Source organism: Limosilactobacillus coleohominis (assembly GCF_016901675.1).
GTDB classification, from domain to species: Bacteria; Bacillota; Bacilli; order Lactobacillales; family Lactobacillaceae; genus Limosilactobacillus; species Limosilactobacillus intestinavium.
The window spans coordinates 1-41,582 of the sequence record NZ_JACJKU010000004.1 but is presented as its reverse complement, the minus strand read 5'-3'; the positions used below and the strand labels follow the sequence as shown (position 1 = coordinate 41,582).

Sequence of the window (41,582 nt, the reverse complement as noted above, 5' to 3'; positions counted from 1 at the left end):
GGACTTAAACTCACGGCCACTTAAATGTCTCAACTGGCGATCACCCATTGAAGTCTTTATGCGAAAAATGTTTCGATGAAGTGTTCAATTTATTTATTGCAATCTGCCTAATACTGATAATGGAGGTGTCTCGTGGGACCAATACCCCGCCCTCATTAAACGCCTGCAATACACCCACGGTAATCGTATCTGATGCACAAATAAATGCATCAGGCAGTCCGATTTTACCAAAACGTTCAATAATTTGTTGACCAATCCGTCGTCCATTTTCGACTGTAAACGCTCCGCTTGAAAATATTGGTGCATATTTCATTCCATACTCTTCTGCTACAATTTTGAAAGTGGCAGTTCGTGAATCTGCCATTATTGGTCGATCGGCAATTTGTAATCCTTGTCCACCAATGAAACCGATTCTCTCAAATCCGTTTTCAATCAATTGGACGAAGGCATTGCGAACTGTCAGTGACAAGTTTGGCTGAACAGAGTCGAAATATTGCGGAGCTGGATTGGTATCAATAATCACTCCCGCTGGTAGGACCTTATGTAACCGTGATAATTCTGACATTGTAAGGTGATTAGCTCCAACACAGATGAAACCTTCATGATGGTCTGCGTTATCAATTAGTTCTTCAGTATCAGAATAAGTTTTCACGTGCAATTGGCGTTGCTTTAATACTTTACGAATTGCCTTATTTAAAGTTGCAAAGTAGACATCATTTTGTTGCTCCTGCTCTGTTACGCGAAAAAGTAGTGCAATCTCCTTACCACCTAATGGACGTTCATGATCTTCCCAGTAACCTAATACATCCGCTACTGCCAGTATTTTATCTCTTGTCTGGTCAGTGATAGATAACGTGGGATCACCATTTAGTAACCGTGAAACAGTAGCAGAAGAATAACCAGCCCGTTGAGCAATTTCCTTGACTGTTACCAAATCTATCTCCTCATTTCATTAGTGAACATACTTTTGTAAAAACTTTTGAACATGGCGTTGATATTGTCGCGGTGACGTTTGATATGATTTCGCATGTGCAGCTTTTGGTACTATCCACAATTGACGTGGTCCCCTGGTGGCATGGTAGTTTGTATATACCATTTGAGTTGGCACAAAATCATCCTCTGCTCCATGAATGAAGAGCATTGGTCGGTGATTACGATGCAGTGAAGCCACCGAGCTTGCCTGCGTCGTAAAGAAACCATTTGCAATCCGGTTAACAATGCTTAATGATGCTTCCGCAGGCTTGGCAATAATAGGTGGCATATGATACATATAACGAGCTTCATGATCAAGTTCATCCGCTAAACTAGTATAGCCACAATCCTCTACAAACGCCTTCACTTGGTGCGGTAATTGAATCCCACTAGTCATCATCGTCGTCGCACCGCCCATGCTGACCCCGAACATTACAATTTGACTATCCTGACCGTTTTTCTTAATCAGCTGTTCAATCCATTTTCGGGCATCATAACGTTCTGGCCAGCCATAACCGATATATCGTCCCTGGCTTTGACCATGCGCCCGTGCGTCTGGTAACAATACGTTATATCCCATTTGGTGAAACATTCCTGCATAAGCTCCCATGGTCTCCTTATTGTTCATGAAGCCATGGCAAATTAAGACACTTTTATTTGATGGATGACTAGCAGGAATATAATCGGCTACTAAACGATAATTCTTGCTAGCTGACGTTATTTTCCAAGTCTGCTTAGGCGTATTCTTAAACCATTTCTTTTGATGGTATAAAGGATCAGACTTCTTTAACGTTTGAGTATTACTGCGGATAAACGATTTATGACCGGGAACCATCCCCACCTTAAAAAAGTATAACCCGGCAGCTACCCATAATATTAATAGAATTGCACATATCCAAGCAAACCATTTCCAAATGTTACGTCGATGGCTGTTTCCTTGTCTCATAATTTTCTCCCTTGTCCCAATAATAGCGTTCATTTTAGCGCATTTTGCAAAAAATTGCACCAGCCCTTTTCCACGTTCCGTGGTTCAATGGTAAAATAGAAGTTAGTTATCTAAAGGGGGAGTATGTATGTTTCCTGAACGTCTCCGGGCATTACGTCGTGGTCAAAAAATCACTTTAAAACAATTAGCAACTGAATTAAATCGCCATCTTGGTCCTAATGAACGGCCCAATACTGCTTCACAAATTGGTAATTGGGAACGCGGAATTCGCACCCCATCATACATTGAAGCCAAAAAATTAGCAGAGTTTTTTGATGTGAGTTTGGATTATCTGACAGGTAAAGAAGATCACGATGACTATGATCTTGCTAAACTTTTCTTCTCCAGTAAAAGTTTAACGTTCAATCATACCAGGTTATCCAGTGAAGACCGTTACGAAATCTTTCAATTAATTGATGGTTATTTAACTGGTCGGAACCACCGCAAGGATACTGACAAATTCTATGGAAAACAAGAAGAATTGAATTTACATTTTAACTAAAGGGTACTTTTATGAATCCAAGAAAACTTAAAAAAATCAAAAAGCAATTTCATAAAGAACACACCGTTGTTCATAAATCATCTTACATTCAACAGTTAGAACAGTATGGAGAACTGTTTAGTGATTTTTCCAAGATTAAATTTCTTATCAATAATGCTCTTTTAAATGATCGATTATTACGTTCGGGATTGCTTCCGCAACCTTTACCTAAAATGTTATTACCAGATGATACTCAAGATATCATTTTTAAACAAATTAATAGTAAATATCCGCAAGGTGACCCTACAGGTGATCAACTATGGAATAAATATACAGCTGCACTGCCAAAATTAGACGAATTGTTACGTAATTTCCGCGATTATCTCGAAGATACTTATGGAATGTGGTCATACACAAACTCCTCATTCACGAATGCATTAAGTAAGTACCTCAATGGTGCACCCGTTTTAGAAATTATGGCCGGCAATGGTTATATTTCCAAAGGGTTACGTAACTATAACCCCCATCAAACTATCTATACAACGGACAGTCAGGAATGGGTAACTGAAAACGAAACTGGGAAACACCCGGTAACGTCAATCGAAAAGCTAGACGCTATCGCAGCAATTGATAAATATGGAAATGAAGTGCATTATGTAATTATGTCATGGGCTCCTGATAAAGGTGACCAAGATTGGCAAGTTTTACAGTATTTACGTAAAAACTATCCAGATATTAAATTTTTGGTAGTTGGTGAGCAGAATGGAGCTACTGATTCAAAGGATTTCTGGAATAATGCTCAACTGTCTCAGCCTGAAGATCTCCAAAAGGTTAACCAATACCTTAAAACATTTGATTTAATTGATGAACAAATTTATCTAGTAAAATAAAAAAATCCGTTACCACTAAGGTAACGGATTTTGTGTATTGATACTATCTCAGGTTTAACTAGCTGTCCACTGCTATTTAAACCGGACACCCTGCAATCCGGCAGGTTAACGTGTCCCACTCGAAATGTCATATGGTAGCCATTTGGGTTGCTACCAGACCTCTCGACTCATCGCAATGTTTATCTTAACATTATTAATTATAAAACTCAAACTTATTCTGCTTCTTTCCGGTTTTCAACTGTCATGGCAAGTTGATCAGCTACCCATTCTTTAAAATGGTTAACCGCTTCTGCAGTATCGACTGCTTCAGTATCAGCAACTAACTCATCAATCCGTAGTGACGATTTATTCAGGTCATCACCTTCTGCAACCATGTAAATTTTTACCTGATATTTTGAATCACGAGTTAATAACTTTGGATCTAACCGTGGTGCTTCCGCCATCGGCACATTAATAAGATTTGTTTCTAAGCGGACACTTAACGCTTCGCCTACTGGCATCGTAACTTGCCACTCATACCGACATAAATAACCACTAGCTAGCTGATCAGCCATAAAATTCAAGGCTTGAGTGATGGTTGCATCTTCTTGGATTTTTGCTGTTGTAGTATTAGTTGTTGTAACTTGAACATGATCACTCTCTAACTGAGCTAAATATTCTTCGTAAGTTAACTGCATTATTTAATCCCCCGCCGTTTTTCACGATATTTTTTTTGCATAAATAATTCTCGTTGTTTAACTCCTAGCACAATTCCATACACACATAGTACGATGCCGATGATCGCTAGTAGTTGAATCAATAATCCGCTTACTGATGATTTTGCTTTAACCTGCAGTAAGCCACCTAAGCTTATAATGCCATAATACATCATTGCAGCAATAGTCGCATAGTTTGAAAAGTGCCAATCAGCTACTGCTAATAATGTAACAATGATTGCCACTATAATCATCAATACCAAAGTGGTTATTGATTCTTGACTAATAACGGCAATCCCGTGTTGTGAAAACATTGTTAGTTCAATCACTAATGCGATCAATAACGTAACTACTGTCACAGCAATAATTTTAATAATATGGTTTTGTTTTTTCATAATTGATTCCCTTCACTTAATCCTTTCCATTTTACTATCTGGGAGCAAAAAGCTCAATTTTTACGGCGTTACATGGTATTATAGATGAAAAGACAGAAAGGGAATTTTATATCATGGCAAATGGAACATACCAAAATATTTTAGTGCCTATTGATGGTTCAAAACAAACACCTATCGTGATGGAACGCGCCATTCAAACCGCCATTCATAATCATGCTCACTTAGACATTTTAAACGTTGTGCAAATCAATCAAGTAACTGAAGGATTTGCCACCTTGACTGATATGAGTGATGGTAAAACTCATGAGCTTGTTCAAATTATCGAAAAACGTCTCCGAGATTTGGAAAAGCAAGCAAAAGATGCTGGTGTCGAATCAGTTGACATTCACATTCGATTTGGTAACCCGAAACTAGTTATTTCTCGTGATTTTATCAAGGATCATCACAATGATCTCATTATCATTGGCAGTACCGGATCTTCACGTATTGAACGAATGTTGTTAGGCTCTACCACTGGGTATGTTGTCCGGATGGCCAAATGTGATGTGATCGTTGCACGAGTTAAACACTAAATCAAATTTCCTAAATGTAGTCAATAATAAATAATAGCCGCTAGCTTTCACTAATTAGAATGCTAGCGGCTATTAATATTTATCAAGAGTTGTGATAGATCAATGACTCAATTAATCTAAATTCAATTCTTTCTTTACCAAATCTGCAACTTCTTCATTGGTATCAAGTTCCATTGCCTTTTCAGATAATTTAGCACAATCCTTAGTGTCTAGATCCTTCATCATTGAACGAGAACGCAAAATTGAAGAAGCAGACATTGAGTATTCATCCAATCCCATTCCCATCAATAATGGTAATGCTAATTCATCACCAGCCATTTCACCACACATTGCAGCTTTAGTACCGTGACGGTGAGCAGCAGCAATAACGTGGTTAATTAGGCCCAAGAACGCTGGGTTCAGTGGTTGGTAAAGGTATGACACAGCATCATTACCACGGTCAGCAGCAAAGTTGTATTGGATCAAGTCGTTCGTACCAATACTAAAGAAGTCAACTTCAGCTGCCATCTTATCAGCATTAATTGCGGCCAAAGGAACTTCGATCATCATTCCAAGCTTAATGTCATCACCTAAGCCAGGGTGATCCTTTTGCAATTCATCCTTGCATTCAGCAAAGATTTTCTTAGCTTGACGTAATTCTGCCAATGTTCCGATCATTGGGAACATAATTGACAGTGGGCCAAATTCAGAAGCACGAATCAAAGCTCGTAATTGAGTCTTGAAAATTTCTGGGCGATCTAAGCAAATCCGAATTGCCCGGTAACCTAAGAATGGGTTCATTTCATCTGGTAATGGCATGTAATCTAATGGCTTGTCACCACCAATATCAAGGGTCCGCACAACCACTGGCTTACCTTTCATGCCAACGATAGCCTTCTTGTAGGCTTCAAATTGTTCGTCTTCAGTTGGCATGTGGTCAGAACCCATGTATAAGAATTCTGAACGGAATAATCCAACACCATCGGCACCTTGCTTCATGGCATCATCAACGTCATCTGGAGTACCAATGTTAGCAGCAATTTCAAAGTGCTTACCATCCTTGGATACTGAAGGTGCATCAACCAATTTAGCCCATTCAGCACGTTCTTTTTCAAAAGCATCGGCCTTAGCTTGGTAGTCCTTAATTTGGTCATCAGATGGATCCACAATAATATCACCGTGCAAACCGTCAACAATCACGTTTTGACCATTTTGAGCATTTTCAGTAATGTTTTCTGAACCAACAACTGCTGGAATCCGTAAAGTCCGGGACATAATGGCAGCATGGCTAGTCCGACCACCTAAGTCAGTGACAATTCCCTTAACAAACTTGGCATCCATCTGTGAAGTATCAGAAGGTGTGATTTCCTTTGCAACAATTACCACTGGCTTATCAATACCAGCAATGTTTGGCAATTGCTTTCCTAATAAGTGACTCATTGCACGCTTAGCAACATCCTTAACGTCCGCTGCACGTTCTTGCATGTATTTGTTGTCTGTCATTGCAGCTAACATGTCGGCGAAGTTAGTAGTTACTTTGTCAACGGCAGCTTCAGCGCTAGTCTTGTTATTGTTGATGTCATCCTTGATTTGACCAAGCATTTCTGGGTCAGAAAGGATTGCAATGTGAGCATCAAAGACTTCAAGTTCTTCATCGCCTAAACGTCCCTTAGCATTTTCCTTGATCTTTTGTAATTCATCAATTGAGTCATTAAATGCTTTTTCAACACGTGCGTATTCAGCATCTGTATCTTCAACTTTTTTATCCTTGTCATAAGAAAGATCAGGATCGATTAATAGGTACGCTGGTGCAATTCCAATTCCATCACTAGCAGCAATTCCTTTTACGTCTTTTGACATGATGTTTCCCCTTTTCATTTATAAAGTTAACATATAAAGATTATAGATCGTTCGTAAGACTAATACTAGAGCAAATGATAAACGCTTTCAAAATTTGATAAAAAGAAAAGAAGTTTCACACTTCTTTTCATATTCTATTAGTCTTCGGCGTGTTTTGCATGGTCCTTAGAATGGGCATTATTTTGACCATAGTAAGCATTAGCACCATGTTTTCTGTAGTAGTGCTTATCCAATAAGTATTGTGGTAATTCAAGGTTAGCACGAGTTAATTGCATTGAGTGGTAGTCTTCTTCAGCAACAACTTCCAATACCTTGGCATTGTAAACAGCTTTATCAGGTGTTGGGCCCCATGCAAATGGTCCGTGTTGCATTACAAGGGCGGCAGGAGTTGCTTCATAATCTAAGCCCCGCTCTTTGAATGTCCGAACAATCACCTTACCAGTGTTGCCTTCATAATCTTCTTCAATTTCTTGTTTAGTTAAGGCGTCAGCTGCTGGAATATCATTGTAGAAAGTATCAGCATGGGTAGTGTTTAATGCTGGAATGTCCATGTGTGCGGCAGCAAATGAAACGGCCCAAGGTGAGTGAGTATGAACAATCCCACCAATCTTAGGGAAGTGGTTGTAAAGGTAAGTGTGAGTAGGAGTGTCAGAAGAAGGATTGTAGTTTCCTTCAACAACTTCACCCTTTAAGTTCACAACAACCATGTCTTCTGGCTTCATATCTTCATATGGAACACCAGATGGCTTAATAACGTACAAACCCTTTTCACGGTCAATTCCTGAAACATTTCCCCAGGTGCATGATCTTTTAATTTCAGTTAAAGTCGATTCTCAACCAATTAATCACGTTAAAGCATTGAGAAGCGGCCAAGAGCTAACATTTAATCAACATGACAACTACATTGACATTGAGCTTCCAGTTTTAAAAGGGTATGAGGTAATTTCAATCTCATAATTCTCTGTGATAAGTAAATCTGTCAACTCCTGAAGATTAATTAATCAAAAAGGGATCTTTACATGACTGTAAAGGTCCCTTTTGACGTAATAATTAGTTTAAGCCTAACTTGTTTAAGATTTCGTCATAAACTTTATCAGCACCAACACCAGTTAGAACTGGCAAACCACTAATCACTTTATCTTTAACATCGTCAGGAACAACCGTGGTACTTACAAATGCATCATATTCATCGATGTGGTTAATTTGTTCAGCAATATTGCCTTTATACATCTTAACCTTGTCGAGTACTCCCTTTGAATCTAAGAAATCACGAATTTTACCCTCAACAACAGTAGAAGTAGCAATTCCACTACCACAAACAACCATTAAAGTCTTCATAATTTAGTAGTCTCCTTTTCTATTTTTCTGCAGTTGCATCCTTAGCCTTGTGAAATTTATTGAACCAAATCATCAAAGCTAATGTTACAACACCAATCAAACCGATACCACCCCAGGTCATTAACTTCCCAAGGCCAATGATCAACCAGGTAGTCCAAACACCACCATCACTTAAAACGGTAATGGAACTAGAACCTTGAAGACCAAAGTGTGCTGCTTTAGCAGAAGCAGTAACAAATGGAGCAACCCATGAAGCAATGTACAAGGTGATAATAATATCAACAATTCCACCAACTAATGTTCTGAAAATGTCACCACGGAATACGGCAGCCATAATCGCAATCATATATGGAATTGTGGCAAGGTCACCGAATGGTAACGTGCTGTTACCTGGAAGGATAACGGCAATCAGCAAAGTAATTGGTACTAAGATCAATGCTGACGAAAGCACAGTTTCGTTACCAGCGGCTAATGCACTGTCCATACCAATATAGAGGTTCCGACCAGGGAAGTGCTTCTTAACAAAGTCATTAGCACCTTCAGAAATTGGTGTCAATCCTTCCATCAAAAGTGAAACCATTCGTGGCATTAATACTAAAACGGCCGCTGTAGTTACACCTAAACGTAAAGTCTTGGCAAATGAGTACTTAGCAAGCAAACCAATTACAATCCCGATAATTAATCCCATTACAGAAGCATCACCGAAAACACCCAAACGTTTTTGAACAGTCTTTGGGGTGATCTTAATCTTATTGATACCAGGGATCCGGTCCATTAACCAGTTTAGTGGTAGAGCAAGTAAATAGCCCGGTGCAGATGCCCCTTGTGGGAATGAAATGCCTGGCAATCCATATTGTTTTTGAATGTATGGTGCTGACATATCTGCCAATAGGTAAATAATCATGATGTGAACAACCATCGTGAAAATCCCTAGTGCAAAGTTATGAGTAATTGCATAAACAATTGACCCAGTAAATGCAATGTGCCAGTAATTCCAAACGTCAACGTCTAATGTCTTAGTTAAACCAACTAGCAACAAAATAACGTTGGTAATAACACCAACTGGAATAGCCAAACTTCCTAACACAGTTCCATAAGCAACGGCAGATCCAGCAGGCCATCCAATATCCAAAGTAGATAGGTGTAACCCGAAGTTCTTAACCATGGCATGGGAAGCTGGTCCAAGGTTTTTAGTTAATAACGTAATAATCAAGTTCAAACCAATAAAACCGATCCCAACAGTTAAACCTGCTTTAAAGGCCTTTCCTGGTTTAATTCGTAAAATTAAAGCAAAGATGAATAAAAGGATTGGGAGCATAACACTAGCCCCAAGGTTAACAAACCATTGCAATCCTGCACTTATCGCGCTCATTATAATTCCTCCTATATATTACTTAACAATCTCGTTTTGTTTCATTAAATCAATAAATTCATCAACTGACGTTACTTTTTGAACTGCATCCATTGCTTCCTGGTTTTGGAACAGTGCCATTAATTTTTGTAACATCGTCAGTTGGTCATCTGACTTCTTTAACGCCAGCATGAACAATACTTTCACTTGAATTTCTGCGTTATCACCCATTTGATGGAATGTCACAGGTTCTTTCAAACGCATAAATCCAATTTGTGGTTCAACCACTTTATCGGGATCACAATGGGGAATTGCAACACCGATGGTTTGTGTCATTAAACCGGTTGAAAAGCTTGCCTCTCGCTTCAAAATAGCATCTTTGTATTCAGAAGTAACCACTCCTGCATCATGCAGATGATTGGCCAATTGAGTCAATGCATCCGTATTGCTTGAAGCATCCTGATCAAAAAGAATCACTTTTTTATCAAAAAGCATCTCGTTCTCTCCTATTCTAAGAAAATAATTTCAGTAATTGTTGATTCGACAATTCTGAATTCTGAAGGGCTTGGATAACTGATTCATCGGTTAAGCAATCAACTGCCTTAGAAATTGATGAATCATCAGGGCGAGAAAAAATATAAATACCTGTTGTAATATCTTTAGTGGCTCGGTAATGAATAGGTTCACTTAACTGACTAACAATAAGCCGACTATTGGGAAGACGATCATAAACAACATGCGGCATGATTACATGTTCATCAATTTGAACACTTCCCAACTGATCTCTTTGTTGAAGTAGCAATAATACATTTGCACTTAGTTCCCGAGATAGACTTAAACTATCAATTGTTACTTTTAACCATTCATCATAGTTAGCAATATTATTTAACTTCATTAATGTTATTTTCATTAAGATACCTGCTCAGTCTGTTCTTATCTTGAGTGTTGAACATTGCACTGGATAAAATGACCTGCTCGTTATTCTTTGGAACCACCGGAATCGTTGATACTATTAAATCAACATTGGCATACATACCATAATGACGTTCATAATCATTTTTAGAGGTCATACCAACTAAGTCTAAATCAGGAAAATTTCGGTGGATTTTTGCGTATAACAATTTCGAAGTTCCAACACCGCTAGCACACATTACCAACACTTTTTTCCTTAAGCTAGTTTCTTCAAAGTACTTAGCAAAATACAATGTTAAAAAGCCAATTTCATCATCACTAATGTTCCATGGAAGTAATTTATTATTGTAGGCTTCCGCGCTGAGCTTTTTTAAATGGCTAAATAATTCATAGTATTCAGATTTAATATCATCTAATAACTTATTAGCAATCACAATTTGGTTGTTCAGACGGTTATACATGGGGCGAATATGACTAATTAAGTCACTTTTTAAGGCCTTTACCTTTGGATCATTACTATTAAGACCAAAACCATTAATATAGTAATCTGCTAATCGACTTGCTTCTGAAGAAATACTGTCATCCATTTCGAAATCATGGTTATAACGCATTGAAATTAAATATTCTAATAAATAATAGCTTTCGATTTCAGGAATATTCCGATGAATATAATCGGCAGTATTTTGAATGACATCATTGCTAATTTTCCAAAATTTAGCGTTATCTTCTCGCAATTGACGATATTTTTCGTCTCGAACTATTTGATTATTGTCACTAACCACCTTGCCGTTTCTAAACCGTTTAATTAATACATACAAATGTGAAAAAATATTAACATTATACGGATAAGGAATAGTGGTGTTCAACGATTTTTGAATCCAAGCAATTTGGGTTGTCAGAAATTGATTATCGTAATTGCTCAAATCTTCAAATTCACTTGCAAAGTCATTGATACTTTCGGTATTCATGGCTTTGCTTTGCACTAAAGCATTATTAATAGCTCTCCGAATTAATTGCTCTTTACCTTTTACTGCAACATAATTACCGTTTCTTTTCAGCGTTAGCTTATTTTTATTAAGAATTTTGCTAATCGCCACTAGGTCCTGTCGGATTAATTCAGCACTAACATAGTACTTCTCATAAATATCGTTAATATTTACTGCTAGAGGAGCATTAAATAGCAATGTTGTTAAAACTTCATTGCGCCGTTCTAACGGAGATTTAACCATCAAATTTGCTTCTTCGTGTGTCTGACCACTCAACTTTAAGTATTTACCATAATCTAAAACATAACCCTTTCCCCGCTCTGACTTGATAATCGGGGATCCATACTCTTGGTTAATTTCATTCACAGAACGATAGATGGTTTTAGTGGAGACGCCAATAATCTGTGCCAACTCTTGCGACGTGACAAAACGATCATATTTCGCTAAGGTATTTATAATTTTGTCACTACTTTTTGTCATCATCCTCCCTCCTTATTTTAATTTTATCAATTAAGTGACAAACTGATGATAAATAAGTGTCCATTGCTACGGACATTATTGTTCAAATATACACAATAATTCCATTATCATCTACTTAGATTCAAGTTATTAGTCAATCCCTGTTAACGATAATTAACCCCATACCGGAAACTCGTCATAACAGTTACTAAATATACAAAAAAAGCAAGGCACCTTTTCTATATCAGTGTCTTGCTTCTTATAATTAGTTGCGTTAAATATTTAAATTTTCAATTACATTGTTACTTGTTTAGTTTCAGAATTAAGCGCATCAACGATTTGGTCAGCTGTAAAACCAAAGTGTTTAATCACTTCATCACCATTTCCACTAGCTCCAAATGTATCAATACCAAAAACATGCCCATCTAATCCCGTAAATTCGTACCAGCTTTGACTAGCACCCATTTCAATGGCAACCCGGTTTGTTACTTCTGGTGGTAGTACGCTATCACGGTAACCTTTTGGTTGCTCCTTGAACAAGTCCATACATGGCATTGAAACCACTCGTACGTTTAACCCCTTTTGAGCTAATTGATCTTGTACTTCTAGTGCCAAATGAACCTCAGAACCAGAAGCCATAATAATCATATCTAAGTCACCATCAGCAGCATCTTTCAAAATATAGCCACCACGGTTGACTAATGCGCCAACGGTTTCGTCTAATACTGGAAGTTTTTGTCGACTAGTAACTAATACTGTTGGACGATCTGTAGTATGGGCAATGACCTGCCAACTGGCCAACATTTCATTAGCATCCGCAGGGCGAATAACATTAACATTTGGCATTGCACGGTAACTAGCAACATGTTCAATTGGTTCATGCGTTGGACCATCTTCACCAACTGCAATTGAGTCGTGTGAACCAACAAAAATTGAAGGTAAGTGCATTAACGCTGCAGAACGAATTGCTGAGCGCATATAGTCAGTGAACGTCAGGAAAGTGCTACACAAAGCTCGATTGCCCTTATGTAAATTCATACCGTTAGTTGCGGCAGCCATTCCGAATTCACGAACTCCAAAGTAGACATTTCGTCCAGCAGGATTAGTAGCTGAGAAACGATCAGTATCTTTTAAATTGGTTTTAGTTGAGGCAAATAAATCTGCTGCTCCTGTCCATAATTGTGGATTCTTTTTAGCTAATTCTGCTAATACTTCAGCACAGACATTTCTTGTCGCAACTTCATCACCTGGTTGGTAATGAGTAGAAACCCCTTCTGTATCTAAATGATCACTGTAAAGTTGACGATACTCAACTGGATAATTGGTCTGATAATTTTTCATCATAGATTGCCATTGATCATAATTGCTAATCTTCTGGTCAACGGCTTTATCAAATGTTTCATATACAGATTCAGGAAATACAAATGGTGCGTAATTCCATTGATAATAGTCACGCAATTGAGCAACTTGATCGTCTGTCAACGCTGCACCATGGATTTTGTTAGTCCCGGCTTCCTTAGTTCCTATTCCAATTGTCGTTTTAACTTCAATGATAGATGGCTTATCAGAAGCCTTAGCATTTTCAAGTGCTGCTTGAATTCCAGCCAAGTCGTTATTTCCATCTTTAACAATTTGATAATCCCATCCGGCAGCTTCCAAACGTTGCTTAACATCCTCACTAGTACTAAAGCTTAGTGGTCCATCTAAAGAAACGTCGTTGGAATCATATAGGGCAATTAACTTGCCTAAGTGATGTTGTCCTGCGATGTTGATTGCTTCTTCGCTTAACCCTTCCATTAAATCACCGTCACCAAGCAAAGTGTAGGTATAGTGATCAATAACAGGATATCCAGGCTTATTGTAAACAGCAGCTAAATGTTTTTCTGCCATTGCAATTCCAACTGCCATTGCAATCCCTTGAGAAAGTGGCCCAGTTGTTGCATCCACGCCTGCAGTCACTCCATATTCTGGGTGACCAGGTGTTTTGGAGCCTAGTTGACGAAATTCTTTCAAATCATCAATGCTCAAATCAAAATGGTTAAAGTATAAAAGACTGTATAGCAATGCTGACGCATGCCCTGAAGATAGTACAAAGCGATCACGATTCATCCATTGTGGATCTTCCGGATTAAAATTCATGACCTTTTCATACAATGTATAAGCCATTGGCGCAGCATCTAAAGCGATCCCTGGGTGGCCGCTTTGCGCACGATTGATCATATCTGAACTTAACATTTTTAAAGCAGTAACTGCTTCCATATTTTGATTACTCATAAACTATTTCACCTCATTACGACAGTGTCGTGTTATTTGTGTGTGGATTGATAATTTAAAGGTATAGTTATTTTTATCAAAATATACATAAATTGGTATTTATATAGTTAATGCCTATATTAGGCACTGTGTTTTTGTAATTGATTAAATGGTATACTTCAATCAATGTTTAAAATACTATACCAATTCATTAGCAATTGCAATTGATTTTAGAAATTTTATTTGATCTAACCAAATTTTTAACAAAAAAATGGGTAATGGAAATCTCCATTACCCTTCAATAAATAATTGCACTTGTTACCTTTCATAACGGTGAATTAACGGGTGCCGATAATAAACCGCCATGCCTAAGAATAATACGATAAATACGAATAAATATAAGAACGAAACTACAACATTTGCCATCATGTGTAACCCCTTTCATTAAATTCCAACTGTATTATATCGTGCGCTTCAGCTTTTTAAAACCGTTTTTTACAATTATCCCAAATTGTTCAAATTATTAAAAAAGAATCGTTTCCCTTAGTGGTTACGATTCCTTTAATACTAATTTTTTTAACGTCACTTTTACTTGACAATTTCGCAAAATTCAATTGTTTCTGCATTTGGTCCTTCAATGTTGAAGAATTTGATTCCCTTATCCCAAAAGTCTAAGTGTTGCACTTCAGAATCCTTTAGCTTGAACCCTTCAGCCTTGGCAGCCTTAAATGCAGCATCCGCATCTTTAGTGTTTAAAGAGATGTGGTTGATTGCACCAGTCTTACGTACTGCGCCATCGCCTGTCCAAATTTCTAAAGTGAGATGATTATAGTGCATGAAAACTACTTCATTACCATTGTCATCTGTATCGAATTCGCCGAGTTTTTTAAATCCTAGTTTTTCCCAGAAAGCAACGGTCTTCTCCATATCATCAGTAGGAATACCAATATGTTGAAGGTCATCGAAGTATCCAGCTAAACTCTTGTTAAATGCCATAATTATCTCTCCTTTTTAATTACCAATATCTAGTGCCTGATGCTTTAGCTTAGGGAAAATATGACGGTCTGCCCATCCGGTAATTGCTCCTTGGAACAATAAAGCAAATAAGGTTCCTAAACCAAAGTTGTATATTCCTCCCTGCATTACAGCAGCAATGATCGCCATAATTGTTGGTGGAATATATGACATCCACATCGAGATTGATGCATTTCCGTGACAATAACGAAAACGAATGATTTGGTATAAGTCATCAGCAGGATGCAAAACCAAATTTACTCGTTGATAGATTGAGATTGCAATACCAATAAAGGCAACCCCTAAGAAGTTAATGCCAACGTACAAAATCACCATTGGTAACGTTGTTGCGTCAGGCATAATTCGGTTAAAAATATCTGAGAACCATTGAATAAAGATTGAAAATGGTAGCATGAAAACAAAATTACCTGCAATTCGTTTCCAGTCCCATTTATGCATCAAAATGGCGTTTAAAACTGACGTTAACATACCCAAAATCATAAACGCCCAGAACAACGTTAAAGAATTGTTGCCTAATACAGCAATCCCTAAGTTATTTTCTGCCGCGGTCCAGTATGCAGAACCTAAAAATTGGGGATGAACATGGGAACTAGTAACTAGCGTTAAAACGTTTCCCATCGAGTTAATTACAATAGAAAACGCAAAGAATTCCCAACTCGCCATTAGAGAAATTGTCCGCGCTTCAATCTTACCTTGGACTGGCGCTTGCTCGTCCATAAATCATTCCTTCTCTCTTGTGAATGTGATTACAAGATAATAATTTACTCTGCTGAATGTTCATTGTCAAACGTTTTGCATTTATTATTGTAATTTTTTTGCTAACTTCATATGCTGCAAATTATTTATTTTTAATAAAAAATTTGTTGAAATTATTTATTATTTTTTTATATTTTTACTAAAACCTAACTTTGCTTGCGAAAAATGTTACAATTATGTTACAAAACTATGCAACTTATTTCAGAAAAGGAGGATTAATTATGTCTTCACATTTTAAACTTAATGGTAAAAATGCGCACTGGTTAATTGCCTGTGCTACCACTGCGTTTGCACTCGGCTATTATGGAGATATCACTGGCCATGCCGACACGGTAACTAGTTCAGAAACTACTACCAGTCAATTAGCGCCGTCTAATACCTTAAAGACTGATCAATCTTCCCCATTTAATATGGAAAGTCAGTCGTCTGTAACGGACATCAATAGCCAATCAAATGATTCCGATGAAAAGACGCAGCCGGCAACCACGATTAATCAACAACCTATGGTTCCAGAATCGGGGACTATGTCAGATCAAGATACAACAGAAATTAGTCAAGATTCATCATCTTTTGTTGATGTCAAATCCCCATCAAAGGTTACCAATGCAAATAGCGATATTAACTTGAACAATATCCACTACCATGTGTCAATTCAAATCCAATTAGCTACCGGCACTTACGATGTGGTCTACCTGCCAACATCGCCAGATGACCTTTACTTCGGTGACGATAATGGAACCCCAATTTCAACCCCTGTCGACGCCGGAACATATAAGGTTTGGCTTAGTAAGCAAGGGTACGACAACATCGTGGCTGGTAAAAACTTCTGGGTTTCTAAAGATGGTGGTCCTTTCCAATTCTTTGCAGTATGGGATATTATGCAAAACATTGACATTGGTGAATATGACCCACTTCAGTTTGGATATGGAACTTACACCATTAACCCGTATAACATGGAAGCAACCATCACCGGCAACCAAACTCTTACAGCAGATAACCCAATATTAGATCCAAGTAAATACCAAATTTCATTTAGCGGGATGGATCCTAATGCTCGCCCCTTTGATGAAATTAGTCCTGACTTCTCATACACCTTCCAACAAGGTGATCTGATGCTAGATCCTGACAGTTTAAACAACAATCAATATCGGGTGATTTTATCTCAACAAGGATTATCCAATGTTCAAGCTGCACTTGCCAAGGCCTTTAACAATAATGCTAATAACTTCTCGTTATTAACAGAAAACATTGCAAATCAAGGTGTCGCGTCTGTAATGAATGAACCAATGACCATCATCAGAGACATTATTGTCCACTATCCTGATGGACGTGATGTTACGCACCGACAAGCAGTCACGATTAATAGAACTTACAAACTAAATGACCAATGTACTGGTATCACGTTTAGTTCTTGGAGTACCGCACAGTGGCCTGATTCCCAAGTACCAAATGTGGACGGCTACGTTGCCACTCCTAATGTAATTCCTGCAGTTGATGTTACTAGTGAAACTTCTAACGCCACGATTGATATCTACTATCAAACCAACCCTGGCACTAATCAACCAGGTGAAAATCATCCAACTAATGGTTCATCTTCCAACTCAGGTAATGTTAACCAAACCAACACTACAACTAACAATGCCAACAATAGATTAAGTAACACTAGTCTGAGTCACTTAGACATTAACTCACAAAAGCAACCACAATCACAACAATTGCCACAAACGGGTAATGATTCGTCAGTAATTACTTCTCTTGTGGGATTGATGTTCGCTAGTCTTACAAGTTTATTAGGAATTAGTCGACTTAGTAGAAAAAGATCATAAGTAGTTTTGAACAAAGAAGTTCAACTAGATGAAGATAAAAAAAGAGCTGAGATAAAATCTCAGCTCTTTTTCGATTTAAAACGCGAAACCTTTAGTAGTTATTACTTTAAGGTCTTCCATACCCAGTTTTCAACTTCTGGAAGATCCTTACCTTCGTCACGAATGTATTGGTTGTGCTTTGCAACCATGTCATCCATCTTTTGAGCGAAGGCAGCACCCTTTTGTTCGTAACCCTTAACGTTAAGGATAGCGTCCTTAGCTAAGTGGTAACGATCAAGTTCGTTCAATACACGCATGTCAAATGGTGTAGTGATGTCACCATTTTCACGGTAGCAGTGAACATGAAGGTTGTGGTTGTGACGTGGGAAGAAGAGTGATTGAATCATGTCTTCAAAACCGTGCCATGCAAAGATTACAGGAGCATCAGTAGTGAAGTAACGATCGAATTCTTCGTCAGTCAAACCTTCAGGGTTCTTTTCGATTGGCATTAACTTCATAATGTCAACAACGTTGATGTAACGAATCTTCAATTCTGGGAAGTTGTCATGAAGAATGCTGATAGCAGCAAGTGATTCTTCAGTAGGTTCAGTTCCGGCAGAAGCAAAGACAACATCTGGGTTTTCACCTTGGTCAGTAGAAGCCCAATCAACGTAGCCAAGACCGTTCTTAGCAATTTCAGTAGCTTCGTCAATGGAGAACCATTGAGCACGTGGGTGCTTAGAAGTTACGAAAATGTTGATGCATTCACGGTTACGGAAAGCAACATCAGAGATAGCCATCAATTCGTTGGTATCTGCTGGTAAGTATTCCTTAACTAAGTCAGGACGTTCCTTTTCGTACATGTGAGTCAACAGACCTGGATCTTGGTGAGTGTAACCGTTGTGGTCTTGTTGGAAGACAGTAGAAGTATCAACAAAGTTCAGTGCTGGGTAATCATGACGCCAGTACATTTCCTTAGCCTTCCGTAACCACTTCATGTGTTGAGTCAACATTGAATCAACAACACGACCAAATGATTCGTAAGTTGCGAAGAAACCATGACGACCAGTCAAAGTGTAACCTTCAAGCCAACCTTCAGCTTGGTGTTCGGAAAGTTGAGAATCAATCATCCGACCAGAGTGGCTCATGTTTTCATCGTTTGGTTCGTGAATGTCTTCCATCCATTGACGCTTTTGACCATCTAAGATGGAGTAAAGACGGTTAGACTTGGATTCATCAGGGCCAAATCCACGGAATGAAGTTGGGTTCAATTCAGCAACCTTGTTGAGGTACTTACCCCATTCAATCATGTCTTGCTTTACAACGGAACCTGGTTCCTTAACGTCAACAGCAAAGTCACGGTAGTCTGGGAGTACCAATGGCTTAGGATCAATACCACCGTTAGTGATAGGGTTCATAGCCATCCGCTTGTCGCCCTTTGGAGTAGTCATAGTAACTGCTTCAACTGGGTGACCATCTTCATCAAATAATTCTTCAGGCTTGTATGACTTCATCCAGTCAACAAGCATGTCCTTGTGTTCCATATCATCTTGTGATACAGGAATAGGAATTTGGTGAGCACGGAATGAGTTTTCAATTGGGTTACCATCAAGATCCTTCTTAGGACCAGTCCAACCCTTAGGAACACGGAAGATGATCATTGGCCATTGTGGTAGAGAATCATCGTTGTTTTCACGAGCGTTCTTTTGGATAGCCTTGATGTCTTCAATGGCCTTGTCCATAGTCTTAGCCATTTCTTCATGTACTTCCATGTGTGGCTTTAAGCCATCAAATTCACCATCAGTGTAAGCTGATACGAAGTATGGCTTCCAGCCCATACCTTCGAAGTACTTAGTAAGTTCTTCGTTAGTCATCCGGGAAACGATAGTTGGGTTAGAAATCTTGAAACCGTTGATTTGTAAGATTGGTAATACCGCACCATCTTTGATTGGGTTGATGAACTTGTCTGAGAACCATGAAGCAGCCAATGGGCCAGTTTCAGCTTCCCCGTCACCAATTTCAACAGCGGCGATAACGTCTGGGTTATCTAAAATAGCACCAACACCGTGTGAAAGTGAGTAACCTAATTCCCCACCTTCGTGGATAGAACCTGGTGTTTCAGGGGCAGCGTGAGATGCAGTACCACCTGGGAATGAGAAGTGCTTGAATAGCTTAGCCATACCCTTAACATCTTGAGTGAAGTCAGGGTAAATTTCAGTGTATGAACCATCCAAGTATGAGTTGTTAACCATAACTTGGCCACCGTGACCGGAACCTTCGATGTAGAACATGTCCAGGTCGTACTTCTTAATAACACGGTTTAAGTGTGCATAAATGAAGTTTTGAGGAACGATAGTACCCCAGTGACCAATTGGCTTAGGCTTAACATCCTTAGCCTCTAATTCACGACGTAACAGTGGGTTGTGCATTAAGAACAGTGTACCAACTGAAAGGTAGTTAGCAGCACGCCAGTAAGCATCAACATTTTCCAAGTATTGCTTGGAATCGTAATCTACTGTCATTGTAATATACACTCCTTCTATAAAGAAATAACTACGTAATTGACTAATGTAACGCATCGTAAATCTTATCAATTTACGACTACCATGATAAAGCATTTTGGCAAAAAGTCAACCTTTTATAAAATTGATACGGTCCAATTTTAAACATTCTAAATCATTGATATATAAGTATTTTAAGAGGTCGTACTTTAGAAAAGTAACTTTATAACATAAAAAGGATACGGAATTTTAATATATTTCCGTATCCAAAAATTTATTTCTGCCCTAATCCTGGTAATTCTAACGGCGCATCAATCAAATATGTCGGCTGTTCCCGTTTCAAGCTATCAATGTCATAAGCATCCCAAGTGACACCGCACGTGTGAACACCAGCTGCTTTACCCATTTGTAAATCATAACGGGCATCGCCAATCATCATACTGTCGTCCTTTTGTAATTGATATTTATCCAATAACAGTAAGATGCCATCAGGTGCTGGCTTATAATGATCAACTTGATCACATCCCACTACATCTTTAAAGTAATGCCGAATATCTAAATTATTGAGATTCCGGTCAACCGCATCTGTCTTTTTACTAGAAACAATAAATGGATTCTTATGACGCTGGGTTAATGTGTCCAACATCTCACGAATACCAGGGTATAACTTTGTAGAAGCCAATTCGTAGTTGCTGTACACTTCCCGAAAACGGTCTACTACTTTTTTTGCTTATTCTGCTGAAAGGTCTTCCTTTGCCATCTGTGGAAATGAAACTTCAGCAGGAATTCCCATTGCATCTAAAATGGCATCCGTGTCAGGTACTGTTAATCCATTATCCTTAAAAGCTTGCTGAGTAGCTTTAACAGATGCATCTCCAGAACTAGCAAGTGTCTTGTCAAAATCAAAGAAGTAATTAAGTAACATGGTATTTCCTTTCCTCTAAAACATTGTAGCCTTCAATTTATCTAATATTTTAGCACGATTAAAGCATTTAAATCGATAGCTTATTAACCATTGCGACAGGCAAAATAGTGGTATCACTAATGACAGTATGATACTTAATTTGATTAAGCAGTTTTCGAGCCGCAACATTACCCATTAATTCCATATCTTGTCGCATTAGGTAAATGCCATCCTGAACGTACCGTGACCAGTTCCAATCATCAAAACTAACCAGCCCAACGTCTTTTGGAAAGCTAATCTGTAACTCTTTAAAAATATCAAGAATTTGAAATAAAATCGGCCCCATCAGAGAAATAACTACCGTTTTTCCTGGCAACCGGTTAATTTTTTGTAGCAATTCTTTCTTCAACCATTCATAATCGCGACCACGAGTTTCAATATTGTGGAAACTCAATCCATAATCTTCAGCAGTGGCTTTTAATCCCGCAATACGGGGGATTTGACCTGATGCTTCTGCAAAGTGGGCACTAACAGTCAAAATGTGGTCATAGTTTTTTTGATGCAATACTTGACCTAATCGATAACAAGCATCTTGATTAGCACTAGTTACTCGACCGACCGTTGCTGGTTGATCCATTACCTCTCGGTCAACTAATACAAGGGGGATTTCTCGATTAATACAGTCTGCAAATTGCTCGAAATGAATTGCATCAGGTTGAACAATAATTCCGTCAGCTTGTAATTCATATAAGCGTTGTAGTGCACGTTTCTCAATTATGGTGCTGTTGTTAGTATTCATTAAAACGATATCGTACCCTGCAGGGTGTAGAACATCATCAATTCCTTTTGCAAGCAGTGTCGAGAATGTGTTCCCAATATCACCTACTAAAACCCCAATCACGTGTGATTGACCTTGACGTAATCGACGTGCCGAAGCCGTTGGAATGTAGTTGAGCCGTTTAATGGTATCAGCAATTTTCTGCTTGGTTTCTGACCCCATCTTAGAGTATTTGCCATTTAAATAGCGGGATACCGTTGTAACGGAAACACCAGCTTCTTTGGCGACCTGTGAAATCGTTGCTCGTTTCACTACGCTACCACCTCTCTTGAAGAATACTGGCTATTATTTTAACAGTTATCGCAACAAATACCCACCATCAACTGGTAACGTTACCCCAGTGACATAGTTTGAAGCAGAGCTGGCAAGGAATACAACAACCCCCATTAATTCTGAAGGATCCCCCCAATGGCCTGCTGGAATGTGAGCTAGTATTTCTTTACTCCGTACCGGGTCTTCTTGGAGTGCTTTTGTCATTGGTGTGTTGATATAACCTGGAGCGATGGCATTCACTTGAATATTATAAGGAGCCAATGCGTCAGCGTAGGCTTTAGTCAGGCCAACCACGCTATGCTTACTAGCGGTGTAAGGAAAAATAAACTTTCCTGCACGGTATGACTGCATGGAACCAATGTTTATAATCTTACCTGACTTTTGCTTAGCCATCTCCTTAGCAACAGCATGTGATAAGAAGTAAACGGCATTCAGATTAAGGTTGACCACTTTTTCCCAATCCTGATCTTTAAAATCTTGCCATTTATTGCGTAATTGCATTCCAGCATTATTAACCAAAATATCAATTTTCCCTAATTGCTTGATAGTTTCTTCAACAATTTTTTGAGGAGCATCTTTAGCGGTAATATCCTGCTTTAAGAAATAAATATTTGCGTTTAACTCATCAGCAAATTGTTGCATCACGTCCCAATTCTTATCAGTGCGGCTCACAACCATTACTTGAGCACCTGCTTTTAGCATTGCTTTTGTATAATATTCGCCCAGTCCAGAGGCACCTCCAGTGATGATTGCTGACTTACCCTTTAAAGAAAAACTGCTTAAATCAAACATAACTGTTTCCTCCCTAAATTAACGATCTATGGATTCAAAAAGGCGGCGATTGCATCAGTAATGCAACCCCGCCTTAGATGAATTAAACAAATAATGAAATTAAGTAAACACTGCCTAATCCGGCGATTGCTAAGACTGACGTCAAGGTCGACCATGATAATAATGTTTCTTTCAGTGACAAACCAAAGTATGACTTAATCATCCAGAAACCAGCATCATTAACGTGATCACAGAACACGGATCCTGCACCGATAGCAAGAACCATCAATGCAGCCATAGCAGATTGAGAACCATATTGTTGAGCCATTGGTGCAATTAATCCAGCAGCAGTCAATGCAGAAACTGTAGATGAACCAAGAGCCACCCGTAAAATGGCGGTGATTAGCCATGCAGCAAGGATTGGTGACATGTGGGTGTTGGTGAATAGTTGAGAAACATACTTGGAAATACCACCTTCAACTAACACTTGTTTAAAGGCACCTCCACCACCAATGATCAACAGCATTGGTGCAATTTGTTTTACGGAAGTTACTAAGGTGTTTTCAATTTCTTTCATTTGCTTGTTACGCCGTAATCCCATTGTGAAAATCGCAAAAATAAGAGAAATTAACATTGCGGCATCAGGAGCACATACAAATTGAACAAATTCACCAATTGCACTGTGTTTTGGTAGTACAAAGCCCAGAATTGTTCCCAAAGCAATCAAAATAACTGGCATCATCGCTGTTAAAACAGAAATTCCAAATCCTGGCGTTTCATCTAAATCGAATTCCTTATATTCACCAAGAACTGAGATGTCAATATTCTTTCGATAAACTTGTGGGTAAACCTTATGAAGGAACCAATTAAAGATTGGCCCCGCAACGATAATCGTTGGAATTGCTGCAATAATTCCTAACAGCAAAACGTGTCCTAGGTTGGCATTTAACATGTCAGCAATTGCAGTTGGTGCTGGGTGTGGTGGTAAGAATGCGTGAGTGACATTCAGAGTTGCTGCCATTGGAATCCCAAGGTACATCAATGGCATATCCAATTCACGAGCAATAATGAAGACAATTGGTAAGACAACAACTAGTCCAACTTCAAAGAACAGGGCTAATCCAATAATGAATGAGGCTAGAATAATAGCAAGTTGAATCCAGCGCCGTCCAAACTTATCAATCAGCGTTGTAGCGATTCTAAAACCACCACCAGCATCAGAAACCAGGGCACCTAGCATAGATCCAAAACCAAAAATAATTGCTAAGTGACCAAGTTGACCGCCGATACCAGTTTCAATCGCAGTTGGAATTTTAGCAACTGGAACCCGAAGTAGTAAGGCAATTAAGAATGAAGTAATAATTAATGAAACAAAGGTGTTTAATTTTAACTTAACAATTAAGAAGATTAAGAAAATAACACCAATTAATACGATTAGTAGTGGCATCTGTTTAACTCCTTTTTATAATTAATGATTCGTCGTTTTCTGTTGTAGATCCGCCATTCTTGCATAAGCTGGTGACAAAAGCTCCTGAACCTGTTCGAAGACAGGTTGATATTTTTGATATACAGCAACCGCTTCTGAATCTGGCTTACATACTTCTTTTTCTCCAATAAATTGTTGAACAGCTTCTAGACTATCAACAATCCCCAGACTATTCATTGCCATTACAATAGCTCCTAAACAGCCTGATTCAAAAGAATTAGGAATTTCAACCGGACAATTCAAGACGTCTGCTAACATCTGTTTCCAAACTGCGGATTGTGCAAACCCACCAGTTGCGGTGACACTCTTTGGATCTCCAACTAAATTTCTTACTGCTTGGAATACGCTGTTGATATTCATATTAATTCCTTCCATCACAGCCCTGAGCATATCTGCTCGAGTATGTAGTTGAGAGAGTCCAAAGAAACTACCGCGAGCATTAGCATTCCAAATTGGTGCTCGTTCTCCACCCAAATAAGGGTTGAAGATAAGGCCATTCGATCCAGCTGGTACTCCGGCAATCACTTCGTTTGCTAATGCATAAGCATCCATGTTTTCGTTTTGAACAGCGCTTGCATCAACTAAGTGTTCTACTGCCCATTGGAAAACATCACCACCATTATTAAGCGGACCGCCGATCACCCATAATCCGTTATCAACTGCGTAACAGAATAATCTTTGTTGTGGATCAATCACTGGATGATCAGTCACCACCCTAACTGCAGCCGAAGTTCCAATCGTGATTGCCACAGTATCTTTTGATAAGGCTCCCACACCCAAGTTAGATAGGGCCCCGTCAAAAGCACCATAGATAAATGGCGTATCTCCTGGAATTGCCATCGCTGTTTGTGCCTCTTTGGTTAGCCCTACTTGCTGAGTCGTACCACTAACAATTTCCGGCAATTGTTCTGGTGTTACATGAGCAAGGGAAAGTGCTTGCGAATCCCAATCGGCTGTTTCAATGTTTAACATTCCAGTACATGATGCTATGGAAATATCCACGCGAAATACATTGAACAATCGATAGAATAGATATGATTTAATATCGGCCACATATTTTGCACTAGTCATTTTTTCAGGCATCTCTGCATTTAACCACATTAATTTAGTCAATGGAGACATCGGGTGAATGGGCGTCCCCGTCTTAATATATATTTGTTTTCCTTCTGGAGAACTTTTGAGATCAGATGCAACCTTTCGTGCCCGAGTGTCGGCCCAGGTCATTGCCCTTGTAATGGGTTGATGATTTTCATCCAGCAAAATAACACTTTGGTTAGCGCTGGAGAAAGAAACTGCTAATAACTTACCAGTAGTCAAATCCGCAGATTGTGCCGCATCGTGAATAACTTTTTCTACTGCGTTAACTAGTTCATCTGGATTTTGTTCCGCCATGCCAGAGGCATCACGATAAAGCGGATATCCTTGTTTCGTTTGGGTCAATACTTGAGCGTGTTCATTGTAAAGCACTGCTTTGGTACTGGTTGTCCCAACATCTACTCCGATAAAATAGTTCATCTTCGATCACCTTTGTCCTTTTTGTGAGCGCTTTAGTTTATCGATACACCAGTATAATATTACTAGCTGAAACCGTTGTCAATAGTTTCTAGGAAATCGTTTTCATATGACAATAAAAAAATAGGCCGAAGTTAATTCTTCGTCCTATTTTTCAGTAACGTTAGATTGAAATTATAAGTTTGGATCCATGTCAAATGTCAACTTGGACATTTCAACACCCTTAGTCATTAATTCAGCCATTAGGTCCTTGGTCCGCTTAGAAACTTCATCAAGCATACCCTTAGTACGATCATTCAAGTAATCTGTTGCATCCTTGTCTGACATACCATCAAGTTTGGCAGTATTTTCAGCAACCCAGCTGTAGAAGTATTGGCGAACACTCTTTAAGTAATCCAAATCTGGTTTAGTAAATTCAGATAAGTGTGATTCGACAATCATAGATAATTGACGGAACATCCAGTAAATGCTGTCAGAATCGAGATCCATCTTCATGGCAGTGTTACGGAGACGTTCATCATTATCGTCAACTTGAGCAAAGAATGGCATGTATGGTGAGAATGAAGGAATTCCACCAAAGGTCATCCACATAATTGCAGAAGCAGATTCAGGCACATTTGGACGTACTTGCATAATGTGTGAGTTTTGTGTTCGGTTCAAAGAAATTGGCCGATACAATAGCTTTTGTTGCTTAGTTCCCATGTGGCCCAGTGGATCAAATGGTGTATTTTCGTAGTGCGAACTCAGGTACTTTTCAACATCTTCCAAAGTGAACTTGTGACGCGCCTTCATAATGAATGGTAAGTCAAAGTCTTCTGGGTCCATTTCAACATCAGGACTGAATAAGAAGTGTCCATACCATTGACGTGGTGTGTTGTAGTGAAGATCAAATACATCCGCAGTTCCAAAAATGTGACGGAAATTCCATTCGTCAATATCTGGATTCAAGTGGTTCTTTTCAACAAAATCTTGAATACCATCTGACCACATAAAGTTATCCGGATCATTGAAGTCAACGTCTTGGATGGCAGCACGGTTACCAGTAACGGCATAGCAATCATCTGGAATCCGTTCAGCAACCCAGTGATGACCAGTAGCGATTTCCATGTACCAAATGTCATCCTTATCAGAGAAGATAACACCGTTACCTTCAGCAGAACCATATTTGGCAACTAATTTACCGAGGTATTCAACCCCTTCTTTAGCACTATTAATGAATGGCAAAACCATTGCCATCATGGCATCTTCGTTAATACCTGATTCAGTATTCATTGGGTCCGCAGCTAATACCCGTTCATTAGCATAGAAACTTTCTGTAGCGGACATCGCAATATTCTTTTCGTTAAAACCGTTTTCGTCAAAGGTTCCTTCCTTTGTTAAATTAACATTAGGAACACCTTGGTAACGATAACCATCAGCTGGACGGTCACCAACAAATTTATTTAAATAAGCATGAACTTGGTTTGGATTATTGTGGTATGCAGGGTAGACAACAAACCGTTGCGGTGTAATTGCAGCAGGTGTGTCATCATTACGAGCAGCCATCGTTGAACCATCAACAGTTGCGTTTTTACCAACTAAAATGGTTGTACATGCAGTCAGTTTTTTTCTCATGGATATACCCCTTCTTCTTTAAAAAAACTAAAAAACTTCTACAATTTTATTCTAATCCTGAACAAGAAAACGGTCAATTATTCATTAACGAGATCGTAAACGGACACCTATCCGCATTATCAACCACAAGCCAGCATTAATTGCAATTGCGAAGATTAACATCCACATTAATGGACCGATTATTTGAGACAATTTAGCATAAATGGTTTGGTAATTCACTATTAAGCTGCTTAAAAAAGCTGTTAATGTAATCACAATTATTAGCGCCACAATTCCCTGACGAGAGTTTTGTAAATCTGCTGCGCTCAAATCAAAACCACCAATACTGATGTTAATCATTAAAACTATCCACAATCCCCATTGCCACCAAGCAATGGGGTGTTCTGTAATTTGACGTCCGCCAATTGCAACCAACCACTGATTATAAAATGATGGAACCAATAAGCGAGTGCTCCAAATCATCGCTAATGAGCATCCGATAACGGGCGCAATTCCAATAAAAACGTTGCCAATTTTCTGGTATAGATTGTTGTCATTCCAAGTATGACCAACATATCCCAATCCACGATCACGGGGATCGTGAGAATCGGGAATATGCAATAGGCTCACACTTTGAATATGATGGCCAAAAATAACAGCTAAAATCAAGTGACTCATTTCGTGGATTATTACGCCAATTCCGCCAAAAATAATTTGACCATAAAAACCACTTAGCAACACTGAAGCACTCTTGTTAGCTCTACTAATTGCCACTAGAATACTTCCTAGTATGACAGGCAAAATTATTATTAACCCTGCAAATACAGCTAAAGTATGGAGAAAATTATTAACCATTATTTCTGTTGTAAATCTGCAAATTCAGCATGAACCAATGTAGCTAAATCTTTTGCGTTCACTTCTACCGATCTACCAATCTGACCTGACGAAACAAAAATTGTATCCTCTTTTTCAGCATCTTGGTCTATAAAGATTGGAAAGTGATTCTTTTCATATATACCAACTGGCGTGTTAGCCCCGTGAACGTAGCCAGTTGTCTTAACTAGCTTTTTTAATGGAACCATTTCAACCTTTTTATTTCCAGAAACCCGAGCTAACGCTTTTTCATTTAAATGACTATCAACGGGAACAACCCCAACTAGTGGGCCAGTAGTAGGTCCCTCTAGTACTAAGGTTTTATAAATTCTGTGCTCATCAATCCCAAGATGATCGACTGACATCGTTCTTACATCACCATCTTGATGGGTAGGAAATTCCATTTGTTTGTAAGTAATGTTATTTTTATCAAGAATTTGTTCAACTTGGGTCTTTTTTAAACCTTTTTTCTTCTTTTTACTCATAATGCATTGAACTCCTTTTATGAAAAAATACCGTTTATGGAACGGTCCAATTTTGCAAAAGTGATTACCACTTACAGAAATTTTGGTATACTAATTATAGATCATAACAAACACAATTAACTTTCCCAAGGATTGGGAGATTTGGAGCAAATTAATTATGTCAGATTTAGTATACCGCTCAGTCATGAGAGATATAAAACATAAAATACTAGATAATCAATATCCGGGAATGAAGTTACCTGATGAACGGAGCCTTAGTAGTATGTACGACGTTAGTCGAAGCTCCATTAAACGGGCTTTGGATGTTCTTGTCCAACAAGGGATCATTTTCAAAAAACGTGGATCGGGTACTTTCATTAACCCTCTTTATCTCAAAAACCGGGCCATGTTTCGTTATGAAGGCAGTAACTTAGGAATTACAGACAGTTTTAAATTAGATGGCAAAAAGCAGGGAATTAAGTTGCTTAATTACCGTGTAATACCTGCCCCGGATGAAATTCGTCAAGACCTATTTTTAGATGAGAACGAATATGTTTACAAAATTGAACGATTGCGACTCATTGATGACCAACCATTCATGATTGAGACTGGCTATATTCCAATCAAAATTTTGCCAACATTGTCCCCAGATATTTTGGAAAGCTCCATCTTCAATTATTTGGAGAACAAAAAAGGACGGACTGTCACCCGTTCCTACCTGACCTTAACGGTTGATCCATCCAGTCAGGCCGATCAAAAACTATTGGGCCTGAAGCCAACTGAACCAGTTGGAATTATGGAAGGGGTTTTCTTCCTAGATGATGGAACCCCATTCGAAGTTTCAAATATGCGCATCCATTATCAATATATGCGTTTTAACACCTTTGTTAGTTTAGGAAGGGATTAAAAATGATTAAGGCAATTGCTGTAGATATGGACGGAACATTCTTGAATTCCGCGGGTACTTATGACCATGAATACTTTTCACATATCATGCAACGTCTTCAGAAAAAGCAAATTCAATTTATCGTTGCTAGTGGTAATCCCATTTATCAGTTACATATGGCTTTTCCAGACTATGTCGATGACCTATGCTTTGTTGCTGAAAACGGTGTTGAATGCTTTGATCATGGGAAAATGATCTATTGCGGACAAATTAAGCCTGCTACTGTCCAAGGAATTTTCAAACTGCACCAAGCAACCCCAGGCAGTACGTTTTTAGCTTCAGGGTTAGACCACGCTTTTGTCATTAAGGGTGAAAATCCTGAATTTGCCAAACGCATTAAAAAGCACTATCCACGGATGAAAACTATCAATTCATTAGATGAAATTGATGATCCAATCGTCAAGCTTCAAATGGATGTTCCAGGAGAAATCACCCAACAAATGCAAGCTAAGATCAATCATGACTTTGCTGGAAAACTTACTGCAGTTTCCAGTGGATATGGCAATATGGACCTCATCGTTGCCGGAATGCATAAGGCCACCGGAATCAAAAAACTAATGGAGATCCACCATTGGTCAGCAGATGAATTAATGGCATTTGGTGATGGTCAAAATGATATGACAATGCTTCAATTAGTCGGTGAAAGTTATGCAATGAAAAACGGTGATCCTCGAGTAATTAACATAGCCAAACACACTGCACCAGCAAACGATGAAAACGGTGTTCTTAAAACAATCGATAAATATTTAAAAACAATTGAATAATTTTAGAACCAAAGACTAACCAACCGACTAAACAAGGGAGGAATAACTGATGCTACCTCAATTAGGGTTAAAAGGGAGTCGTGATATTGAGCAAATTAATGACCGTCTGCAATATCATCCCACTACCTATGAATTTTATACTGATACTTCAGATTTCACTCAAGACGGTTATAAAAAGCTCTTTGATGCTGTTCAGTACGTGCAAAGTCAGGGAGTGGAAAACATCGTTATCCACCATCCAATGGCATATGGTCAGTTTCATACTGAATTAATTGCCCCTGAGAATAAATTCCCGCAATTGTATCGCTTTATTGAAACATCAACAGAGCAATTAGTACGTTTATCCTCTGATTTAAATATCCAATGTTTAGTTCATGGCTCATACGCGAATGAAACGCAATTCTTTATTCATCAATATTCTTCCGTAGAGGACGCTCAAAAAGCATGTTTTAACCGTCTTGACCGCTTTAAAAAAATGGGTGGCAATCACATCATGTTTGAAAATTCAATATCACCAATTTTTAGCTACGGTGAACCGTCTTTAGAAGATGAAATCATTGACCACCACTATCGCTTAGCCTTTGATACTTCCCACTGTTTCATTTATGTTCATGGTAACAATGAAAAATTAATAGCCTCACTTAACCACCTCAAACCGTCCATTGTTCATTATCATTTAGTCGATTCTTATGGGCAGCAACACGACAGTCTCCCTTTGGGAACGGGTAAAATCGACTGGTCAGCTGTTTTACCAGTTTTAAATCAAACTGCAACTAGTATTTACGAAATTAACCTAAAAAATAATGATGACTGCAGAGAACAACTCCAAAGTCATCATTATCTTATGAATTTAGCTCAATAACTATTTTTTTGCAGGTTTAACTGGTGTCTCCTTTTTCTGCATCTCTTTTAATAGCTGAACAGTTAAAATTCTCTGGAATGCAGTATCTACTACCAAATGCATCATATATTCATTTGTGTCAGTAAGGGGACTTGGGGTAGGCGCATCTTCATTTCGCAAACGTGCATTAAATAGTTCTACAAATCGGTTATAAACCACCTTTGGATAATTATTAATCGTCAATTGATCGATTCCCTTTTTAATTTCATCTAACGAATAAATATTTTTTAAGAGGACAATTCCAAAGAGTGCTGCAATTTGTGGTGCAGAATATTTCTTTTTAATCGGTGCCATAATGGCACCTTTTTTTACATAATTATTAACCATTGATTTAGTTAATGGGTCAACATTTAATCCTGCTAAATGATCATTAATAAATGATACAACCTGGTCAACATATAAATCCATTTCTGGTAATTCATCCCAGGCATCAAGTTGAATTTTACTTAATTTCGTTCGCCAATTGTGGAATTCCTGTTTAATCACCGTTTATCCCTCCTTATCACGCTCATCTAGTTAATAATATACCATGATTTAGTATTTAATACTAAATACCAATAGATTGATTTTTAAACTTTTCTGGATCTGTTGCTTGAGCAATGATAGTTGCCACTTGCTGAATATTGCTATAATTACCCCGGTATGGTTGCCCTTCAGTCATCAGGCAGCGTTGAACATCGTCATTTGTTAACGGTAGCGACCGTACTATTGTGTAAGGAAATTCCAATTCGTCGATCATCTTAATAGCATATAAGTGGTCCATTACCATATTTTGGCCAGTTTCTCCATACCAGCGTGTTAACTGATCATCAGTAGCGTCATCCGCTGTTCCGGCAATTGACTTCATAATAATTTTAGCGGGCTGAACAGCACTTTGATCTAGCTTTGCTGCTAAATCGCTAACCGCTAGGTCAACCCGTATCTCATCATTCGGTATCCAGCAAATAATATCTTGCGACTGTGGCTGCCAGTTAAAATCTGGATATTCAATTGCTTTAGGCAGTTGTTCTTTAACTGCATGACAAAGATCATCCGATTTTTGATTAACAATTACAATTCTTTTCATTCATCATTCTCCTGAAAGCGTCTCCCTTTTGTTAAATTCAGCATTTATATCATTTCGTATTTAGTTTACCATGGTATAATAATATCGCTATGCGATATTATCTTGATTATTGCCAGTTACGTAGTAGTAATTATACAGAAATGGGAGTCTTGAACTTTGGATAAGAGTCAGATAATGGTCAACATTTTGATCATCATCGTCACGTTTATCTTTGCAGCGTTTTTTGTGGCTGCTGAATTTGCTTTAGTACAGGTTCGTATAACTGCCTTACAAGAAAAACAAGCTCAGCTGGACAAGCCATCGATTAAAATTAAACGTGCTATTAAAATGGTATCCAACTTAACAGAATACCTTTCTACGACACAGGTTGGTACCTCTGTGTGTGGAATTATTCTTGGTTGGATTGGTGAGGAAACACTGGAAGAACTACTGGTAGATGCTCTCCACTTGCCTGGATGGTCGTTAAACCAGAGCATGGTTCATGTGATTAGTGCTGTCTTAGGCGTTTTGCTGTTAACTTATTTAGAGGTGGTATTAACTGAAATCGTCCCTAAAAACATTGCCATTGACATCCCTGTCAAAATGATGATGTTAACTGTGACACCACTTCATTATTTTCACATTATCTTTTACCCATTTGTTTGGCTGCTAAATTCATCCGCAAATGGAATTGTGAGAATGCTTGGTATGAAACCAGCAGATGAAAATGATGAAGTCCTTTCGCAAGGAGAGATCATTAGTTTAACCCGAAATTCTGTTAAGGGTGGGGCCTTGGAACGTGGAGACCTTCTTTATATGGAGCGTGCCTTTAAATTTAATGATAAAGTTGCAAAGGATATTATGATTGACCGGACGCAATTAACAGTGATTGATATTACTAAAACTGTTAACGATGCACTGAACGAATACATCAAAACCAAGTACAGTCGTTTACCAGTCGTTGCCGATAATGATAAGGATAAAATCGTGGGTTATGTGTTTAATTATGACCTAATTAAACAGGCCCGGATTAATGGTAATTTATCTGTTTCTAAGGTTCTTCGTCATTTACCAACAACACCTGAGAATACAGCCATCACCGAAGTATTGGAATAAATGATTCACACTCGTGTTCCAATGGTGGTTGTGGTTGATGAATATGGTGGTACTTCAGGAATCATTACTGATAAAGACATCTATGAAGAATTGTTTGGCACCGTTCGGGATGAGATTGATAACGTTGCTGACAACATGATCAGTAAAATGCCTGATGGCCATTATAAGGTCGATGGAAAAACCACTACATATGATTTTGAGCGATTTTTCCACGAGGATATCAAATCATTTGAAGCTGATGATGCCGTTACTTTGTCTGGTTATGTGATTGATAACTTCCCTCATATCAAAAATAATGACACCATCAAGATTGGCGATCTCAAATTAACAATTCGAGATTATGAAAATTCATACATTGACTGGTTCGAAGTAAGTCCAGTCGAAAATCAAGGTTCATCAAATACTGCAAAGTAAAAATTAAATGTTGGAGAAATGCATTATGGATAAAATTAACATCTTATACATCTCAATTGAGGGTAATACCCGTTCTTTCTTAAAACGTCTACAAGCTTTTGCTAAACAGCAACATAGTATTAATAGTCGTGACTTGGAAATCAACTTAAAGGAAATTACAGATCAAACACTCCCAGAAGCGGAAGAAAAGAACTTTTTTGCGTTCGTTCCTACTTATCTGGATGGTGGTAATGGATTTGATTCAGGCTTTACTGAATTAATGACCAATGCTTTAGGCGAGTATATTGATTCGCATGATAACTATAAAAAGTGTCTTGGTATTGTTGGTAGTGGTAATAAAAATTTCAATGAACAATATTGTTTAACAGCACGGATGTATTCTAAAAAATTTAACACCCCATTTTTAGCTGACTATGAATTACGTGGTACTGATGAAGACATCGATACTATTTATAGTATTCTTCAAAAACGTTGGAAGGATTCCCAAAATAATTAAATGATAAAGAGGATGACACTGGAAATTACCAATGTCATCCTCTTTTAATTTATAGATTATTAAAAATGTTTATCTCCCAGCACTGATGTACCAAGTTACACCATACTTATCAACAATCTGTCCCAACTGCTTACCTACCATGTGATCCGCAAATGGTAACGTCACCCGTTGTTGGTCAGATGATGCTAAATGATCAAACAGTTCTTTTGCTGCAGCAGCGTCTCCATCAAAATCTAAAAATATTGATACTAATGATGATGCTTGTGGCATGGTCATTGTTGCATCACCACACAGTATCCGCTGACCTGCTACGACAAACTCGCCGACTGCCGTTGTTCCAGAAAGGTCTTCAACATTCAATCCTAATCCCTGCACCTGTTCTTCGGTGAAAGGAGTTCTTGTGATAATTTCAGCCCCGAACTCTTGAACATAGTAGTCCATTGCCTGTTTCGAATTTTCGAAAGTTAAAAAGGGGTATATATCTGCCGCCATTGTATTCCTCCGTAAAAAGATCTTCTTATAGTATATTTGTTTAGACAAACATAGTCAAATTAACGCCTTGAATATGCTAAGATAAGGGTGATTATACGGAACGGGAGAAGAATTATGCAGCAAAATAAATCTTTAAAAAAAGCCTTCTTAATTGCAGGCATTATTTTATTAGGCGCATGTATGCGATCACCATTTACAGCATTACCTTCAGTTATTACCGAAATTGCTGGTTCTTTTCACGTTCCCGTCACCAGTTTAGGAATGTTAACGACTATTCCCCTGCTTTGCTTTGGGATTTTATCATCATTTGTTCCATTGATTTGTCGCCGTGTTGGTAATAATGTGGCAATTCTCGGTGCACTAATCGTGCTCATCATTGGAGCCTATACCAGAGTAATCTCATATTCCGCCTTGTTAATTGGTACCCTCTTGATTGGCATTGCGATTACATTTATTAATGTTCTCTTGCCTGCGATTATTACCGAACAGCTTCCCAACCAAGTCGGATTGATGACTAGTCTATATGGTGTTGCCTTAGATATGTTCAGTGCTATTTTTGCGTACGTTATTACACCATTAACCTTATTATTCAACTGGCAAATCGCCGTTATGATCCTCTCAACACTGGTAATTATCACGCTTTTGGTATGGTTACCCAATGTTCATCATCCCGTTCACCCAGTTAATAAACAAATCAAATTAGCAAAACATCAGTCAGTTTGGCATAACTGGCGTGCATGGTGTCTGCTGCTTTACATGGCTGGTTCATCCATGTCTTTTTACATTACTGTCACCTGGTTACCAACCATCGCCAGAAACCATGGAATGTCAAGTAACGCAGCTAGTATCATTGCAGGTTTCTTGCAACTATTTTCGATGCCAGCGGCATTCGTAATCCCACTATGGGCTAGCAAAATGGCCAAACGTAATGCGTTAATTTGGGGGTCATCTATTCTAACCGCAATTGGGTTTTTAGGCTTGATGCTACCTACCAACAATTTTGCCTACTATACTATCATGACGCTCTGTCTTGGATTAGGCACGGCCGCCAGTTACTCACTTATCATGACCCTCTTTGGCCTGAAAACTAAGAATCCTAATACTACCCGAGATCTTTCTGGAATGGTGCAATCAGTAGGATACATTATTGCGGCACTAGGGCCAGTCTCTACAGGATGGTTAAAGTCGGTCACTAATACTTGGGATTGGAGTCTTTTAGTTTCATTTTTAGTAGTTGTAATTTGCACAATTTTTGGATTGCTAGCAGAAAAGCAACCATATATCGAAAATTAATTTAAAAAAATTTGAACTAGACCAATTTTTGCTAAACATTTATCAAAAGCCAAAGCCACAAGCCGTCGGTAGTTTGAGCCATTTTGTTAATAATTTAACAAGAAAAGAAAACGCTCCCTTTTTAATGCAATCGGTTGTTTTAAAGTATATAATCATACCCGATGAGTGAATATTTAATCACATTCAAGAGGAGTGAACATTTTGGCTAAGGAAAACAAAGCTGTTATTACGTTGTTTGGAGCTGCTGGTGATCTAGCACAACGCAAGCTCTATCCATCACTTTTTAAGTTATATCAAAAGGGTTACATTGCTGACCATTTTGCACTACTTGGTACTTCCCGTCGTCAAAAGAGCGATGAAGAGTTTCAAGAAATGGTTGCCAAGTCCATCAGTGGCATTAAAGAGACTGAAAAGGGCCAGGCTCATGACTTTGTAAAACACTTCTTCTTTCAATCACATGACGTCACTAAGCCTGAACACTACGTGGCTTTAAAAGACCGCATCAAAGATCTTAACGATAAGTTCGAATGCGATGGCAACCGTCTGTTCTACATGTCAATGGCACCTCAATTCTTTGGTACCATTGCATTAAACCTAAAGAAACAAGGTTTACTTTCTGAAGATGGTTACAACCGTTTGGTTATTGAAAAGCCATTCGGTCGTGATTTTGCATCTGCAAAGAAATTAAATGACGAATTATCAGAAACTTTTGATGAAAACCAAATTTTCCGGATTGACCACTATCTAGGCAAGGAAATGATTCAGAACATCGAAGCATTGCGGTTTGGCAATACTATTATTGAATCACTTTGGAATAACCGTTACATTGACAACATCCAAGTCACATTAAGTGAAAAGTTAGGTGTTGAAGAACGGGCTGGATATTACGACAATTCCGGTGCTTTACGTGACATGATGCAAAATCACATCATGCAAGTGGTTGCTCAATTAGCAATGGAACAACCGGTCTCATTTACTGATAGTGATGTTCGGGTTGAAAAGATCAAGGCTTTACGGTCTCTACGTGTTTATACTCCATCTGAAGCTGCTTCCAACTTCGTACGGGGTCAATATGATGCTGGGCAAAACACTAACGCTTATCGTGATGAAGACGGTGTTGATCCAAATTCAAACACTGAAACTTTTGTCGCTGCTAAGCTTTTGTTTGATAACTATCGTTGGTCTGGCGTTCCTTTCTATGTCCGTACTGGTAAGAAGCTGGCAGATAAGTTTACCCGTATTGATGTGGTCTTCAAAAAGCCATTGATTGATATTTTTGCTAACCCACGGATGAAGTCTGATCAATCACTAAAGAGCAATGTGTTAACTATTTTTGTTGAACCGGACGCTGGTTTCTCATTACGGGTTAACGCCAAGAGTGCTGGTCAAGGGTTTAACACTGAACCTGTAGATTTGAAGTTCATGCAAGATGACTCCACCAAGGCTGAATCTCCAGAACCTTATGAACGACTCTTCCATGATGCCCTAGAAGGCAACCACACTAATTTTGCTTCTTGGTCAGAAATTGCCTACGCTTGGAAATTTGTCGATGTTGCACGGAAGCTATGGGACATTGAAGAACCACAATTCCCTAACTACATCCCTGGATCAATGGGTCCAGTGGCCGCTGAAGAATTACTTGAACGCGATGGTCGTCAATGGGTCTACCGCCTCAATAAGTAATTAATATAATTCAAAATCCTGAAACTGTTAGAACATCTAGCAATTTCAGGATTTTTTTAATTTAACTGGCTTACTAATGATTGTTGATTAAGTAAGTGTTTATGAGCCAATTAAATACAAATGACTTATTATTGCATAAAATTCCAACTGTAATTTGCGGTTGACCCGTGAAAATGTGATAATAGAGTTGTAGCTAGTTTCACTAAGTTTAAGAGGTGACATTATTATGAGTACAAATAAGAGCTCGGTTGAAAGACAAATGGGCTTTTGGAGTATCATTCTATTCGGGGTAAACGGAATCCTCGGTTCAGGAATCTTCTTACTTCCTGGACAAGGATATAACTTGTTTGGTCCCGCTAGTATCTTAGCTCTATGTGCAGATGCTGTACTAGTTTTGATGATTGGAATGTGTTTCGCAGAATGTGCGGGGCTTTTCACCGAAACTGGTGGTGCATATCTGTATGCCAAAACTGCCTTTGGACCATTCGTAGGTTATGAAGTTGGGGTTGTTACTTGGGCAATTCGAATCATCGCTGAAGGAACCCTGTATGTTGCGATTGCAACAGCAATTGGTGGTGTCTACAAACCATTAGCCACTACTACTGCCAAGAACATCATCGTAACTATCATCGGTATTATTCTGATTCTAATTAACTTAACTGGTGTTAAAACTTCTGAAGTCTTTAACAACGTCGTAACGGTTGCTAAGTTAGTACCAATTTTATTAGTTGCAATTGTTGGATTATTCTTCCTTCACCCTGCTAACTTCCACCCGTTCTTCTTACCAGGAAGTACTGCCAATGGTTTTGCTAATGCTACGATTACTCTTTTCATGGTCTTTACTGGGATTGAATCCCTAGTTATTACAGCCGGAAACATGAAAGACGCTTCAAAGAACTTACCACGTGCATTGCTACTAGTAATTCTCATCGTTGCAACTATTTATATTCTAGTTGTTGTATCATGTGTTGGTATTCTTGGTTCTGGATTAGCACACAGTTCTGTGCCTCTGCAAGACGCAGCCCAAGCAGTTGCTGGCCGGGCCGGTGAATCCATTATTGTTATTGGTACCTTTTTATCCATGGGAGGACTTGCGCTAAACAGTTCGTTCATTTCACCACGGTTAGCTGCTTCATTAGCTGACAACCACCAAATGCCAAAGAAGCTCGGTGCTGAAAACAGTAAGGGTGCTCCTTACGTCGCCATTATTATTCACACTTGCTTGGCAATGGCTGTTGCTTGGTCTGGTTCATACACCACTCTGGTTGCCATTTCAGTTGTTTCACGGTTTGCTCAATACATTCCAACCTGCTTAGCAGTCTTGGTATTTAGAAAGACCAAGAAGGATCAAAAACGTTCCTTCAAGATCCCTGGTGGCTGGTTCATTCCAGTTCTCGCCGTGGTTGCTTCTGTATGGCTATTAGCCCACGCAACTGCAAAGCAATTAATCTTAGGCTTCGGTGCCTTGTTAATTATCTTGCCATTCTACTTCATTACTGGCCAAAACAAGCGTGATAAGGCCTTGAAAGAAAACAGTGGTAAATAAATACGTGAAAAGTATTTAAACAATATTTCATGAGGAATTGTCAAAGTCATTTGTGGCTTTTATAATTCCTCTTTTTTATTGTTCACATATTGAACAAAGTCCAACATTCCTGGTTAGCAAAGCTATACCAATCATGGATTTGGCAAACGTTTAGCAACCGATTGCACTACTTGTCAACTCTAATCATTTCCCGCTTTAATTAGACCCATTTCAGTTAAAAGAAATGTTTGTGCAAAGTTTCTCAAATAGTTTTAATATCGCTTTTCTTTCTGGTATAATAGGAACCGTAAAATGTATTTTATTAAGGAGTGTGACAACACAATGTCAGATAAGAAAGCGCAAATTGGTGTTGTAGGTCTTGCCGTTATGGGTAAGAACCTTGCATTGAACATCGAAAGTCGCGGTTTCACCGTTGGAGTATACAACCGTCACCGTAACCGGACTGATGAAATGATCCGTGACCACAGTGACAAGAATCTGGTCCCTAGTTACACAATTAAGGACTTTGTTGACTCCCTTGAAAAGCCACGTCGTATCCTGATGATGGTTAAGGCTGGTAAACCAACTGATGCTGTTATTGATGAATTATTACCATTACTTGACAAGGGTGATGTCCTTATCGACGGTGGTAACACCAACTTCCATGACACCATGGCTCGTAACGCTAAGTTAGACAAGTCTGGTATCAACTTTATCGGTATGGGTGTTTCCGGTGGTGAACTTGGTGCTCTCCACGGTCCTTCCCTGATGCCAGGTGGTCAAAAGGAAGCTTATGACTTAGTTGCCCCTATCCTAACTAAAATTGCTGCTAAGGCTGAAGAAGATGGCAAGCCATGTGTTGCCTACATCGGCCCTAATGGTGCTGGTCACTATGTCAAGATGGTTCACAACGGTATCGAATACGGTGATGAAGAATTAATTGACGAAAGTTACAACATCATGCGGAATGTTTTGAAGATGCCAGTTGATGACATTGCCAAGACCTTCGCTGAATGGAACAAGGGTGAATTAAGCAGCTACCTTGTTGACATCACAGCTGACATTCTTACTCGTAAGGATGACCTCGGTGATGACAAGAATGCTCCAATCGTTGATATGATTCTTGACCGTGGTGCTAACAAGGGTACTGGTAAGTGGAGTTCTGAAACTGCTCTTGATGGTGGTGCTCCACAATCAGTTATCACTGAAGCTGTTTACGCTCGTTACATCTCAATGATGAAGGACGAACGTGTTCAAGCAAGCAAGGAATTGCCTGAAGACGTTGATGCAATTTCCATTGACGATAAGAAAGAATTAGTTGAAAAGATTCGTCAAGCCCTCTACTTTGGTAAGGTTATGAGTTATGCTCAAGGATTCGAACAAATGCGGATCGACTCCGAACGTTACGGTTGGAACTTGAAGTATGGCGAATTAGCACAAATCTGGCGTGCAGGATGCATTATTCGTGCACAATTCTTACAAAACATCACTGATGCTTACACTAAGAACCCAGATCTCAAGAACCTCTTGTTCGATGATTACTTCAAAGATGTTGCTAAGAAGTATCAACGTGCAATTCGTGATGTTGTATCTCTTGCCGTTAAGGCTGGTGTACCAGTTCCTGCATTAAGTGCTGCTATTAGCTACTACGACTCATTCCGTGCAGAAGTGCTTCCTGCTAACTTGCTTCAAGCACAACGTGACTACTTCGGTGCTCACACTTACGAACGGACTGACCGTCCTGGTAACTTCCACTACAGCTGGTATGAAGAACAATAGTTAATAAAGAAGCGAACGCCACAATGGCGTTCCTTTTTTTGTACTTATTTTTGCCAAATTTAAAAAGGACTTAATGGACGTGAAGTGAACCCTATAAGTTGGACACTTTAATTTAGGCAACTTTTTCTAAGGCAAGATTCCGATATTCAATCGGCGTCTTGCCTTTTAGTTTGTGCCTTATGCGACATT

Annotated in this window: 35 protein-coding genes and 4 pseudogenes; 13 read left to right on the top strand and 26 right to left on the bottom strand. The window is 38.8% G+C overall.

The annotated features are described in order from the left end of the window. Nucleotides 1-97: 97 nt before the first annotated feature. Together H5975_RS00850 and H5975_RS00845 are read right to left on the bottom strand one after the other, a co-directional pair. A pseudogene (locus tag H5975_RS00850) lies at nt 98-934 on the bottom strand (LacI family DNA-binding transcriptional regulator); the annotation flags it as partial. Between the two features lie 18 nt (nt 935-952). After that, entirely contained in the window at nt 953-1,918 is a 966-nt protein-coding gene (locus tag H5975_RS00845; protein ID WP_204784489.1) for an alpha/beta hydrolase, read from the bottom strand. A 127-nt stretch (nt 1,919-2,045) separates the two neighbouring features. On the opposite strand from H5975_RS00845, the gene H5975_RS00840 reads away from it, so the two are divergent. Beyond that, nucleotides 2,046-2,459 carry a helix-turn-helix domain-containing protein gene (locus H5975_RS00840; RefSeq protein WP_204784488.1) on the top strand — a complete coding sequence of 138 codons (414 nt, stop codon included), beginning with the start codon at nt 2,046-2,048 and terminating at the stop codon, nt 2,457-2,459. A gap of 11 nt (nt 2,460-2,470) precedes the next feature. Continuing rightward, on the top strand, nt 2,471-3,328 hold the full coding sequence (locus H5975_RS00835) for an SAM-dependent methyltransferase (protein ID WP_204784487.1): 858 nt from the start codon (nt 2,471-2,473) through the stop codon (nt 3,326-3,328). A gap of 212 nt (nt 3,329-3,540) precedes the next feature. Here the strand turns inward: H5975_RS00835 and H5975_RS00830 are convergent, their stop codons facing one another. Both H5975_RS00830 and H5975_RS00825 read right to left on the bottom strand, forming a co-directional pair. Beyond that, on the bottom strand, nt 3,541-4,005 hold the full coding sequence (locus tag H5975_RS00830) for a hypothetical protein (protein WP_204784486.1): 465 nt from the start codon (nt 4,003-4,005) through the stop codon (nt 3,541-3,543). After that, a complete protein-coding gene (locus H5975_RS00825; RefSeq protein WP_178660614.1) occupies nt 4,005-4,418 on the bottom strand; it encodes a hypothetical protein in 414 nt (137 codons plus the stop codon). Before H5975_RS00825 ends, H5975_RS00830 begins: the two co-directional genes overlap by 1 nt. Nucleotides 4,419-4,531: 113 nt before the next feature. Here H5975_RS00825 and H5975_RS00820 point away from each other — a divergent pair, with 113 nt between their 5' ends. After that, entirely contained in the window at nt 4,532-4,990 is a 459-nt protein-coding gene (locus tag H5975_RS00820; protein ID WP_204784485.1) for a universal stress protein, read from the top strand. A gap of 111 nt (nt 4,991-5,101) precedes the next feature. Here the strand turns inward: H5975_RS00820 and ptsP are convergent, their stop codons facing one another. The 10 genes and pseudogenes from ptsP to H5975_RS00770 all read right to left on the bottom strand — a co-directional run bounded on the left by ptsP (nt 5,102) and on the right by H5975_RS00770 (nt 15,880). Next, nucleotides 5,102-6,829 carry a phosphoenolpyruvate--protein phosphotransferase gene (gene ptsP / locus H5975_RS00815; protein WP_204784484.1) on the bottom strand — a complete coding sequence of 576 codons (1,728 nt, stop codon included), beginning with the start codon at nt 6,827-6,829 and terminating at the stop codon, nt 5,102-5,104. Between the two features lie 137 nt (nt 6,830-6,966). Further along, nucleotides 6,967-7,635: pseudogene (locus tag H5975_RS00810) on the bottom strand (L-ribulose-5-phosphate 4-epimerase); the annotation flags it as partial. 244 nt (nt 7,636-7,879) lie between these two features. Next, entirely contained in the window at nt 7,880-8,167 is a 288-nt protein-coding gene (locus H5975_RS00805) for a PTS sugar transporter subunit IIB (protein WP_204784483.1), read from the bottom strand. A 19-nt stretch (nt 8,168-8,186) separates the two neighbouring features. Then, nucleotides 8,187-9,539 carry a PTS galactitol transporter subunit IIC gene (locus H5975_RS00800; RefSeq protein WP_178660644.1) on the bottom strand — a complete coding sequence of 451 codons (1,353 nt, stop codon included), beginning with the start codon at nt 9,537-9,539 and terminating at the stop codon, nt 8,187-8,189. Nucleotides 9,540-9,557: 18 nt separating this feature from the next. After that, nucleotides 9,558-10,013: a PTS sugar transporter subunit IIA gene (locus H5975_RS00795; protein WP_204784482.1), complete on the bottom strand. Its 456-nt coding sequence runs from the start codon at nt 10,011-10,013 to the stop codon at nt 9,558-9,560. Nucleotides 10,014-10,029: 16 nt separating this feature from the next. Next, on the bottom strand, nt 10,030-10,428 hold the full coding sequence (locus tag H5975_RS00790; protein ID WP_204784481.1) for a PTS sugar transporter subunit IIA: 399 nt from the start codon (nt 10,426-10,428) through the stop codon (nt 10,030-10,032). After that, nucleotides 10,400-11,899, bottom strand: coding sequence for a BglG family transcription antiterminator (locus H5975_RS00785; RefSeq protein ID WP_204784480.1), 1,500 nt, complete (start codon nt 11,897-11,899; stop codon nt 10,400-10,402). Before H5975_RS00785 ends, H5975_RS00790 begins: the two co-directional genes overlap by 29 nt. 270 nt (nt 11,900-12,169) lie before the next feature. Next, nucleotides 12,170-14,149, bottom strand: a complete 1,980-nt coding sequence (gene tkt, locus H5975_RS00780; protein ID WP_204784479.1) for a transketolase — start codon at nt 14,147-14,149, stop codon at nt 12,170-12,172. Nucleotides 14,150-14,716: 567 nt separating this feature from the next. Then, the gene (locus tag H5975_RS00775) at nt 14,717-15,124 is read right to left on the bottom strand and encodes a VOC family protein (RefSeq protein WP_178660655.1); all 408 of its coding nucleotides are present in this window, start codon (nt 15,122-15,124) and stop codon (nt 14,717-14,719) included. Between the two features lie 15 nt (nt 15,125-15,139). Next, the gene (locus H5975_RS00770) at nt 15,140-15,880 is read right to left on the bottom strand and encodes a fructose permease (RefSeq protein WP_204784478.1); all 741 of its coding nucleotides are present in this window, start codon (nt 15,878-15,880) and stop codon (nt 15,140-15,142) included. 260 nt (nt 15,881-16,140) lie between these two features. On the opposite strand from H5975_RS00770, the gene H5975_RS00765 reads away from it, so the two are divergent. Beyond that, nucleotides 16,141-17,745 (top strand): mucin-binding protein, encoded by a 1,605-nt coding sequence (locus tag H5975_RS00765; RefSeq protein WP_204784477.1) that lies wholly within the window; start codon nt 16,141-16,143, stop codon nt 17,743-17,745. A 101-nt stretch (nt 17,746-17,846) separates the two neighbouring features. On the opposite strand, the gene H5975_RS00760 is transcribed toward H5975_RS00765, so the two are convergent. The 9 genes and pseudogenes from H5975_RS00760 to ybaK all read right to left on the bottom strand — a co-directional run bounded on the left by H5975_RS00760 (nt 17,847) and on the right by ybaK (nt 28,960). Continuing rightward, complete coding sequence (locus H5975_RS00760) at nt 17,847-20,246, bottom strand: phosphoketolase family protein (RefSeq protein WP_204784476.1); 2,400 nt, start codon at nt 20,244-20,246, stop codon at nt 17,847-17,849. A 253-nt stretch (nt 20,247-20,499) separates the two neighbouring features. Continuing rightward, nucleotides 20,500-21,150, bottom strand: a pseudogene (locus H5975_RS00755) (HAD family hydrolase). 67 nt (nt 21,151-21,217) lie between these two features. Further along, a complete protein-coding gene (locus tag H5975_RS00750; protein ID WP_204784475.1) occupies nt 21,218-22,219 on the bottom strand; it encodes a LacI family DNA-binding transcriptional regulator in 1,002 nt (333 codons plus the stop codon). Nucleotides 22,220-22,264: 45 nt separating this feature from the next. Continuing rightward, a complete protein-coding gene (locus tag H5975_RS00745) occupies nt 22,265-23,032 on the bottom strand; it encodes a glucose 1-dehydrogenase (protein ID WP_204784474.1) in 768 nt (255 codons plus the stop codon). An 82-nt stretch (nt 23,033-23,114) separates the two neighbouring features. After that, a complete protein-coding gene (locus tag H5975_RS00740) occupies nt 23,115-24,458 on the bottom strand; it encodes a gluconate:H+ symporter (RefSeq protein ID WP_178661388.1) in 1,344 nt (447 codons plus the stop codon). A gap of 21 nt (nt 24,459-24,479) precedes the next feature. Beyond that, the gene (locus H5975_RS00735) at nt 24,480-26,012 is read right to left on the bottom strand and encodes a gluconokinase (protein ID WP_204784473.1); all 1,533 of its coding nucleotides are present in this window, start codon (nt 26,010-26,012) and stop codon (nt 24,480-24,482) included. A 171-nt stretch (nt 26,013-26,183) separates the two neighbouring features. After that, on the bottom strand, nt 26,184-27,623 hold the full coding sequence (locus H5975_RS00730; protein WP_204784472.1) for a C69 family dipeptidase: 1,440 nt from the start codon (nt 27,621-27,623) through the stop codon (nt 26,184-26,186). A gap of 84 nt (nt 27,624-27,707) precedes the next feature. Continuing rightward, a complete protein-coding gene (locus H5975_RS00725) occupies nt 27,708-28,376 on the bottom strand; it encodes a hypothetical protein (protein ID WP_204784471.1) in 669 nt (222 codons plus the stop codon). A gap of 80 nt (nt 28,377-28,456) precedes the next feature. Beyond that, nucleotides 28,457-28,960 (bottom strand): Cys-tRNA(Pro) deacylase, encoded by a 504-nt coding sequence (ybaK, locus tag H5975_RS00720; RefSeq protein WP_204784470.1) that lies wholly within the window; start codon nt 28,958-28,960, stop codon nt 28,457-28,459. Between the two features lie 157 nt (nt 28,961-29,117). Between ybaK and H5975_RS00715 the strand changes: the two genes are divergently transcribed. Genes H5975_RS00715 through H5975_RS00705 form a run of 3 tightly spaced genes read left to right on the top strand, consistent with a single transcriptional unit; the run spans nt 29,118 to nt 31,511 of the window. Beyond that, on the top strand, nt 29,118-29,846 hold the full coding sequence (locus H5975_RS00715) for a GntR family transcriptional regulator (RefSeq protein ID WP_178661398.1): 729 nt from the start codon (nt 29,118-29,120) through the stop codon (nt 29,844-29,846). Between the two features lie 2 nt (nt 29,847-29,848). Further along, nucleotides 29,849-30,649: a Cof-type HAD-IIB family hydrolase gene (locus tag H5975_RS00710; RefSeq protein WP_204784469.1), complete on the top strand. Its 801-nt coding sequence runs from the start codon at nt 29,849-29,851 to the stop codon at nt 30,647-30,649. A 46-nt stretch (nt 30,650-30,695) separates the two neighbouring features. Further along, the gene (locus tag H5975_RS00705; protein ID WP_204784491.1) at nt 30,696-31,511 is read left to right on the top strand and encodes a TIM barrel protein; all 816 of its coding nucleotides are present in this window, start codon (nt 30,696-30,698) and stop codon (nt 31,509-31,511) included. On the opposite strand, the gene H5975_RS00700 is transcribed toward H5975_RS00705, so the two are convergent. Next, a complete protein-coding gene (locus H5975_RS00700) occupies nt 31,512-32,036 on the bottom strand; it encodes a DUF1836 domain-containing protein (protein ID WP_204784468.1) in 525 nt (174 codons plus the stop codon). It lies immediately after the preceding gene. A gap of 61 nt (nt 32,037-32,097) precedes the next feature. Next, nucleotides 32,098-32,616, bottom strand: coding sequence for an NAD(P)H-binding protein (locus tag H5975_RS00695; protein WP_204784467.1), 519 nt, complete (start codon nt 32,614-32,616; stop codon nt 32,098-32,100). A gap of 174 nt (nt 32,617-32,790) precedes the next feature. Here H5975_RS00695 and H5975_RS00690 point away from each other — a divergent pair. Both H5975_RS00690 and nrdI read left to right on the top strand, forming a co-directional pair. Then, a pseudogene (locus H5975_RS00690) lies at nt 32,791-34,125 on the top strand (hemolysin family protein). Nucleotides 34,126-34,150: 25 nt separating this feature from the next. Continuing rightward, nucleotides 34,151-34,621: a class Ib ribonucleoside-diphosphate reductase assembly flavoprotein NrdI gene (gene nrdI, locus H5975_RS00685; RefSeq protein WP_178661408.1), complete on the top strand. Its 471-nt coding sequence runs from the start codon at nt 34,151-34,153 to the stop codon at nt 34,619-34,621. 69 nt (nt 34,622-34,690) lie between these two features. Here the strand turns inward: nrdI and H5975_RS00680 are convergent, their stop codons facing one another. Beyond that, the gene (locus H5975_RS00680) at nt 34,691-35,113 is read right to left on the bottom strand and encodes a VOC family protein (RefSeq protein WP_204784466.1); all 423 of its coding nucleotides are present in this window, start codon (nt 35,111-35,113) and stop codon (nt 34,691-34,693) included. Nucleotides 35,114-35,227: 114 nt separating this feature from the next. Between H5975_RS00680 and H5975_RS00675 the strand changes: the two genes are divergently transcribed. The 4 genes from H5975_RS00675 to gndA all read left to right on the top strand — a co-directional run bounded on the left by H5975_RS00675 (nt 35,228) and on the right by gndA (nt 41,393). Further along, the gene (locus H5975_RS00675; RefSeq protein ID WP_204784465.1) at nt 35,228-36,406 is read left to right on the top strand and encodes a CynX/NimT family MFS transporter; all 1,179 of its coding nucleotides are present in this window, start codon (nt 35,228-35,230) and stop codon (nt 36,404-36,406) included. Between the two features lie 201 nt (nt 36,407-36,607). Then, on the top strand, nt 36,608-38,089 hold the full coding sequence (zwf, locus tag H5975_RS00670) for a glucose-6-phosphate dehydrogenase (RefSeq protein ID WP_178661414.1): 1,482 nt from the start codon (nt 36,608-36,610) through the stop codon (nt 38,087-38,089). A gap of 226 nt (nt 38,090-38,315) precedes the next feature. Next, nucleotides 38,316-39,635, top strand: coding sequence for an APC family permease (locus tag H5975_RS00665; RefSeq protein WP_204784464.1), 1,320 nt, complete (start codon nt 38,316-38,318; stop codon nt 39,633-39,635). Nucleotides 39,636-39,956: 321 nt separating this feature from the next. After that, entirely contained in the window at nt 39,957-41,393 is a 1,437-nt protein-coding gene (gene gndA / locus H5975_RS00660) for an NADP-dependent phosphogluconate dehydrogenase (RefSeq protein WP_178661418.1), read from the top strand. Nucleotides 41,394-41,582 lie beyond the last annotated feature (189 nt).

Excerpts from the sequence above, each read along its gene's own strand:
- H5975_RS00835 (WP_204784487.1), top strand. The coding sequence starts at position 2,471 with ATGAATCCAAGAAAACTTAAAAAAATCAAAAAGCAATTTCATAAAGAA.
- H5975_RS00675 (WP_204784465.1), top strand. The coding sequence starts at position 35,228 with ATGCAGCAAAATAAATCTTTAAAAAAAGCCTTCTTAATTGCAGGCATT.
- H5975_RS00795 (WP_204784482.1), bottom strand. The coding sequence starts at position 10,013 with ATGCTTTTTGATAAAAAAGTGATTCTTTTTGATCAGGATGCTTCAAGC.
- ptsP (WP_204784484.1), bottom strand. The coding sequence starts at position 6,829 with ATGTCAAAAGACGTAAAAGGAATTGCTGCTAGTGATGGAATTGGAATT.
- H5975_RS00680 (WP_204784466.1), bottom strand. The coding sequence starts at position 35,113 with ATGGCGGCAGATATATACCCCTTTTTAACTTTCGAAAATTCGAAACAG.
- H5975_RS00800 (WP_178660644.1), bottom strand. The coding sequence starts at position 9,539 with ATGAGCGCGATAAGTGCAGGATTGCAATGGTTTGTTAACCTTGGGGCT.
- H5975_RS00845 (WP_204784489.1), bottom strand. The coding sequence starts at position 1,918 with ATGAGACAAGGAAACAGCCATCGACGTAACATTTGGAAATGGTTTGCT.
- H5975_RS00790 (WP_204784481.1), bottom strand. The coding sequence starts at position 10,428 with ATGAAAATAACATTAATGAAGTTAAATAATATTGCTAACTATGATGAA.
- H5975_RS00740 (WP_178661388.1), bottom strand. The coding sequence starts at position 24,458 with ATGCCACTACTAATCGTATTAATTGGTGTTATTTTCTTAATCTTCTTA.
- H5975_RS00775 (WP_178660655.1), bottom strand. The coding sequence starts at position 15,124 with ATGGCATTTAACAAGAGTTTAGCTGGATACTTCGATGACCTTCAACAT.
- H5975_RS00830 (WP_204784486.1), bottom strand. The coding sequence starts at position 4,005 with ATGCAGTTAACTTACGAAGAATATTTAGCTCAGTTAGAGAGTGATCAT.
- H5975_RS00760 (WP_204784476.1), bottom strand. The coding sequence starts at position 20,246 with ATGACAGTAGATTACGATTCCAAGCAATACTTGGAAAATGTTGATGCT.
- tkt (WP_204784479.1), bottom strand. The coding sequence starts at position 14,149 with ATGAGTAATCAAAATATGGAAGCAGTTACTGCTTTAAAAATGTTAAGT.
- H5975_RS00765 (WP_204784477.1), top strand. The coding sequence starts at position 16,141 with ATGTCTTCACATTTTAAACTTAATGGTAAAAATGCGCACTGGTTAATT.
- H5975_RS00785 (WP_204784480.1), bottom strand. The coding sequence starts at position 11,899 with ATGATGACAAAAAGTAGTGACAAAATTATAAATACCTTAGCGAAATAT.
- H5975_RS00820 (WP_204784485.1), top strand. The coding sequence starts at position 4,532 with ATGGCAAATGGAACATACCAAAATATTTTAGTGCCTATTGATGGTTCA.
- H5975_RS00770 (WP_204784478.1), bottom strand. The coding sequence starts at position 15,880 with ATGGACGAGCAAGCGCCAGTCCAAGGTAAGATTGAAGCGCGGACAATT.
- H5975_RS00665 (WP_204784464.1), top strand. The coding sequence starts at position 38,316 with ATGAGTACAAATAAGAGCTCGGTTGAAAGACAAATGGGCTTTTGGAGT.
- ybaK (WP_204784470.1), bottom strand. The coding sequence starts at position 28,960 with ATGAGTAAAAAGAAGAAAAAAGGTTTAAAAAAGACCCAAGTTGAACAA.
- H5975_RS00825 (WP_178660614.1), bottom strand. The coding sequence starts at position 4,418 with ATGAAAAAACAAAACCATATTATTAAAATTATTGCTGTGACAGTAGTT.
- H5975_RS00745 (WP_204784474.1), bottom strand. The coding sequence starts at position 23,032 with ATGTTTGATTTAAGCAGTTTTTCTTTAAAGGGTAAGTCAGCAATCATC.
- gndA (WP_178661418.1), top strand. The coding sequence starts at position 39,957 with ATGTCAGATAAGAAAGCGCAAATTGGTGTTGTAGGTCTTGCCGTTATG.
- H5975_RS00710 (WP_204784469.1), top strand. The coding sequence starts at position 29,849 with ATGATTAAGGCAATTGCTGTAGATATGGACGGAACATTCTTGAATTCC.
- H5975_RS00840 (WP_204784488.1), top strand. The coding sequence starts at position 2,046 with ATGTTTCCTGAACGTCTCCGGGCATTACGTCGTGGTCAAAAAATCACT.
- H5975_RS00715 (WP_178661398.1), top strand. The coding sequence starts at position 29,118 with ATGTCAGATTTAGTATACCGCTCAGTCATGAGAGATATAAAACATAAA.
- H5975_RS00730 (WP_204784472.1), bottom strand. The coding sequence starts at position 27,623 with ATGAGAAAAAAACTGACTGCATGTACAACCATTTTAGTTGGTAAAAAC.
- nrdI (WP_178661408.1), top strand. The coding sequence starts at position 34,151 with ATGGATAAAATTAACATCTTATACATCTCAATTGAGGGTAATACCCGT.
- H5975_RS00805 (WP_204784483.1), bottom strand. The coding sequence starts at position 8,167 with ATGAAGACTTTAATGGTTGTTTGTGGTAGTGGAATTGCTACTTCTACT.
- H5975_RS00695 (WP_204784467.1), bottom strand. The coding sequence starts at position 32,616 with ATGAAAAGAATTGTAATTGTTAATCAAAAATCGGATGATCTTTGTCAT.
- H5975_RS00735 (WP_204784473.1), bottom strand. The coding sequence starts at position 26,012 with ATGAACTATTTTATCGGAGTAGATGTTGGGACAACCAGTACCAAAGCA.